Source organism: Alteromonas sp. CyTr2, from assembly GCF_947311905.1.
Taxonomy (GTDB): Bacteria; Pseudomonadota; Gammaproteobacteria; order Enterobacterales; family Alteromonadaceae; genus Alteromonas; species Alteromonas macleodii.
In genome coordinates, this window is the sequence record NZ_CAMZMZ010000012.1 from 1 (window position 1) to 57,671 (window position 57,671).

At 45.0% G+C, this 57,671-nt stretch carries 52 protein-coding genes (1 of these 52 running past the window's edge); 31 read left to right on the forward strand and 21 right to left on the reverse strand.

Annotated elements, in window-relative coordinates; all coding sequences use genetic code 11:
• Positions 1-328 precede the first annotated feature (328 nt).
• Positions 329-640 carry a hypothetical protein gene (locus QME20_RS08560; RefSeq protein WP_049585976.1) on the forward strand — a complete coding sequence of 104 codons (312 nt, stop codon included), beginning with the start codon at positions 329-331 and terminating at the stop codon, positions 638-640.
• Between the two features lie 60 nt (positions 641-700).
• On the opposite strand, the gene syd is transcribed toward QME20_RS08560, so the two are convergent.
• Positions 701-1,243 carry a SecY-interacting protein gene (gene syd / locus QME20_RS08565; RefSeq protein WP_156086041.1) on the reverse strand — a complete coding sequence of 181 codons (543 nt, stop codon included), beginning with the start codon at positions 1,241-1,243 and terminating at the stop codon, positions 701-703.
• Positions 1,244-1,389: 146 nt separating this feature from the next.
• Here syd and queF point away from each other — a divergent pair, with 146 nt between their 5' ends.
• The 7 genes from queF to QME20_RS08600 all read left to right on the forward strand — a co-directional run bounded on the left by queF (position 1,390) and on the right by QME20_RS08600 (position 9,334).
• Positions 1,390-2,250: an NADPH-dependent 7-cyano-7-deazaguanine reductase QueF gene (gene queF, locus QME20_RS08570; RefSeq protein WP_049585974.1), complete on the forward strand. Its 861-nt coding sequence runs from the start codon at positions 1,390-1,392 to the stop codon at positions 2,248-2,250.
• 73 nt (positions 2,251-2,323) lie between these two features.
• The gene (locus QME20_RS08575; protein ID WP_168462598.1) at positions 2,324-3,880 is read left to right on the forward strand and encodes a GGDEF domain-containing protein; all 1,557 of its coding nucleotides are present in this window, start codon (positions 2,324-2,326) and stop codon (positions 3,878-3,880) included.
• 10 nt (positions 3,881-3,890) lie between these two features.
• Positions 3,891-5,255 carry a nucleotide 5'-monophosphate nucleosidase PpnN gene (ppnN, locus tag QME20_RS08580; RefSeq protein WP_281715789.1) on the forward strand — a complete coding sequence of 455 codons (1,365 nt, stop codon included), beginning with the start codon at positions 3,891-3,893 and terminating at the stop codon, positions 5,253-5,255.
• A gap of 199 nt (positions 5,256-5,454) precedes the next feature.
• On the forward strand, positions 5,455-5,829 hold the full coding sequence (locus QME20_RS08585; protein ID WP_014948536.1) for a DUF3192 domain-containing protein: 375 nt from the start codon (positions 5,455-5,457) through the stop codon (positions 5,827-5,829).
• A gap of 11 nt (positions 5,830-5,840) precedes the next feature.
• On the forward strand, positions 5,841-7,451 hold the full coding sequence (locus QME20_RS08590) for a histidine kinase (RefSeq protein WP_281715790.1): 1,611 nt from the start codon (positions 5,841-5,843) through the stop codon (positions 7,449-7,451).
• 230 nt (positions 7,452-7,681) lie between these two features.
• Entirely contained in the window at positions 7,682-8,689 is a 1,008-nt protein-coding gene (locus QME20_RS08595) for an isocitrate dehydrogenase (RefSeq protein ID WP_014948534.1), read from the forward strand.
• A gap of 330 nt (positions 8,690-9,019) precedes the next feature.
• Positions 9,020-9,334 carry a helix-hairpin-helix domain-containing protein gene (locus QME20_RS08600; protein ID WP_061484972.1) on the forward strand — a complete coding sequence of 105 codons (315 nt, stop codon included), beginning with the start codon at positions 9,020-9,022 and terminating at the stop codon, positions 9,332-9,334.
• Positions 9,335-9,479: 145 nt separating this feature from the next.
• On the opposite strand, the gene galU is transcribed toward QME20_RS08600, so the two are convergent.
• The 4 genes from galU to wecA all read right to left on the reverse strand — a co-directional run bounded on the left by galU (position 9,480) and on the right by wecA (position 13,591).
• Entirely contained in the window at positions 9,480-10,373 is an 894-nt protein-coding gene (galU, locus tag QME20_RS08605) for a UTP--glucose-1-phosphate uridylyltransferase GalU (RefSeq protein WP_239260445.1), read from the reverse strand.
• Positions 10,374-10,634: 261 nt separating this feature from the next.
• Positions 10,635-11,531, reverse strand: coding sequence for a glycosyltransferase family 2 protein (locus QME20_RS08610; RefSeq protein WP_278346111.1), 897 nt, complete (start codon positions 11,529-11,531; stop codon positions 10,635-10,637).
• Positions 11,528-12,415: a glycosyltransferase gene (locus QME20_RS08615; RefSeq protein WP_278346112.1), complete on the reverse strand. Its 888-nt coding sequence runs from the start codon at positions 12,413-12,415 to the stop codon at positions 11,528-11,530. The genes QME20_RS08610 and QME20_RS08615 overlap by 4 nt, the downstream gene beginning before the upstream one ends.
• Positions 12,416-12,529: 114 nt before the next feature.
• Positions 12,530-13,591: a UDP-N-acetylglucosamine--undecaprenyl-phosphate N-acetylglucosaminephosphotransferase gene (wecA, locus tag QME20_RS08620; RefSeq protein WP_278346113.1), complete on the reverse strand. Its 1,062-nt coding sequence runs from the start codon at positions 13,589-13,591 to the stop codon at positions 12,530-12,532.
• A gap of 562 nt (positions 13,592-14,153) precedes the next feature.
• Between wecA and QME20_RS08625 the strand changes: the two genes are divergently transcribed.
• From QME20_RS08625 to galE, 8 genes are all read left to right on the forward strand, one after another.
• Positions 14,154-14,552, forward strand: coding sequence for a hypothetical protein (locus tag QME20_RS08625; protein ID WP_014948528.1), 399 nt, complete (start codon positions 14,154-14,156; stop codon positions 14,550-14,552).
• Between the two features lie 4 nt (positions 14,553-14,556).
• On the forward strand, positions 14,557-16,389 hold the full coding sequence (locus tag QME20_RS08630; RefSeq protein ID WP_281715791.1) for a polysaccharide biosynthesis/export family protein: 1,833 nt from the start codon (positions 14,557-14,559) through the stop codon (positions 16,387-16,389).
• Between the two features lie 2 nt (positions 16,390-16,391).
• Entirely contained in the window at positions 16,392-17,171 is a 780-nt protein-coding gene (locus QME20_RS08635; RefSeq protein WP_014978534.1) for an ABC transporter permease, read from the forward strand.
• On the forward strand, positions 17,168-17,842 hold the full coding sequence (locus QME20_RS08640) for an ABC transporter ATP-binding protein (protein ID WP_014948525.1): 675 nt from the start codon (positions 17,168-17,170) through the stop codon (positions 17,840-17,842). Before QME20_RS08635 ends, QME20_RS08640 begins: the two co-directional genes overlap by 4 nt.
• Before the next feature lie 12 nt (positions 17,843-17,854).
• Positions 17,855-18,973 (forward strand): capsule biosynthesis protein, encoded by a 1,119-nt coding sequence (locus tag QME20_RS08645; RefSeq protein ID WP_281715792.1) that lies wholly within the window; start codon positions 17,855-17,857, stop codon positions 18,971-18,973.
• Between the two features lie 217 nt (positions 18,974-19,190).
• The gene (locus QME20_RS08650; protein ID WP_014975839.1) at positions 19,191-20,711 is read left to right on the forward strand and encodes a peptide MFS transporter; all 1,521 of its coding nucleotides are present in this window, start codon (positions 19,191-19,193) and stop codon (positions 20,709-20,711) included.
• Positions 20,712-20,811: 100 nt separating this feature from the next.
• Positions 20,812-21,114, forward strand: a complete 303-nt coding sequence (locus tag QME20_RS08655; RefSeq protein ID WP_014975838.1) for a DUF6170 family protein — start codon at positions 20,812-20,814, stop codon at positions 21,112-21,114.
• The gene (gene galE / locus QME20_RS08660) at positions 21,111-22,133 is read left to right on the forward strand and encodes a UDP-glucose 4-epimerase GalE (RefSeq protein WP_239219984.1); all 1,023 of its coding nucleotides are present in this window, start codon (positions 21,111-21,113) and stop codon (positions 22,131-22,133) included. Before QME20_RS08655 ends, galE begins: the two co-directional genes overlap by 4 nt.
• 185 nt (positions 22,134-22,318) lie before the next feature.
• Here the strand turns inward: galE and QME20_RS08665 are convergent, their stop codons facing one another.
• The 10 genes from QME20_RS08665 to ccmA form a co-directional block, all read right to left on the reverse strand.
• Positions 22,319-23,263 (reverse strand): MlaA family lipoprotein, encoded by a 945-nt coding sequence (locus QME20_RS08665; protein WP_281715793.1) that lies wholly within the window; start codon positions 23,261-23,263, stop codon positions 22,319-22,321.
• 2 nt (positions 23,264-23,265) lie between these two features.
• Positions 23,266-24,597, reverse strand: coding sequence for a c-type cytochrome biogenesis protein CcmI (gene ccmI / locus QME20_RS08670; RefSeq protein WP_061094382.1), 1,332 nt, complete (start codon positions 24,595-24,597; stop codon positions 23,266-23,268).
• Positions 24,594-25,091 carry a cytochrome c-type biogenesis protein gene (locus tag QME20_RS08675; RefSeq protein ID WP_061094381.1) on the reverse strand — a complete coding sequence of 166 codons (498 nt, stop codon included), beginning with the start codon at positions 25,089-25,091 and terminating at the stop codon, positions 24,594-24,596. Before QME20_RS08675 ends, ccmI begins: the two co-directional genes overlap by 4 nt.
• Positions 25,088-25,789, reverse strand: coding sequence for a redoxin family protein (locus QME20_RS08680; protein WP_168532548.1), 702 nt, complete (start codon positions 25,787-25,789; stop codon positions 25,088-25,090). The genes QME20_RS08675 and QME20_RS08680 overlap by 4 nt, the downstream gene beginning before the upstream one ends.
• A complete protein-coding gene (locus QME20_RS08685; RefSeq protein ID WP_156086027.1) occupies positions 25,789-27,846 on the reverse strand; it encodes a heme lyase CcmF/NrfE family subunit in 2,058 nt (685 codons plus the stop codon). The genes QME20_RS08680 and QME20_RS08685 overlap by 1 nt, the downstream gene beginning before the upstream one ends.
• A 3-nt stretch (positions 27,847-27,849) precedes the next feature.
• Positions 27,850-28,344 carry a cytochrome c maturation protein CcmE gene (gene ccmE, locus QME20_RS08690; RefSeq protein ID WP_269349569.1) on the reverse strand — a complete coding sequence of 165 codons (495 nt, stop codon included), beginning with the start codon at positions 28,342-28,344 and terminating at the stop codon, positions 27,850-27,852.
• 74 nt (positions 28,345-28,418) lie between these two features.
• Entirely contained in the window at positions 28,419-28,628 is a 210-nt protein-coding gene (gene ccmD, locus QME20_RS08695; RefSeq protein ID WP_014948514.1) for a heme exporter protein CcmD, read from the reverse strand.
• Between the two features lies 1 nt (position 28,629).
• On the reverse strand, positions 28,630-29,418 hold the full coding sequence (locus QME20_RS08700) for a heme ABC transporter permease (RefSeq protein ID WP_281715794.1): 789 nt from the start codon (positions 29,416-29,418) through the stop codon (positions 28,630-28,632).
• Positions 29,418-30,083 (reverse strand): heme exporter protein CcmB, encoded by a 666-nt coding sequence (gene ccmB, locus QME20_RS08705; RefSeq protein ID WP_281715795.1) that lies wholly within the window; start codon positions 30,081-30,083, stop codon positions 29,418-29,420. Before ccmB ends, QME20_RS08700 begins: the two co-directional genes overlap by 1 nt.
• The gene (ccmA, locus tag QME20_RS08710) at positions 30,083-30,706 is read right to left on the reverse strand and encodes a cytochrome c biogenesis heme-transporting ATPase CcmA (protein ID WP_014948511.1); all 624 of its coding nucleotides are present in this window, start codon (positions 30,704-30,706) and stop codon (positions 30,083-30,085) included. Before ccmA ends, ccmB begins: the two co-directional genes overlap by 1 nt.
• Before the next feature lie 280 nt (positions 30,707-30,986).
• On the opposite strand from ccmA, the gene QME20_RS08715 reads away from it, so the two are divergent.
• Together QME20_RS08715 and QME20_RS08720 are read left to right on the forward strand one after the other, a co-directional pair.
• The gene (locus QME20_RS08715; protein WP_281715796.1) at positions 30,987-33,584 is read left to right on the forward strand and encodes a flagellar hook-length control protein FliK; all 2,598 of its coding nucleotides are present in this window, start codon (positions 30,987-30,989) and stop codon (positions 33,582-33,584) included.
• 11 nt (positions 33,585-33,595) lie between these two features.
• Positions 33,596-33,913, forward strand: a complete 318-nt coding sequence (locus QME20_RS08720) for an EscU/YscU/HrcU family type III secretion system export apparatus switch protein (protein ID WP_014948509.1) — start codon at positions 33,596-33,598, stop codon at positions 33,911-33,913.
• A 136-nt stretch (positions 33,914-34,049) separates the two neighbouring features.
• On the opposite strand, the gene QME20_RS08725 is transcribed toward QME20_RS08720, so the two are convergent.
• The 4 genes from QME20_RS08725 to QME20_RS08740 all read right to left on the reverse strand — a co-directional run bounded on the left by QME20_RS08725 (position 34,050) and on the right by QME20_RS08740 (position 38,074).
• Positions 34,050-35,246 (reverse strand): ABC transporter permease, encoded by a 1,197-nt coding sequence (locus QME20_RS08725; protein ID WP_039224732.1) that lies wholly within the window; start codon positions 35,244-35,246, stop codon positions 34,050-34,052.
• A complete protein-coding gene (locus tag QME20_RS08730) occupies positions 35,230-36,051 on the reverse strand; it encodes an ATP-binding cassette domain-containing protein (RefSeq protein WP_014978519.1) in 822 nt (273 codons plus the stop codon). Before QME20_RS08730 ends, QME20_RS08725 begins: the two co-directional genes overlap by 17 nt.
• 316 nt (positions 36,052-36,367) lie before the next feature.
• A complete protein-coding gene (recA, locus tag QME20_RS08735; protein ID WP_014948506.1) occupies positions 36,368-37,414 on the reverse strand; it encodes a recombinase RecA in 1,047 nt (348 codons plus the stop codon).
• A gap of 120 nt (positions 37,415-37,534) precedes the next feature.
• Positions 37,535-38,074 (reverse strand): CinA family protein, encoded by a 540-nt coding sequence (locus tag QME20_RS08740; RefSeq protein WP_239238500.1) that lies wholly within the window; start codon positions 38,072-38,074, stop codon positions 37,535-37,537.
• A 143-nt stretch (positions 38,075-38,217) separates the two neighbouring features.
• Between QME20_RS08740 and mutS the strand changes: the two genes are divergently transcribed.
• The 9 genes from mutS to QME20_RS08785 all read left to right on the forward strand — a co-directional run bounded on the left by mutS (position 38,218) and on the right by QME20_RS08785 (position 51,550).
• Complete coding sequence (gene mutS / locus QME20_RS08745; protein WP_281715810.1) at positions 38,218-40,839, forward strand: DNA mismatch repair protein MutS; 2,622 nt, start codon at positions 38,218-38,220, stop codon at positions 40,837-40,839.
• Positions 40,840-40,995: 156 nt separating this feature from the next.
• On the forward strand, positions 40,996-42,627 hold the full coding sequence (locus QME20_RS08750) for a CTP synthase (protein ID WP_168462612.1): 1,632 nt from the start codon (positions 40,996-40,998) through the stop codon (positions 42,625-42,627).
• Between the two features lie 59 nt (positions 42,628-42,686).
• Positions 42,687-43,979 carry a phosphopyruvate hydratase gene (gene eno, locus QME20_RS08755; RefSeq protein WP_281715797.1) on the forward strand — a complete coding sequence of 431 codons (1,293 nt, stop codon included), beginning with the start codon at positions 42,687-42,689 and terminating at the stop codon, positions 43,977-43,979.
• 145 nt (positions 43,980-44,124) lie between these two features.
• A complete protein-coding gene (locus QME20_RS08760) occupies positions 44,125-44,859 on the forward strand; it encodes a hypothetical protein (protein ID WP_281715798.1) in 735 nt (244 codons plus the stop codon).
• 450 nt (positions 44,860-45,309) lie between these two features.
• Positions 45,310-46,869: a 2-isopropylmalate synthase gene (gene leuA / locus QME20_RS08765; protein WP_075176065.1), complete on the forward strand. Its 1,560-nt coding sequence runs from the start codon at positions 45,310-45,312 to the stop codon at positions 46,867-46,869.
• Positions 46,870-47,967 carry a 3-isopropylmalate dehydrogenase gene (leuB, locus tag QME20_RS08770; RefSeq protein ID WP_168462614.1) on the forward strand — a complete coding sequence of 366 codons (1,098 nt, stop codon included), beginning with the start codon at positions 46,870-46,872 and terminating at the stop codon, positions 47,965-47,967.
• 9 nt (positions 47,968-47,976) lie between these two features.
• Positions 47,977-49,377, forward strand: a complete 1,401-nt coding sequence (gene leuC / locus QME20_RS08775) for a 3-isopropylmalate dehydratase large subunit (protein ID WP_168462615.1) — start codon at positions 47,977-47,979, stop codon at positions 49,375-49,377.
• A gap of 3 nt (positions 49,378-49,380) precedes the next feature.
• A complete protein-coding gene (leuD, locus tag QME20_RS08780) occupies positions 49,381-49,986 on the forward strand; it encodes a 3-isopropylmalate dehydratase small subunit (RefSeq protein ID WP_281715799.1) in 606 nt (201 codons plus the stop codon).
• Between the two features lie 367 nt (positions 49,987-50,353).
• A complete protein-coding gene (locus QME20_RS08785) occupies positions 50,354-51,550 on the forward strand; it encodes an HD-GYP domain-containing protein (protein WP_281715800.1) in 1,197 nt (398 codons plus the stop codon).
• A gap of 110 nt (positions 51,551-51,660) precedes the next feature.
• Here the strand turns inward: QME20_RS08785 and QME20_RS08790 are convergent, their stop codons facing one another.
• Positions 51,661-52,956, reverse strand: coding sequence for a general secretion pathway protein GspB (locus tag QME20_RS08790; RefSeq protein WP_281715801.1), 1,296 nt, complete (start codon positions 52,954-52,956; stop codon positions 51,661-51,663).
• Complete coding sequence (locus tag QME20_RS08795; protein WP_014948480.1) at positions 52,949-53,860, reverse strand: AAA family ATPase; 912 nt, start codon at positions 53,858-53,860, stop codon at positions 52,949-52,951. Before QME20_RS08795 ends, QME20_RS08790 begins: the two co-directional genes overlap by 8 nt.
• Positions 53,861-54,079: 219 nt before the next feature.
• Here QME20_RS08795 and QME20_RS08800 point away from each other — a divergent pair, with 219 nt between their 5' ends.
• The 4 genes from QME20_RS08800 to hemW all read left to right on the forward strand — a co-directional run.
• Entirely contained in the window at positions 54,080-55,258 is a 1,179-nt protein-coding gene (locus QME20_RS08800) for a CCA tRNA nucleotidyltransferase (RefSeq protein WP_168532566.1), read from the forward strand.
• A 150-nt stretch (positions 55,259-55,408) separates the two neighbouring features.
• On the forward strand, positions 55,409-56,635 hold the full coding sequence (gene srmB / locus QME20_RS08805) for an ATP-dependent RNA helicase SrmB (protein ID WP_014948476.1): 1,227 nt from the start codon (positions 55,409-55,411) through the stop codon (positions 56,633-56,635).
• Between the two features lie 220 nt (positions 56,636-56,855).
• Entirely contained in the window at positions 56,856-57,458 is a 603-nt protein-coding gene (locus QME20_RS08810) for an XTP/dITP diphosphatase (RefSeq protein ID WP_014948475.1), read from the forward strand.
• On the forward strand, positions 57,451-57,671 hold the 5' portion of the coding sequence (gene hemW / locus QME20_RS08815; RefSeq protein WP_281715802.1) for a radical SAM family heme chaperone HemW. Its footprint extends 919 nt past the window's final position; only the first 221 of its 1,140 coding nucleotides appear in the window; the start codon lies at positions 57,451-57,453; the stop codon falls past the right edge of the window. The genes QME20_RS08810 and hemW overlap by 8 nt, the downstream gene beginning before the upstream one ends.

Below are 57,671 nucleotides of genomic sequence, written 5' to 3' on the forward strand. Positions count from 1 at the left end.
AAATCAATATGAGGCGGACATGAAGAAATTGAAAAAAGTAGCTTAACTGGGTTGGTCAATTTTGGTTGACCACGTCATTGTGAACCGACACTGAATAGACATAAATACGCGAGAAAAGTAACCATTGTATGCACAAGTGATAACGTAATTTAGGACTGAATAAACAAGAATAAGGCCAAAATATAAGATACTGATATTTATATAAATTATAGTTTCACCAGTATTGAACTCTTAAAAAAAAGTAGTGAGATAAGTAACTTATTAGTGAAATTGACTATACACACAAGCTACACTGCTAACTTTGACGACATTGAATCATTTTCGAATTATGAGTAATTCTAATTTACAGCAGCTCCATATTTTATGCCTTCAAATGCATAAAGAAGGTAAAACACCGTCGGTGGGGATTTTACGTGCTAGGGCTCCTTTTAAAGTATCGGTAACCGAAGCCATTGAGGCAATTAAGCGATTTAACGCGCATAAACCTAAATTAGATGTGCCAAGCGAAAAAGAAGACTCGCAACAAAATTCAACTAATAGCGCGGGGCAAGTTAGTAGTCTGCAAGCACGAGTAGAGACGTTAGAAAAAGAAGTGGCAGAACTAAAACGTGTGCTAAATGAGGTAATTAGCGCAAAGTAGTAATGACTTTTGCCGGCAGGCTACTTTATACCTGCCAGACAATGTAATTAAATAAACAGCTTACATAGTGGGCGTAAGTTGCTCCAAAAATGCCGCAAGAGACGGAGCAAGAATTTGAGAAGGCTCTTTACCTACCTGCTCGAGTGCAACTTCACCGCTTTCATTGACAACCGTTAAGATAAAATCTTCTTCATCAGTCAACCCAAAGAACAACGTTGGCGCTTGCCCCAGCCTCTGCTTCATTAGCAAATGGCCAATCAAGTTCTGTTGTAGTCGCTCAAAGTCTTCGCTATTGAAAACTTGTAGAAGCTCGCAGCGACCTTGAGGGGCGGCAGCCCTTAAATTATCGCTGTAGTAACGAGTGAAGTATTCACAGTATTCTGGATTTAGCTTTAGCGATAGCGCCTCTTCAACGTTATTGAAAGACTGCGGGGGCGACTGCAGTGTTGGTGTCCATCTAACAAACTCCCCATCTTGCGCCGTCTTTTCATAGCACGGCGAGGGCCACTCGCTATCATATACGATCTTTAACCCTTCTCCCTTGGTGTGTTCGACATAAGATGATACAAATTTATCTAATTGTGCGGAAATTGTTAGAGCCATTATGACGTTACCTGCGTATTTTTGGGGTACACTATACAACTAAACAGTTAAGTCAATACTGGGGTTGTTTCGACTATACTGCACGACATTAGTTCGCCACTGCAGTTCTCTTATTCAAACCCCACGTAGATGGATAAAAGGTTCACATGTCGACTGACAATTCACCTCAAAAAATTACTATCACTGCACCTGATGACCTCTCTTTGGGTAAACAGGTTGACTACGAATTTGAATATAACCCCGGCTTGTTGCAAGGCGTCCCGCGCAGTTTAAGCCGCGACACATTGGATCTCGCTAACTCTAGTCTACCTTTCGACGGTATAGATACCTGGACTGGATACGAACTTTCTTGGCTTAATTTAAAAGGTAAGCCCAATGTTGCTATTTTAGAATGCCATGTCCCTATCACCTCAGAAAACTTAATTGAATCAAAATCATTTAAGCTCTATTTAAATAGCTTCAATCAGACAAAGTTTGCCTCGGCAGAGGACGTACGACAGGTGCTACAGGCTGATTTATCAGCATGTGCAGGCGAGACTGTTGAGGTAAAGCTAATTCTTCCCGAGCAGTTTACCTCTTTGCAATTTAAAGAATTTGAAGGGACATTGTTAGATAGTCTTGATGTAGAAATCGAACAATACTCCCCCAACACCCAGTTTTTAGCTCTGGCTAAGAGTGGTGCAGAAGTAAAAGAGACGCTTATTTCCCACTTACTTAAATCTAATTGTTTAATCACAAGTCAGCCAGATTGGGCTAGTATTCAAATTAGGTATGAAGGAAAAGCTATTGAACATGAAGGGCTTTTGAAATATCTGATTAGCTTTAGGCAACACAATGAGTTCCATGAGCAGTGTGTTGAGCGCATCTACAACGACATAATGCAACATTGTCAGCCAGATAAGTTAACGGTGTGCGCTCGTTATACACGAAGAGGCGGTTTAGACATCAACCCCTTCCGTTCGAATTATGAAGCGCCTTATGCCAATCATCGTCAAGCACGTCAGTAATATTACGGTGAAGTACACCCCTAAAGCTAACACAGCCGCGGCGGTAACAGTGAATTAGAACTAAGACGAGATTATGGAAGCAAAACAACTACAAACTTTAAAACAAAATAATGCGCTTCTTTGCCAGTTTATTGTGAAGCTCTCAGCATTTTACGAGGGCTTCTCCGATAAAATAGATACTGAACTCAAGGTATTGCGTGGCCATCTATCTGGCACACCAAATTTCAGCCTAGCGGCGGTCAGTATTGAAAAGCTTAATAAATCTCTACAGCACCAAGAAATAACTCTGAGAAAATACAGCGTTGATACTGTATCTTCGCTAGAAGATGCGATGAAACAGCTGCAGAAAATTGTTTTTCAAGACAGTGAGTTGAAAGGGCTGACAACACAAGAGTTGATTAAATTGAATCAGCCTGTGGGCGATATATTTAGTATTTATAAACTATACGCAAAAGCCATTGCCCTTCACCGCATTGCACTTAACAAGAAAATGGTAGGCCTCGAACCAACCGGGTCGGTTGAAGCGCCATCGAACAAGCAAGAAAATTCGACCACTCGCTCGCTTAAAGATGACAATCCTCACTACCGCTCTATATTAGTTGAACTTAATCATTTGATTACTTCATACGCGCAGAAAAAACCGAATGATCCTCAGCTCAATGACATAAAGCAACGTCTCGATGACGGCATGGATGAAGACCAGTTACTGAAAAGCTGCGTTGTAATTTTGCGGATGATTGTGCAAGACGCCATGTCAGAGGCTAGCCTGACAGGGAAAGTCATTCAGAGCCTACACCGTTCGCTAGGTGAAGTAAGCAACGATGTAAACAATACCATTCAGGGGAGTCAAGCCCAATTCGAGCAACGCCAAGCGGGCAATGAACAGCTTAAGCGTGAGATTAGCCACATAGAAGAAGCTGTATCAGAAAGCAGCTCCTTAGAAGCCCTTAAAGAGCAGACCCAGTTTCGGGTTGAAAAGCTTGTAAGCACCTTAAGCGAGCAGCAAAGCAACGATCAGCAAGGCCAAGAAGCGCTAATGGCATTGCTGTCTTCAATGCAGTCGCGCATAGATACGCTTCAGCAACAAACCAGCGTTTATAAAAAGAAACTCGCCGAGCAAGCAATGCAGAGTCGAACCGATCCGCTAACACGCCTTCCTAATAGACAAGCATATAACGAAAAATTAGACGCAGCGTATGCTCACTTTAAATCTAGTGGGGATACTCTGGCAGTTGCCGTTGTTGATATTGATCATTTTAAATCGATCAACGATAGGTTTGGTCACGCTGCAGGAGACAAAACTCTGCAAGTGGTGAGCAAGTTTCTGAAACAAAGCCTGTCAGAAAATGATTTTGTTGCCAGATGGGGGGGAGAAGAGTTCGTTATGCTGCTGCCTAACACGCAGATGGCAGATATTGATAAAAAGCTTAATGAAGTTAGAACAAAGCTCGCTGCTATGCCGTTCAAATTTAAGCAAGAAAAAGTAAAAATTACCGCTTCTTTCGGCGCAACCTGTTTCGGTGAAAATGATACTACAGAAACGGTTTTCGAGCGCGCCGATGAATACCTTTATAAAGCGAAACGTAACGGCCGCAATCTCGTAGTCACTGATTTAAGCACTGACTTATAGGAAGTAAAGTATGAAGAAAGTGCAGCTTAACCCTGTTGGCTGGATGAGCCAACTGTCGCAAGTAGAAGTTTCTCGCCTTCAAGATGCCACTAATAGCGAGCTTTTCGCTATGTTCAGAAACTGCTGCCTTGCTGTATTGAACAGCGGCGTTGATGAAGACAATTTCGAAGCGCTATTCGCCCCCTATGAGAATTTTGAAATTAAGCTCATACGTCGTGAACGAGGCGTAAAAATTGAGCTCGTCAATCCGCCCGAGGTAGCGTTCGTAGATGAGCAACTCGTACGTGGTGTACACGAACATCTTTTCGCTGTACTGCGCGACTTGCTTTACATGGGTAATAAGTATGCATTTCTTCACCAAACCGCTCCAGCGGAAGGTAACGACATTACCGATATGGTTTTTGACATGCTACGCCATGCCAAAGCACTTGAGGGTAACGACGGCGTAAACACTATTGTTTGCTGGGGTGGCCACTCTATAAATCAGGTTGAGTATAAATACACTAAAGAAGTAGGCTATCAACTTGGCTTACGTGATATGAATATTTGTACCGGATGCGGCCCTGGGGCAATGAAAGGCCCAATGAAAGGCGCTACCATTGGTCATGCAAAGCAACGCCACAAGACAGGCCGTTACATTGGCATCTCTGAGCCGAGTATTATTGCCGCCGAGCCGCCCAACGCCATTGTCAACGAGCTCATTATCATGCCTGATATTGAAAAGCGTTTAGAAGCGTTTGTTAGACTCGGACATGGCATTATCGTGTTTCCAGGCGGTGTAGGCACTGCCGAAGAATTACTTTATCTGCTTGGCATTTTGATGAATGAACGCAATGCGCAGCAACCTTTTCCTTTCATTCTAACAGGGCCAGCTGGTAGCGAAGAATACTTTGAAGCCATAGACGCCTTTGTTGGTGCAACACTGGGTCCAGAAGCACAGTCAAAATATCAAATCATTGTGGATGACCCAGAAGAAGTAGCACGCACCATGAATAAACACCTTGAAAAAGTGAAGCAGTTCAGAGGTGCGATGGGTGACGCATTCAGCTTTAATTGGTCATTAAAAATTGAACAAGACTTTCAACAGCCCTTTATTCCAACGCATGAGAGTATGGCCGACCTTCAACTGCACTTAGATCAAAGTAAAAGTGATCTAGCGGCCAATTTGCGCAAAGCGTTTTCGGGTATTGTCGCAGGAAACGTTAAAGCAGAGGGTATTGCCCAAATTAAAAAACATGGTCCGTTTGAACTTACTGGTGACAGTGCACTGATGGAAAAAGTCGATACGCTGCTAGAATCCTTTGTAAAACAGCACCGAATGAAGCTCCCGGGGACGGCATATGAACCGTGTTACGTTGTGAAGAATGAAAAATAAGGTAATGAATAACCGATAACCGTGATAAGACGCATTTGCTTACGTTTACTACTTATGCTTGGCAGACGTTTTGCGTTACACTACTAAAGAGTATTGTTTTACGCATTAAAGCATCAAGCTTTCTCTCAACGTGATGGAAATGCGTCCCACTCGTGATTAACACTAACATTAAAGTAAAGAAAAACGAGAAGTAACGGTCATGAATACCAAGGTTATTCGTCTAATTTTAGCTGGCATCGCCCTTTATGCGGTGTTTGTTTTTATGGTTATCGCGTTCTATCCCGATAAGCCAGAAAATATGGATTGGAAAGACCGTGAAGAATATAACCGTGTGCAAATTACCAAATTGAAGTTGGGCAGTACAAGAGAAGAGGTTTTGGCTTTGTTAGGCTCACCTGACATTACAGAAGCTAAGCGACAAGGAGCAACGGCGATACAGGTTATGTTTTTCAGGACACAACATGTGCGCGCTGACGGCTTAACCACGCAAGATGAATGTACACCGTTACTTTTTGAAAACGACAAACTTATTGCATGGGGTGAAGGGGCTTACTCCAGTTACCAAAAAAGTTAGAAGGATGGGGAGTGAGCGACATCATTTCCACGCTTAAACGCCTGGTTCAGTTAGGTAACACTGAACTTTCTGTCGAGCAGCGTATAAACCATTGGTTGAAAATCGCTAAACGGATCCTGACCTTAGTAAACGCCAATCCAGCGCTTGCTGCAGCAACGTTACACATCGATAATGACCTTCCCAAAGATACTCAACATCTTTTATTATTGGCGCTGTTTGGCAAGCTTTGCCGATTAAACGACCACTATTTACAACATGTGCTTGCGTCTTTACTCGCATCCCTCTGGCTTTCAAGTAAAGGAACACCAAGCGACCAAACGGCCAATATCATTCGCTTTTTGCGTAAACACAATCTCTCGATTTGGCTGGATATCATTAAACTTCAAAAAGCATTTCGGTCAGACAAGCCCATTAACTACGTTGCAGACATTCGGCTTAATATGGTTCAAAGGCTTTGTCTCCTAGCAAATGTTTTCGCTACTAAAACAAAAAAAGCAGATTATCGTGAGGTTTTCACTCAGATCGTTTTACGCCTTCCAGCACATCATCGTCACCTTATTGCACCACTTATCAACCTATTTAATGGTGTGCTACCTGGCGCAAAGGTTTACGCAAACGGCGTACCGGGCGCGCTAGTCGACATTCAGCAAAATCACGGCTACGTATTTATGCTTAGTCAAGACGATGAAGATGGAAAGTGGCTGCCTCTATCGTCAATACGCTCTCCCATTTCACTAACAATGCCGTTTGAGCACTTTGTTGCTCTTTACACTGATACCGCCACTGCGAGAGTAAATCATGGCGGCACACCATTTTTACCTTCTACATTCGCAATTCAGCATCCCCCTAAAGCTCTTATAACTATTATCGATGAGCTGCAAAAGCGCGATGTAGATATTGAACAACTTTGCGAAAAAATTGAAAGCGTGCCCACGTTTAATCACTTTTTGATGCACACTGCGAGTCAGGACAACCGTCTTCAGCTTCCGGTTAAAAGCATTAAACAGGCGGTTTTGACCTACGGCATTGAACGTGTGGGTGACATGCTTATTCAATTTGCTCTGTTAGAACGGCTAACGCAAAACCAATTTCCACTGATGGGCATGTGCAAGCAATTAACTTTATTGGCTTGTTCATTTGCAAGCTATTTCGCACAACTCGCCGATTCGAAGTTTTCGCCGCAATCTGCCGCATTGACTATGACCTTTGTTTGTACTCCCTTGTTCACGCTACCAGGGTTTAAAGTGTCACGAGCATTACCCGTCGACCTCAGCAAAGCTGTGTCCATTAATAGCGCATTCAAGGTCAAATCTGACACGCCTTGGCTAGCAAGCGCTTCTGAACTTGCTGGAAGTTGGCATCAAAGCTCGACGTGGCGTGCCGTTATACACCAATGCAGTAAAGTAAGTACGGACGTTCCTAAATCACTTCAAAAGGAACAAGCAATTCTGGTGTTGAGCTTCGCTCTCGCCAAAGCATGCGTATTTAATCAGGATATTTATCCATTACTTCAGGATATCAATATCAAAACACTTTTAAATATCCTAGGTATTCGACGAGATGATGTGGTAAACGCACTAGACGCTAATGGGTCACTTTTGTTCTGTCCGCTTGCGCAGTAACGCCATTTACTCCAATACATCGTACTCGGCTATTTAATTAATCTTTACGAATGGCTATAACTTGCGCCAGGTATCGTATAAAATACGGCAACTTTTGCAGTGCTTAACCCTTTTTCCCTATATTTTCCATTATAATAAGTAAGCAGGCAGAAATTGGCTCATAAACGCCAAGCTACAAATTGAATAAACCTAACGATTTTGACAACAGAATTACCAGAGGATCCCTCCACATGACTCAGCAACGTATTACAGTCATTCGCGGTGACGGCATTGGCCCGGACATTATCGATGCAACCACAAAAATTTTAGATAAGGTTGGCTGTGACTTTGCCTATGACTATGCCGATGCTGGCCTAGTCGCACTGGAAGAACATGGCGAGCTTCTACCTCAAGAAACTTTAGACCTAATCGCAAAAAACAAAGTTGCGCTTAAAGGTCCTTTAACGACCCCCGTTGGTGAAGGTTTTACTTCAATCAACGTTAGTCTTCGCAAGCAGTTCAAACTGTACGCAAACCTTCGTCCAGTGATGTCATTCAAAGGCACAAAAGCACGTTACGAAGACATCGATATCATTACCGTTCGTGAAAACACGCAAGGTATGTACTCTGGTCTTGGCCAAGTTGTATCAGAAGACGGTAACGAAGCTGAAGCAATGAGTAAGATCACTCGTGACGGCGCTGAAAAAATCGTTGTTTTTGCTTATGAATTAGCGCGCCGTGAAGGTCGTAAGAAAGTAACAGCTGTTCACAAAGCTAACATCCTTAAGTCAACATCAGGTCTTTTCCTTAAAGTAGCCCGTGAAGTTGGTGAGCGTTATCCTGACATCGAGTCAGCTGAAATGATCGTTGATAACTGCTGTATGCAGCTTGTGATGAACCCGCATCAGTTTGACGTTATCGTTACGACTAACCTTTTCGGTGACATTCTATCTGACCTATGTGCTGGTCTTGTCGGTGGTCTTGGTATGGCACCAGGTGCAAACATCGGTGAAGATTGTGCAATCTTCGAAGCCGTTCACGGTTCTGCACCAGACATTGCTGGTAAGAACTTAGCTAACCCGACGTCAGTAATCTTGGCAGCAGCGCAAATGCTTGAGTACCTAAACATGGGCGATAAAGCAGAGAAAATTCGCGCAGCACTAAAAGACGTTATCGAGTCTGGCGATCGCACAACACGTGACCTTGGTGGTGAAGCAGGTACAACCGAGTTCACTCAGGCGCTTCTTGACCGCCTATAAGCGTTTGAGCTTACACCTTTCAATTATTTCAAAACGGGCTTAATAGCCCGTTTTTTTATGCCTCTATTAATCACTCCCCTGCTTTAAACTGTACTAAAACTGGACTACCGCTTTTCTCGTTCACCTTTATTATTTCCTTTGTACACGTTGAAGTGTGCTGAGCTTTGTAACTTGGTTACAACAGCGGACAGGAAGTTTTTAAAGAGGTCTGCTCCGGCTGCATTTAGGTTACAAAAGTCAGCGCGCTTTGGTACATGACTTAAACCCATTTACTTAAATATTGCGCCGATAACGCTTTATGGCGCGCTTAGCAACATACAAGGAAAGATGATGAAAAAATTAATCTCAGGTTTACTCGTACTATCTGCACTAGCCATTCAAACGCCAGCGGTTCACGCTCAACCAGCGGATAGTGGAAATGCGCAAGCTAATGAAGGTACAAGCCAACAACAACGTATCGATTTAAACTCGGCGACCGTAGAGCAATTAATTACCCTACCCGGCGTTGGACAATCTAAAGCGAAAGCTATTATTAAATATCGTGAAGAAGTAGGCCCGTTTCTTGAGGTCGCACAATTAACTCAAGTGAAAGGTATCGGTGAAAAGATGCTTAATAAAATTGAAGGCTATGTACAGGTAAGATAGAAGGACTAAAGCGAATAGGCGGTACGCTGGCTCCACACACAAAAAATGCGCCGCAAGGGCGCATTTTTAATCGTTTAAAGCTATTTAATTGCCTTAGGCCTGCTGTTCTTTCATCTACACTAAAGATCAACAAGCCCTAGTAAGACTATTTAACAACAGAAGCTAAGTATTCTTTAAATTCGTCGCCTAACGATGGGTGACGTAACGCATATTCAACGTTAGCTTTCATGTAACCCAACTTACTACCGCAATCGTGACTCTTACCTTTCATGTAGTAAGCATCAACTTGTTCAAGTTTCATCAATGCATCAATAGCATCAGTAAGCTGAACTTCACCACCTGCGCCTGGAGGCGTGAACTCTAACAGATCCCAGATTTTTTCTGACAGAACGTATCGGCCTACAACGGCAAGGTCAGAAGGTGCTTCGTCGCGAGGCGGCTTCTCAACCATTTTGTGAATCTTCGCTGACTCACCTGGCGCAATTGCCGCGCCGTCTAGGTCTGCGATACCAAATTTAGAGATATCTTCGTCTGGTACCTGCTCAACCATGACCTGACTTACTCGGCTGGTGTTAAATTTGGCAACCATGTCTGCAAGGTTATCCTTTTTAGGATTACTTGCTGCATCATCAATAATAACGTCAGGTAACACTACCGCAAATGGCGCATCGCCAATCAGAGGTCGAGCGCAAAGTACTGCGTGACCAAGTCCATTAGCAACGCCTTGGCGAATATGCATGATAGTTACATCTTTTGGACAGATTGACTGAACTTCTTCTAACAGTTGGCGTTTTACACGCTTTTCTAGTGTGGCTTCTAGCTCAAAAGAGGTATCAAAGTGGTTTTCAATACTGTTTTTACTCGCGTGCGTTACTAGGATAATTTCTTTTAGTCCTGCAGCAACACATTCACTTACCACGTATTGGATCAATGGCTTATCAACCACTGGCAACATCTCTTTTGGAATAGCTTTCGTTGCTGGGAGCATTCTCGTCCCAAGGCCCGCTACAGGGATTACCGCTTTTCTAACCTGACTCATAGTTAATATCCTTTTTTAAAATCCTAAATACACGCCTAAGTCGACTTTCAGCCGTTTGTTATTCCTTAAGCTGAGATATATTCACTGTTGTTCGCAAGACTAATGCAATCGATGTTCCAATTACCTTTTTAGAGCGTCTGTGTATTGAAAATGGGCAAAACAGCTCAAAACCACCGATAGAAGCACAAAATTAGGGATAAATAATATCTAATGCACCACGATAGTGAAAGTTTTTATGCTTTATCCTTCCTTTCCTACACATCAAGTGTCGCTTTTTTTCACACTACTTTTTGGAATTAATGCATGCTCTATGGGGCCGGTTTTGCGTTTTAATCCATCTTTGAGTCCTGCCCACATGAAAGCGCCTCGCATTTTGCCTTGCTCAAAGCAATATCTGTTTACAAGATACCTCAGAGGTATTGCACAAACATGACGAAGTTTCCAATAAAGAGGTACGTAATGGCGGCGTGCTAAAATGAGTACGTTGCGAAACTGATAGTAGAGCCTTATCGGTGCGCCCTGCTTGAATGTCACACCGCAAACTTTCACTCTATCGTCGCCTTGTCGATGAGGCATACATGCACTGAGCGACTGATAGATAACCATGCCCTTGGCTCGAGCACGCCAGCACCATTCGTGATCAACGCCATCGATAAAGAGCTCATTTTCTTTTTCACCCACGCGTTCAAAAGCACGTTTGGAAATTAACATGCCTGAGGCAATGATTTGCTTTACTGTTTTTAACTTTTCGGAAACCTGCTTCCCTTTTTGCAGAACCCCCTGATCGACACACTCTGAAAATTGGCAATAGATCGAAGGGCCTATGGCTGCAATTGGGGAACGTTGCTCAATCTCTTGGAATTGCCTCACTAACTCAACAGCAATATCGGGAGAGAACAAGCTATCTTGATCAAGCAAAAAGGCGTAGTCGCTTCCCTCATTAAAGAGCACTTTCAAGCCGACATTCTGAGCGTGGGCGATACCAATATTTGAAGGGTAATGAAGATAAGTAACATCAGTTGTTAAAAGAGCCTGCTGAGGACTTGGAGAATTATCAACCAAGATGACGTTCCAGTCAGGGGCACAAAACGCATCGATGAGACTACGCACGTGCTCAACATCAGGATTAAATAGTATAACAACAACGCCGACGCTCAATGTTTACCAAACCTTTCCAGTAAATGTCTATCAAGTTTATAGGCAAGTTTAACCACTTTTCCAGGCATTAACCTCAATGCTAAAACACCACAAGCGTAAAAAAAGTTATAGGGTGAAAGTTGCTTTAATTTATGTATGGCATATAAACGTGCTCTGAACTCGTTGAGCGACTTACTTAAGCCTCGACGTTTATAAAAGTTATTAACTCGTCTGAACTTCAAAAGTCGATCTTTTAAGTTCCTAAAGATATAACCCTTAGATGCTAAGGTTATCCAGAAAAAATAGTCTTGTGTGTTTAACAAGTCACTGTCGTAACGATGCCCATCATTAAATACATTGTAACGAATAACTACTGTTGGATGGTTAAGCGAGCATCGTCTCGGCAAGATACGAACGATCTGCCTGTGTGAAGCGGGCATTACTCGCGCGCCAACCTTTACACCACTTTCGTTAATTTCCGTTAGTGCTGAACCTAGCACCGAAATATTGCTGTGCTTTTTAAGGTAGGTGATTTGGCGTAGAAGGCGGTTTTCTTCAGAAATATCATCCGCATCCATTCTTATGAAAAACGATGGGTTAAACTGCATACCGAACTCAGCAACTGAGTTCATGCTACTTGCTAGCCCCACATTGTGACTATTCGACGCTATTATTACCCTGTCGTCTTTGCTTGCTACACCTTCTAGTACGCGAGTTATTTTTTGAGGTACAGGTCCATCGGCGACAATAACGAAAAGAAAATCTGTGTAAGACTGCTCAGTCATGCTTTCAATGGCTTCGCGAAGCCACTTCGCATTGTCAGCTTGGTAAACCGCCATAGCAATTATCGATTCGACATGCTGTTTTTTATTGTTATTTTGAAGAATAGAGAATTGATTTATCAAGAAATTTTACCAACGTAAAAAAGTAACAAAGAAAATAAAAGCGCCTTAATTGTGCGCTTTTATTTGTTGGCATGTTACAGAGATTTTACTAAGCCTGCCACGATTTTACTCAAACTATGCGGTTAATCGCTTCACAAAGCGCAGTACACTCCAAATATGTTGGATAACAAGACTGTACACGACGAGTAGCCCAATAAAGCCCCAGAACATGACGGCTTCAGCTACCTGATAGACTTCTCCTAATATACCGATTAAGCAATAACATGCTCCGAGCAAAAGGATAGCAACGAGTGACTTTCTACTGCTAAGCCCTGCACGCATAAAGATATTGTGAAGGTGCTGACGGTCAGGTTTGAGCATTGATTGCCCCTTCCGTGCACGGCGATACATGATCGCGGCCATATCCATTAATGGAAGGCCGACTAACCACACTGCTGTAATGGGCCTAAATGCGGCAGCTTCACCTTGAGTGTGATCAACAAGCAGCCATACGATAGTGAGCCCAACGAACATACTGCCGGCATCACCCATAAATATCTTGTTGCCTTTAAACCCTTTCCAACTCAAATTAAAAGCAAGAAACGGAACAATAGCTGCAACGATGATAAGCGGCTCCATAATGGAAGCTCCGTTACCAGTAAAGATCAAAAAGCCCGCAACTGTCAATAGAATAACAAGGCTCATACCGCCGGCTAATCCATCAATACCGTCTATCATGTTAAACGCATTGATGACACCGACCACACAAATGATCGTAAAGAAATACCCACCTAGGTCGAGAAATACCTCACCTGTACCGAAGATATTACCTAGAGATGTAATATAATTTTGTGCACTCCATGCCATGATCGCTGCTACGCCAAATTGGCACATAAGACGCCCTTTAGCACTGAGATCAAAGCGGTCGTCTAGCATACCAAGTAACACAACAAACGCCGATGCGGTAAAAAACAAGGGATCGTTCTTCATCCAAACGTCAGTAGCAACGCTGGCAACAAGGACGGCCATGAAAATAGCCACGCCACCTGTAAGAGGTACAATTCCGGCGTGACGTTTTCGCGCTGATGGTTGGTCAACTAAACCAAATTGATGCGCTAAAGGCGTCATGACCACCAAAAGGATAAGGGCGACGAAAAATGCAGTAAAAAGCGGGACAAACTGCAAATAAGCTAGCATAAAACACACAACCTCGCGTTACCGACAAAAACACAGCTATTTGTAGTAGTTTCTGTCAATACACATGCAAATTTTGATAAAAAACTAAATGTTGCTTCCATTTATTTACAACTTCCATTTCTTCCAGCGCGATGAGGGCATCTTGTTATGAGTATGCGGATAGAAAACTTCGATATAATATAAAACATTTGTCTAAGTAACCACCCTTCATGCATAAATAACGTATCAAAACGTGTCAAAAACTCATTTGTTGCGAGAATAACCTTAATCACCGCTAAAAAGAGAACCTGTTGTGCGTCTTCTCGCCGCCTCTCTCGAACTATCTCAGCTTCTTTTGTAACGATTGAAAAACTTCTTTATTCCTTTAACCTGTTAACCTACTCGTCTATTTCCAGTCTTTGCAATGCCAAAAACATATCGAGTTACACTATTGATATGAACTTGTCTTCTATTTTGCGGTCTTGGTGAAGACTCAGACAATTCAGCAACTGCGATAGCGAACATGCTTTTTTTAAAACTTATGTTATCCTAGCGCGAAATTGCTATATGGATATGAAAGCTAATGTTCAAACAATTATCTCGTCTAATTTTACCTATCGTAGTTACGGTAGGCGTAGCTGGGTGTTCTAACACTCCTACCGCCACTAAGGCTGACATTCCTTTGGTGCATTCTTCTCTTGCTTATTCCCTCGCACCGGACAAAGAGCTTGCAATAAATATTCCAAAAGCCAACATTTATCATGATACGCAGGAATCATTTTCAATACGCTTCAATGGCCACCAATACGAGTCCTTGAAGCACTATATATCCGCCACAGGCAATAAATGTATCCGATTTTCTTTACAAGACGGTGAAACAGCGTCTTCTGATATTCAGCGTAAAATGACGACATGTCAGCGAAACGGTCAATGGCGAGTTATTACTCCCTTAGTAGCTTCGGCAACAGTGCAAGGTGAATAGATAAATGCAGTCAACCAGCATCAAAAAAACTTTAAAGCGCCTGACGCTAGCGGCTTGTGCAACGTCACTTCTTTTCGCTTATGTAGGCACGGCTAGCGCGCAAAGCATGGAACAATTGCAGCAATTAAGAGAAAGAGCTCAGCAGAGCCAGAGTAGCGGCATTGCTAATCAGTCCGTATCGCCACTGAGTATTTCAACCCAGCGAACGCTTCCAGGCGCTAGCGGTTCTGCGAATGCCATGGGGCAGTTTTCAACCCAGCCTCGTAATGGCGTAAACTTACCTGGCGAGCCAACTATTGATACTGTTTTTCCTGCGCAAGCGCCTATGGAAAACCCACCTTTTGCAGCCAATTTATTTATTGGTGGTTTTGAATCAGAGCGTAGCTCAGGCCTTAATGACAACTATCTCGTTGCACCGGGCGATAAAATTTCAATATGGCTGTGGGGGGCGGTTAACTTTTCTGACGTAGTAACCGTTGATAATCAAGGCAATATTTTTATTCCTAACATTGGTCCTATCCGTGTTGCAAATACACCTGCTGGCAGTGTAAATCAAACCGTTACTGCAAAAATCAGACAGGTTTATACAAACGATGTAAATGTTTACGTTAACCTTCTTACATCAACGCCCGTGTCAATTTTCGTTTCTGGCCCGGTGCTAAGACCTGGTCAATATGCAGGCCTCGCCTCAGATAGCGTGCTGTATTACCTAAAACGCGCTGGTGGTATTGATTTTCAGCGCGGAAGTTTTAGGCAGATAGACGTAGTGCGCAATGGTAAAGTAGTCGCTACTGCCGATTTATATGCATTTTTCAGAAATGGTAAGTTGCCTCAGATGTCGTTTAAAGATGGCGATACCATATTAGTGCACCCAATTGGCAACACTATTGTCGTTGAAACAGGCGCTCGAAATAGCTTCACCTTTGAGTTTCTTAACGAAGAATTGAACGGCGGCGTGGTGAATTACTTTGCGCGACCAGGTGAGTTTTCCTCCCATGCTTCGGTATCTGGTATTCGAAATAACAAACAGTTTGCTCGCTACTTGAGTTTGGATGAATTTGCTTCACTTGAACTAAGTGCAGGTGACACGGTTGAATACCTTGCTGACCACGAGCCCCAAATCTATCGCATTAATGTGGCTGGCGCATTTGCTGGCGCATCTCAGATTATGGTTGATAAAGGCACACGCCTTATCGATGTACTAGATCACATCGAAGCAGATACAGCCCTTTCTGATACCCAGAATATTTATCTGTTAAGAGAAAGCGTTGCTGTAAAGCAAAAAGAAATCATCGAAGAAGGTCTTCAGCGTCTTGAGCGGAGCATGTATACCGCTCCCATTAGCTCGACGGGTGAAGGAGCCATCCGTGCCCAAGAAGCTCAGCTTGTCGCTGACTTTATCGCACGTGCTCGCCAGATTGAGCCTCAAGGCAGAGTCGTAGTTTCTGAAAATGGTGATATCGCAAATATTCTGCTAGAACCGAATGACACTATTGTCATCCCAGAGGTAACTGACTTAGTGCACGTAGGTGGTGAAGTGTTACTTCCTCAGTCAGTAGTCTTTAACCCAGAAGCCACGACTGAAGATTATGTTGCTTGGGCCGGCGGATTCACTGAACGTGCTGAAGACGAACGAATCCTTATTGTTCGTAAAAATGGTAATGTTACCTTTACTAGCATCAACAGCTCATTCCTAGCTAGCAACGATAGTAAGTTAGAACCAGGTGATCAGATCATCGTCTTGCCTGCTATCGATACCAAGCTATTGCAAGCGGTTAAAGACATTACTCAGATTGTTTATCAGATTGCTATTGCAGCCAACGTAGCTACTAACTAAACATGGTAACGTTTAAAGACCAGCTCTACGCATGGAGAGGCGTGATATTCGCGCTTTTCCTGCGCGAGCTTCAAAGTAAATTTAACGATAAATTTGGCTTAGGCTGGGCATTTTTAGAGCCTTTTGCCTTTATCTTCGCGCTGTCATACCTTCGTGGACTGATCAGCGGCGATGATATCCACTCTATTCCTCTTTTTCTGTTTATGATGATCGGTATGGTCGGGCTGCAGTCTTTGACTACATGCCTCCAGTCAGTATCAACTTCTGTGCGCAGAAATAAGCCGCTCTATGCGTTCAGACAGGTTCAACCTATTTCAGCGATACTCACAGCGGGCTTCCTCGAGTTTTCAGTAAAGGTAGTGGTTGTCGCATTACTATGTCTTGCGCTTTACCTGATGGGCGAGACCTTTACGGTAAATGACCCGTTGCTGCTGATATCTCTGTTTCTTCTTTTGTGGGTATTTTCAATATCCATAGGGATGATTTTTGCTATCGCTGCCGCATTCGTGCCGGAAGTGGATAAGATAAAATCAATGCTTACCCGCCCATTAATGTTTATTTCATGCGTTTTTTTCAGTCTTCAAGATCTGCCTGAAGAGTATTGGCCTTACTTAACGTGGAATCCTCTTGTTCATTTCAATGAACTCGCCCGTTACGCTTGTTTCGAATCCTATGGAACAAAGGGCGTATCCCTTGGCTTTCTAATTGAGATTACCATTATTTTTCTCTTCCTAAGCCTTTCGATGTATCACATCACATGGAAGAAGGTGTTGTCTCGATGATAAGAATTGAGAATTTAACAAAGAGTTACCCCAGTAAAATGGGCCCTCAATATATTTTCAAAAATTTGAATTTTGATTTTCCTACGGAAAATAACGTCGCAATTTTAGGTAAAAATGGCGCGGGTAAGTCGACTCTTTTCCGTATGCTAGCAAAAAGCGAATACCCTGACAGAGGCCGTGTACTAACGAATAAATCCATGTCGTGGCCGGTTGCCCTTCAAACAGGTGTACACCCGCAAATGACAGGCCGTGAAAACACGCGTTTTGTGGGCCGAATTAACAACGTCAAATCGCTTCCAGAATACGAAGAGCAAGTGCAAGAATTTGCCGAACTCGGCGCACGCTTCGACCTTCCTGTAAAAACTTACTCATCTGGTATGCGCGCCAAACTCGTATTTGCGTGCTGCATGAATATTAATTTTGATATTTACCTTATCGATGAAGCGACATCTGTAGGCGATCCGCTTTTTAGAAAAAAAGCGCGTTTATCGCTAAAAGAAAAAAGTGAACAAGCGGGCGTTATTATGGTTAGCCATGAACTTGACCAAATCCGCGAGTTCTGTACGTCTGCCGTTATCATAGATGAAGGCAAACTTACTTATTATCACGATCTCGAAGAAGGCATCGACGTTTATACGCAGGATGCAGACAATAAGAAATCACTAAAATAGGTTCAAATCACAGTGGAAAAATCTCTTACACAGCTCAATGCCCTTCTCAGCAAGCACAAAATGCTGTTGCTTGTTCTTCCATGGGTACTTTACGCCGTATACCTTGTTCTATGGGCTGCGCCACAGTACGAAAGTAAAAGCCAACTTATTGTTAAATCAAGTGACGGCGGCAGCAGCTTCGACCCTTCATCCCTGCTTATGGCAGCCGGTGTTTCAGGCGCGTCAGGTGGTACAGAAAGTCAGCTTGTGGAAGCTTACATTCAATCTGCCGACATGATTAAGTATCTCGATAAAACCATAGGGCTTCGTGAGCACTACATGTCGGACAAAGCTGATATGTTTAGCGGTTTGTCGTCTTCACATAAGCAAGAAGACTTTTACCAGTTCTATCTAGACCATATTGACGTTAGCGTGGATTCGGCGTCTTCTGTCATTAGTTTGCGAACTCGCGCTTTCGACGCGGAATATGCGCAAATAATAAACCAAGCTATTGTTGATAAAGCGGAAGAGTTTATTAATAACATCAATAACAACTTAGCGAAGTCAAAGCTTACTTTTGCGAAAGGTGAACATGAGATTGTTGAACAAAAGCTTCAACAAGCAAAAACTGAAATTTTAGCCTTTCAATCCAAATACAACGTGCTCGACCCTACTGCCGAAGGTGCAGCGTTTCAGCAAATCGCTTTTTCATTAGAGGCAACCCTCGCCCAGAAAAAAGCTGAGCTGAGCACTATGTCGACCATGATGTCTAACGTCGCCCCAGAAGTGATTAACATTAAGCGTGAAATAGCTGCTCTACAAAAAGAAGTAGAAAAACAGAAGGAGCGAATTAGTACTGCTGAAGGAAAAAGTGAAGCACTGTCTGTGAGTGAGCTTATGGCGCAATACAGTAATCTTCAGGTTCAGCTTCAATTGGCCATTCAAGCGTACTCTTCATCGCTGATTACACTAGAAAACGCGCGCGTAGAGGCATACCAAAAACTACAACACTTGGTAACTGTAGAATCACCTACCCTTCCAGATGATAATGCTTACCCCACGGTTATCTATAACCTTGTTCTTTTTGGTGTGTCATTGCTGCTTATTTATGGAATAGTACGAATTGTAGTAGCTACTATCCGCGAGCTTTAGTGCCTCCATCTGTTTAGCAAGCCAACAGTTTAATCGACTAAGTCGCTCAAGACTTAGTCGGTTGACACCGCTTTGATGAAGTTTGTCGCCCAAATCTTGTGTCTTTAAGCAAGCTCTAGTATAAGAAGCTATCCGCCTTACGGACGACAATCAAAGAGCCTATCCTATAAGTGCTCTACAATAACAACCATAAGCAATATGGAATTAAAATATAATTATGAAACCATCTAACGATACTAGCTTTTTCGGCCATCCAGGGGGCCTAAGAACGCTATTCTTTACAGAAATGTGGGAGCGCATGAGTTACTACGGTATGCGCGCGCTACTTGTTCTTTTCATGACCGCGAGCTTACAAACGCAGGGTTTGGGCTTTACCGTTGCAACCGCTGGCGCAATCTACGGCCTATACACAGGTGCGGTATATTTTCTAGGCTTACCGGGCGGGTGGTTAGCGGACCGCTTAATCGGTGGTAAAAACGCCGTATGGTATGGCGGTATTATCATCTTCGCAGGCCACGTGGTACTTGCCATAGACTTGCAAAACCTTTTCTTCGTGGGCCTTATCCTCGTTGCTTCGGGTACTGGCTTACTAAAACCTAATATTTCTGCGATGGTTGGCCAGCAATATGGCGACGACGACGGCCGTCGTGACAGTGGTTATGCGCTATATTACATGGGCATAAACATCGGTTCACTCATCGCCTACCTAGTTACCGGTTATTTACAGGAAAACTGGGGCTGGCACTATGCATTTGGTGCAGCTGCTATCGGTATGGCAATCGGCCTAATTCAATATTACTTCAGCAACCGTTCGTTATCGGCTGATTCTGTTGCTCCTGCAAACCCATATCAAGGTGCGGCTAAACAGCGCGCATGGATGGGCGTATGGGCAGTGATTGCACTTGCTGTTGTGGTAATTGTGCTTGCACACATGGGCACTATCGTTATTGAGCCAGTTGCCCTTGCTCAACAAGTTGCCATCGTATTTACCGCAATTTTCTTCCTTTACTTCGGGTTCATTTATTTCAAAGGCCAGCTAAGCGACAATGAGAAAAAGCGCATGTGGGCGCTGTTTTTAGTGTGTGTTGCTTCAGCATGTTTCTGGTCTGGTTTCGAACAGGCTGGTTCTTCACTCAACCTATTCGCACAGAACTATACCGACCGCGTACTTGAAAGCGGCTCGCTACTTACCTCTTGGTTTGGGATGGACGCTATCCCAACAGTATGGTTCCAGCTTTCAAACTCGCTATTTATAATCATTCTGTCGCCTTTCTTCGCTGCCCTTTGGATTAACCTTGCTAAGAGAATGATTGACCCGTCGTACACAATTAAGTGTGCCGTAGGTATCGTTATTATGGCGTCGGGCTTCTTGGTAATGTTTATGGCGTCTCAATATGCTGCACAAGGCCTTAAAGTTGCGCCTATGTGGTTGGTTACTACCTACTTCTTACACACTGTTGGTGAGCTGTGCCTAAGCCCAGTTGCACTAAGTGCAGTAAGTAAGCTATCGCCTAAGCGTTTCGCAGGGCAAATGATGGGGGTATTCGTACTGACTTACTCTATTGGTAACATCATTGCTGGCTTACTTTCAGGTAACTTCGACCCAGAAAACGTAGAGCAAATGCCAGACCTGTATCTTCAGATTGCCCTATTTAGCATCGCCATTGCCATCGTGATTGGTTTAATGAGCTTTAAATCTCGTTTTTGGGAAAAAGCAGGTATTGAACAAAAAGCGTAATTTATTGTTAGCATGTTTTAAGTGCTGACCAATTACCCTACAATAACCGCCGCAACGTAACGTTCCGGCGGTTTTTTATTAAGGGCATTTGCATAAACCTATGAAGTTTTATTTTTCTACCAGAGACATTCCTGCCTTAAAAGGTCTTCCACTGACAGAGCGCGTTAAGTTGCTTGATCAGGCCGCAAAGCGGCTATCTGTCCCTGAGAAGACTTTACTGAATGTGCTAAAGTTACTCGTCATTGTCCCCGTATTCGCATTTATTCTTCAAACCGCGTCAAATTGGACCTCGTTACTGTGGGCTTTTGTGGTATTTTTAATTTATCCATTGGTTGTAAAACCTATTCAATATTCCATCTGCGCTAAATACATTGCGCAACCGTCTAGCAAGGAGAATGCATGAAGACCATCTTAGTCACTGGTGGTGCAGGCTATATAGGTAGTCACACAGTTTTACAGTTACTTGAACAAAACTACGGTGTTGTAGTGCTGGATAACCTTGCAAACGCAAGTGCTGAATCACTTCGTCGCGTAGAAGCGTTAACAGGCAAGTCGGTTACTTTTGTTCAAGGTGACATTCGCGATACCGCCGTGTTAGATGACATATTCAGCGAGCATAACATTTATGCCGTTATTCACTTTGCCGGTTTAAAAGCCGTCGGCGAGTCTGTGCAAAAGCCACTTTCATACTATGAAAACAACGTGTACGGCACGCTAACGCTATGTAAAGCTATGCAGAAGCACAATGTAAAGAATATTGTGTTTAGCTCATCTGCAACGGTTTACGGCGATCCAGCATCGCTACCGCTACGTGAAGATATGGCCACTGGCAACCCGACAAACCCTTATGGTATGTCGAAGCTTATGGTTGAGCACATGCTTAGCGATCTTTACGTATCGGACAACGAGTGGAACATTGTATTGCTTCGCTACTTCAATCCCGTTGGCGCACACGAATCTGGCCAGATCGGTGAAGATCCGAACGGTATTCCGAACAACTTAATGCCCTATATCTCTCAGGTTGCTACCGGTAAGCTAGAGCAGCTAAGCGTGTTCGGTGACGACTACGATACCGTTGATGGCACCGGCGTTCGCGACTATATCCATGTTGTTGACCTTGCCAATGGTCACTTGAAAGCACTTGATCGTTTAAACCTTAACATGGGCTTAGACAAATACAATCTGGGTACAGGTCAGGGCTATTCAGTCATCGAAATGATCAAAGCTTTCGAAAAAGGCTCGGGTAGAACCGTATCCTATAAGATTGCACCGCGTAGAAGCGGCGATGTGGCAGCCTGTTATGCCGACCCAACAAAAGCTGCTACAGAGCTTAACTGGCATGCAGAAAAAGGCTTGGAAGACATGTGTGCCGACACATGGAACTGGCAGTCACAAAACCCGATGGGCTATCCAAAGGATTAGCTTTTCGTTTGAACGCTGCCAATAGGCTTGTTCACATACCTAGAACTAAAAAGCCATGCTGTTGAGCATGGCTTTTTTTGTGCGGGCATTTATAGCTAGAGTGACGTTGAAGTTGAGGTTAGATAACAATAACTAAACCCTGCCCCCGAACTTTATCCAACATCGTTTTAAGTATTACTCTTTCTCTATTTGCCGTCTTTCGACTTGGCGTCTTTTTCTTTTAGCTTAGCTTTCTCACTGTCATCAACTGATGTATCTTCTGAATCTGTCGACTCATCAACACCTTCTTCCGACGTTTCTTCATAGCTATCAAAGTCATTGCCTTCCAACATTGCTTCAAAATCAGCAAAGTCATCTAGCTGCTCATCATCAATGGCTTTATCGCCGCTTTTACCGTCGGTAACGCGAAACTCCAAGTTTTCAAAGTAAGCATTTTTCACAAAAGCATAGTCATCAACAGACTGCTCAAGCTGCGCTTCTTGATCAAGTAATTGAGCTCGTGTTTCAAGTACCGAAATGCCAATACGCGCTAAGTTTACAGACCCTTCGAGTAACGACATTGGAAACGCAAAACCGTCAACATAATCACCGGTGAAGCTTCGCGGATCGCTTGGGCCTAAAAAGGGCAGCATTAAGAAAGGCCCAGTATCTAATCCCCACACAGCCAGAGTTTCACCAAACTGCTCGCGTTTACGCTCAATGCCAATTTTTGACGCAACGTCAAAAGTGCCAACTAACCCTACCGTGGTGTTAATTAAAAAACGAGCCAAGCTATCTAATCCATCATCAACCTTGCCTTGAAACATATTATTCAAAAAGTTCGCAGGCTCTTGTAGGTTGTCCGTGATGTTCACCAAACCAGTTCGCGCAGGCTGAGGCATCACAGTCACGTAGGTAACTGTTATTGGGCGTAAGATGTAGGCATCCAACACATCCCAGTTAAAGTCCCAGATTTCACGGTTAACCGGCTCGAACGGGTCACGGGGGTCTGGAGTATCCACTACTGGTGCGTTCGACCCAGTGTCTTGAGAATACGCTTTAGCTTGATCTTGCGTATGGTTACTTGCACAGCCACCTAAAAGACTTGCGGCAATAATCAACCCGGTTGCGAGTGATTTAGACAGTTCCATACTTATAATTCCTTATCAATAATAACGCTTAGTGAAGATATTTCGTTGGCAGTAACGCTTGCACTCACACTGCCTTGCCATTCGCCTTTTGAAACTGCCACATTACCATCTTTGGATAGTCTTGCGGTAACCACCACATCAGAAAGTGTTGCTAGCGTGAATTGTGGCATCATTGCGTTTTCTGTGGTTAGAGTAACGGAAACAGGGAAGTCTTCTATCGGCAGTTTAACCACAGCGGCAGGCATTTTGTTGTCAGAGTTCGCATCTTGAGCGAACACTATCAAGAAACCGTCTTTAGGCGCTTCTATGCTAGCGTCGTCAGATAAATTCACCGTGATATTAAAGCCGGTTTGCGCTTCGCTGCTATCACTTTGAGCTTCGCTACTAGCATTTTTCGCTTCGCTACTGGCATTTTGCGCTGTTGATGTATCAGTAATTTCAGCGGCTGTATTTTGTAGCGCTGCCATTTCACTGGTATTCCCTTGTAGCTCTTTTATACGCGCAACTAAACGCTGCGCCATATCGCTATCTACTGGTAACTTACCTTCAACTTGCTTATAAAAACGCTGAGTATTTTCAAGATCGCCAAGTTGAGCAGAGACCACCGCCATCATCAGCGCAAGATTATCATTCGCTGGATTGTCGTTAAGCAAGCCCAACAAGATAGATTGCGCTCGTTCAAGATTATTGACATCCCCTGTGGTCATCAAGGCTTGAGCAAGCGTAATGCGATTAGCAGAGTTAGACGGTGCCAAACTTACCGCTTTATCAATAGCTTCAATGGCCTGCACTTCTTGACCGATACTCAGCATCAATCTGCCAAAATACATCCATCCCGTGTCGTCTTCGGGCTCTTCTCTCAAACGCTGGCGTATAGCAAGAGCAAGGCTAGCAATGTCTTGTTGGGTCAGGTTGTTCGCATTACCGCTGGCAAGCTGTTGACTCAATTCGGGCAACGCTTCAATGGCTTGGCTTGCCTGGGTAACTCGACCCATTTGGTTTACCTGCGCATATACAATCACTCCGCAGGCTATCGCAAGCACGGCGCCAATCGCGAGCGGAAGTTTTGCATTACCCGTTTTATGAGATTGAAATGCGCTTTCATCTACAAGCGCTAGTTTTAGTTCGTCAACGGCTTGTCGTTTGTCATGCTCACTAATGAGCCCTTCTTGCACTTCACGATCAAGTTCGGCAAGGCGCTGCTTAACAATTTGCGTATTGCTTAAACTGTCTTGTTTTGCGTGATTTTTATTACGCAGCCATGGGAAAGCGACAATTAGTAGAACAAGCGTAATTAAGCCTGAAACAATAATATAAAACTCAGACCAACTCATTCTTTCTCTCGCTCCAACATTTCATCTGCTTTAGCTAACTTAGCAGCCATATCTTCTGGTGGTGTTACCGATTTGCGGCGAACCACCACAATTAAGGCAATGAAAATAAACAAGACTGGACCGGCCCAAAGCCACAAGGTCGCAGCCGTAACTGGCGGTTGATAATGCACAAAATCGCCATAGCGTGACTTCATAAAATCAATCACTTCTTGCTCTGTTTTGCCTTGCTTTAGTAACGCGTACACTTTTCGGCGCATGTCATGGGCAATCATGGCGTCGCTATCAGCAATATTCTGGTTTTGACACATAGGGCAACGTAATTCGGCGGTAAGCTTTAAAAAGCTTTCACGCTGAGCTGGCGTGTCGAAAGAAAACTTATCTTCAGCCGCACTTACTGAAAAAGCGCTAAACACAAACAGCATTGCGAAAACGTTCAGCGCTATGGCTCTAGCGTTTGCGAATCTGTGGATAGAGGTCGTCAATAACATAATCATTTCCCTCCCTGTGCACTTGCGGAGCTCTGATTATTCTTTTCATTAAGCGTGTTCGACAATGTAGGCTCTGAGGCCATAACTGCATCCACATCTACCTTTTTGTCATTGCCTGTTTTACCAGACGCTTCTGCCACCAGTTTGTTATAAAGCGGGCCAACTTTCGAGTTCCAAACACGCTCGTTAATATCGCCTATGTGGTGCATACGAATAATGCCTTCAGCGTCAATAACAAAGTGTTCTGGCGCTCCTGTGACTCCAAGGTCGAGGGACGTATCGCGATAGACATCAAAAATATTATATGCATACGGGTTACCGTATCGGCTGAGCATGTCGGTAACTTCTTGCTGAACACGGCTCAGTGTTTTTGTGCCAAAGTCTGGGTCTAAGTCCTGATCAAAATACAAACCCACAAAGTGAACGTTTTGTTCGTTCTTTAGCTGAGTTAGGTACGGCATCTCAACAGCGCAGGTCACGCACCATACACCCCATACATTTAATATGGTGACCTTGCCCTTTAAATCTTCAGGTGTATAGGTCACCTCTGGCTTCATCAGGTCTGGCAGTGAGAATGCAGGTAACGTCTTATCCTGAACCTGAGAATCTAACTCTCTGGGGTCAGAAAAAAGCCCTTTAAACAGAAAAATGACCAGCAAAGAAAACAACACTAACGGAATAGCAACGAGTGGTGCTTTTTTCATTATGCGCCTCCTTTCACTGACGCATTTGATGGAGTGGATACTTGACCATGAGATTGCTCAGCGTCGTTTTTACCTTTCCCACCAAATACACGTTTGATCTTTTTTACTTTAGCCATACGGTAACGTTTGTCGCTAATAGAGAAGATACCGCCTATAGCCATAACCACTGCGCCCGCCCATAGCCAGATAACAAATGGCTTAATATAAATACGGATGGCCCATGCGCCATTGTCTAAAGGCTCGCCCATAGCGATAAATAAATCTCTTATAGGATTTGAGTGAATAGCGGCTTCAGTCATCGGCATACGCTGTACTATATACAAACGCTTCTCAGGCTCTAGATGCGCGATTAATTCACCGTCTTGATAAACGTCGAATACGCCTTTGTCCGCCTCAAAGTTCGGACCTTGGACTTTGACGACATCTCTAAAGCTAAAGTCATAACCGCCAAGAGAAACGGTATCGCCGATGTCCATGCGCACATCGCGCTCCATTTCATAGTTTGAAACCAGCGTAATGCCGATAATGCAGATAGCAAAACCCACATGGCCCAGCACCATTCCCCAGTGGCTTGGCGTAAGCTTGCGAAGTTTAGATAGCACCGATGCATTGTCACTGTTACTTGATGGCATTGCCGATAGACGCTGCAACACCTCTTGCACTGTAGTGACTAAAATCCAAAACACCAGCACCATGCCTAAAACGCCCATATAGGTTGGTTCATCATAGGCAAAGTTCACTAACACACCTGCACTTAGTGCAATACCGCCAGCGATTGATAGCTGTTTTTGTAATTCACTGGCTTTTTGCTGTTTCCAGCGCGTGAGCGGGCCAAGACCTAGCATTAGTACGAATGGCACAATCAATAAGGTGAACATTTGATTGAAGAACGGAGCGCCTACAGAAATACTGCCTAGGCCTAACTCTTTATGTACAAGTGGCAGTAGTGTACCCAACAATACAACTAGTGTTGCTGCGCACAAAAAGACGTTATTACCCATTAACAACACTTCACGGGAAAACGCTTGATAGCGGCCTGGGCTTTTAAGTGAAGCTGCTCGCATAGCGTAAAGCAGCAAGCCAAAGCCACTAAGTACAATCAATATTCCCAGTATAAATAAGCCTCGGGTAGGATCGCTTGCAAACGAGTGTACCGAAACAATCACTCCAGAACGTACTAAGAAGGTGCCAAGTAAACTCAAACTAAATGCGGCAATTGCAAGCAGTACGGTCCACGACTTAAACGCCTTTCGCTTTTCGGTTACGGCTAGCGAGTGCATTAGCGCAGTACCGACCAGCCAAGGCATGAAAGAGGCGTTCTCTACTGGGTCCCAGAACCACCAGCCACCCCAGCCAAGTTCGTAATACGCCCACCAGCTACCTAGCGCAATGCCCACGGTGAGAAACGCCCAAGCAGAAATGACCCAGGGCCTTGACCAGCGTGCCCAGGTTGAGTCTAGCTGACCTGAAATTAGTGCTGAAATTGCAAAAGCAAACGCGACAGAAAAGCCAACATAGCCCATATAAAGCATAGGCGGGTGAATGATCATGCCAAAATCTTGCAGCAGTGGATTAAGATCTCGTCCATCTACCGGGAAAAACGGCAGCATGCTGTTAAACGGGTTTGAGGTAAGCAGCATGAATAAGTAAAAACCGATGCCCACCATTCCCAACACCGACAGCACCCTTGCAACCATAGCAAGAGGAATACCCTTGCTGAATATCGCCACTGCTACTGTCCATATGGAAAGCATCAACACCCACAGAAGAAATGAGCCTTCGTGGCCGCCCCACACGGCGGTAATTTTATAATAAATAGGAAGTCGACTATTTGAATGCTGGGCAACATACGCCACACTGAAATCGTCAGTCACAAAGGCGTAGGTTAAGCATACATAGGCGATAAGCGTGAAGGTAAATAAGCCGATTGCCAGTGGTTTGGCGGTTGCCATTAACGCTTCGTGCTGACGGTGAGCCCCCCATAGCGGATAAACGGCCAATAATATAGAGAGCACTAGCGCAAGCGTCAGCGCAATATTTCCAATTTCAGGTACCATAGATTATTTGCTCCCGGCGCCGTTTGACGACTCATACGTTGGCATATTTTCAGGTTTTACATGCTTAATGCCTTTCATTTTTTCAGCAAGTTCTGGCGGCATGTACTCTTCGTCATGCTTAGCCAGCACTTCCTGCGCTTTAATGCTGCTTGCACCAGTAAGTACACCCGTTGCTACAATGCCTTGGCCTTCGCGGAATAAATCAGGAAGGATGCCGGTGTAAGTCACAGTCACCGTTGGGCCAGTATCGATAAGGTCAAAGCTCACCGCTAAGCTTTCTTGATCCCTTTTCACACTGCCAGGTACCACCATACCGCCTATACGAAGACGCTGGCCAACCTGCGGTTTCTGGCCGTTTTTACCTTCGATGATTTCGCTTGGCGTATAGAAAAGGTCAATACTGTCGTTAAGCGCGTAAAGCATCAGTCCAATTGCACTTACTATTAAAAAACCGATAATTCCCACTACGGCTAGTCGCTGCTTTCGTCTCGGGTTCATGCAACTCTCACTTCGAAAAAACTAATAAACAATAAAAACGCAAATGAATGCTAAGTTCACTTTTCACATTAACACTAGGTGTTTACTTGCTGTTGCTGTCGCGCTTTTTTAATACGCGCTTTGCGTTCTTTTTCCACCACTACCTGCTTTAAAAGGTCGCGATGTTTACTAAAACTCTGAATAGCGATAATGCCCATTGCTAAGAAGGTAACGCCAAAAGAAAGCCATACATAAAATGCATAGCCGCCCATATTTAAAAAATCGGCAAAGGATTCAAACTGCATCTTAACTGCCCTCTTTTAAATTACCGTTAGGTGAGCCGCTGGTCTGTTTCGACACTTTCTCTGCTGCCAAGGCTTGTACCCAAGGCCTGTGCATCTCTCTAAGCACAATCTCATTACGTAATCGTACAGTGGTCACAGCTCCAATAAAAAAAGCGAAGCCCAGCAGGTTAATTAACAACGGCCACAGCATTTCAGGGGCAATTGAAGGGTTGTCGAATTTACTAATGGTCGCGCCTTGATGTAACGTGTTCCACCATTCTACCGAGTAGTGAATAATAGGAATATTTACTACGCCCACCAGCGCCATCACGCCTGCGGCTTTACCCGCCTGCTGTTTATCTTCAAAAGCACCGTAAAGAGCAATCACGCCCATGTACAAGAAAAGCAGAATAAGCTCTGAAGTTAGGCGTGCATCCCACACCCACCAAGCGCCCCACATTGGCTTGCCCCACGCGGCGCCAGTGAACAAAGCGATAAACGTCATTACTGCGCCGATAGGCGCCATAGCAATCATGCTCATATAAGCGGTGCGCCACTGCCAAACCATACCCACCAAGGCCGCAATCGCCATGGCCACATAGGTGCCCATAGACAAAATAGCGCTAGGTACATGGATATAGATGATTCTAAATGAATCGCCCTGCTGATAATCTTGAGGCGCAAAGGCCAACCCCCACACGGTGCCTACGCTTAAACACGCTAGAGCGCCAACCCAAAACCAAGGCTGTAAAGTTAAACAAAGCTGATAGGCTCGCTCTGTTTTTGCGTAGGGATGTAACCACTTCCACATTAGTTTTGACTCACTTTTAAAGAATATGCGATGGCAAACGGTGCCAATGCCGCAGCCAATAAAAGCATGGCGGCAATAATAGCAAGTTGCGCATGATAAGGTAATTGCAGTGCGGCAGAATCCACAGCCGACGTGGCAAATATCAGTAACGGAATAAAGACAGGAATAAGTAGCAGTGCCAACAGCACTCCACCTTTTTGCAATCCAACGGTAAGCCCTACTGCAATGGCACCAATTAAGGAAAGTAACGGCGTCCCCAATATCAAGGTTAAGACAAGGGCGATATACATATCGACCGTTAAATTCAAAAACATGGCTAGTAGCGGAGACAACAGCAATAATGGTACAAAGCTAACCAGCCAATGGGCAGCCACTTTTACCGCACTCACCGCTGGTAATGGCATACCAGATAACATGTACTGCTCTAGCGACCCGTCTTGGAAGTCATCGCGAAAAAGCCTTTCCATCGCCATGAGCGATGACAAAATTGCCGCAATCCATATTACCCCTGGTCCAATGCGTTGAAGGGTGTCGGGAGACGGACTAACGCCTAAGGGAAATAAGGTCACCACCATCAGCAAAAACATCAGAGGTTGCACCAATTCTGCTTTTTGCTTGAACGCAACCTGCATGTCGCGCTTAAAAATTCCTCGGTAAAGTGACATTAAAAGCGGTACTCCAAATCGAATACACGGTGTTCCCCTGCAGTTTCTGATAGGTGTTGATGCGAAGTAGTAATGATGAGACCGCCGCGACCAACGTGCTCTTTCATACTTTTTTCAAGCATGTGAACCCCTTTTACATCAAGCGCTGTAAACGGTTCGTCCAGTATCCACACCTTTGCTGGCTTTAGCCATAATCTTGATAGCGCCACACGACGCTGTTGACCGGCCGATAAATACCTTACAGGCACATCTTCAAGTCCAACTAATCCCACTTTCTCTAATACATCAAAAAGCGTGTTAACAGGCACCGATACATTATGTTGAGCTAGCCAGAACGATAGATTATCTAGGGCAGAGAGACTGCCGTTAGTTCCGCTTTTATGGCCAAGATAAAAAAGGTCTTGGTAATAACCTGTCTTGTCCGCTGAAATGTCCATGCCGTTGTACAATACTGCACCTGAATCAGGTGAACTCAGTCCTGTTAAAATGCGCAGCAAGCTGGTTTTCCCTGCACCGTTAGGACCGCGTAAATACAGCAACTCACCGGGTTCGACAACCAGTGAAAGCCCTTCAAAAAGGGTTCTGTCTCGTTTGCTGCAGGTTAATTCGCGCGCCTCTAACACTACCTGGCTACTCCAACCTTAAAAAGAGGTTCTAAAAAATGGCGCTAGTCTACCACATGAACGCTTTTTCGCAGTCGCGAATTCCAATTAAATATGATTTACTTCAATGACAAAGGTATTTTTCCTGAGAGCCATCCGTCGTGAGTAAGTGTTATCCCTCCGCCTAAAGGATGAATTCTTTTGCTTCATCTTATCAACTGGTTAATAACGAAACTGCCAAACAGAGCTTTGCTATACTCAAATATGTAAGGAAAAGCGCGACATTGCCGATATCTCAATTATGACAACACCACTATCATCTCTATTGGCAGCCGCTCTAAATCAAACAACTGGCCCGACGTCGCCTGTCTCGGCCGCTTTATCGTCTTCAGATGCCGCTACTCAAGGATCGAGTCGAGGAGCAACGCCTGTGATTGCCAACGCTGCGCTTTCGCAGGCTACCGTTTTAGACAATGCGGCGAAAGTGATAGCTGAACGCTTGCCTGAACGAGTGCTATCGATAACGATGACATCGAGTAATGCATCGTCAAATTTAGCGCCGTCGGTCGCCCAAGTATTGCACGTTGTATTACCCGCAGAAGTTAGCGCTAAATTCTCCAAACACGCTATTCATAATGCGCAAATTGCTCTTCTGCCTCAAACTTCAGACCAGGTTTCAAACCCAGAAACGAAAAGTGTTCAAAATGCGCCTCAGAGTCAGTTAAGCGCTCAGTCTGCAATACTCCTTTCTACAAGTTTGTCTCAACAAGGCGCGTCATTGTCAGCGCCCGATAAAGCAGAATTACTGAAAGCCGTGGCACAAGCGCTTGCTGCAAATAACGCCGCCGTTACGCTTAAGGGTCAGCTTTCTATTTCTACAAAGAGCGAAAACTTTGGGCAACTCATTCTCACCACGGCTAAAAACGAGGATGTTGCCCTTACAGACATAAACACTGAAAAGCTGGATAGCACGGCGAAAGCAGCGCTTCAAAAGCTGGTCGGCCAGCAGGTCGTTATAGGACTAAGCCGAGCTAGCAGCGGTGGAATCGCTTTGCAAATCTCTCAAGATTTTTCAAATGGAAGCAGTGGTCCGAAAAGCAGCCATCACAATTTCGCCACTATCACCCATAAAGATGTAAGTACCAACTTACAACAAAAGCTCATTTCCGGTTCACTTAAGCAAGGCGGCGTTGCTGTTGAGCATAACTTGAGTAACCCGCCACAACTTAACGCGCTGTTAAAAGGTTCTGGTGCTGACACTAACGCGTTAAAAGTGCTTTCTGCGTTAACCTTAACGGGTAGCAAACTCTCAATTCGTACTGCGCAACAAAGCGCGTTATTACAAATAAGTTTACCGCAGAGCACGGCCCCTTCCCTTTCGGCTCCAACTTTGAATCTGGAGCAGGTAAATAAACTTGACCTGGCACAATTACCAAAGGTGACGGCGAAAGGGCTCGATGCCGTCACGGGAAATAGCTCGCTCGAAGCCTCTTCATCCATTACAAACCTAAAAGCAGCGGCTCCCACATCGCTTAAAGGAACGGATGTACACAACGCAATTAGTACACTTTCTCGGGTATTATTGAGCCAAACAGGCAGTACCAGCCAAGCATTAAGCCAACTCGTTGCTATTGTTGAGAATGGAAAGTTACCGCCAGGCAGCGGCGCTCCTCAAGCACATGGAGCCCAGCATTTTGATAAAATTTTGCAGCACCTAAAAGGTCTTGATGCACTCAACGCGAAACCTTCGCAAGTCAAAATATCTAATGGAGCGTTTATCGGCCCGCCTAAGCCTTCCAGTGAACAACTGTTAGCAACGGCAAAAGTGTCTCTGACTGACGGAAAAGATATCATGTCACCCGAGACTATTGGCACGCAAGGAAAAGACAGTGGAAGTAAGCCTTCTCTTGTGTCATTTGCCTCTCTCGCACAAGCATTAAGCACACAGGCCAAAGGTTTATCGAATAGCTTACTGAGTAATATTGCTGCGCAACTAGCAGCTACGCAAAGTAAAGGCGCAGAGATATCATCTGTGGTTTCAGATAGTCCCACTAGCCTAACCAGCTCAAAAACAAACGAAAGCGTAGCTGGCGAGAACGTAGGCGCTGTCGGCGATTTAAAAAACGGCGCGAAAAAACTAACGCCCGATATGAACGAGCAAGGATTGTCGCAACGCTTGCAGCAGCTTATATCCTCACAGGCGCTGGTTACCACACCAATAAACTTATCCTCACCCGTAAACGCTTCCAGCTTCGTTCAAGGGCTGGTCGCCTTAGTTCAATTAGCACTAGCGGGGCGTGCCATGCAGCGTCAGCCTGGCTTAAAAACGCAAATAGATGCGCCTGACTCTATCGTTTCAAAAACGTTAGCGAATATGGGGGTAACGACTCAACCAAGTCGCGTTAGCCAAGACATGAACCAGTTAGACGGCAGACAACAGCTGCTTTCTCAACTTAAAACGCTGCTAAGTAGCCACCAGCAAAACAAAATTGCTAATGTAGATAGCCGTATTCAAGGGCAAGATAGTTTCTATTATATATTGCCATCACTTTCACAACATCAAAGTCCACCAGAACTCTTGATAAAACGAGAGCTGGGTGGCCAAGACAATAAGCACGCACAAGCAGGCCAACGTTCTCTTTGGAATATCACGATGAAGCTGGATATTGGTGACAGCGGACAAGTGTTGGCAAAATCAAAAATTGATAAAAGCACCATTACGTTAGACTTATATGCATCCAACGATGAAGTACTTAGGCGCATTGGCGATACCCTACCCTATTTGCAAAAACGTCTTACTTCGCTCGGCCTGGTTGTTGAAAACACCAGTTACCAGCGAGGCCACATTCCGGACACATTAAATTCGCGTCCTCATCAAATCTTTGAAACTAGGGTTTAGGTAAAGCGTTTATGACTGATTCGCAAAAGACAAAACGCGCCATCGGACTAAAGTATGACGGCGGCGATAAGAAAAACGCACCTAAAGTGGTAGCAAAAGGCTACGGAGATTTGGCGGAAGCCATTATAGCCATGGCTGAAGAAACCGGGATATTAATTCATGAAGACCCTTACTTAAGCGAAGTCCTTGCTACCCTTGATGTGGGGCAAGATATCCCTGAATCGCTGTATTATGTAATTGCCGAGTTGCTGGCCTATTCTTATGTCCTTCAAGGAAAAATCCCTCCTGGTTGGGAGGGAATTATCAAGCGTATCGACTTTGAAGTGTAGTAAACACAAAACTAAAGTGTATTGAACCTTCACTTCGAGTATCAATTTTGTCCACCACATAAAAAAGCCTTGCTTCAATAAAGAATAAGCCCGCGTTTAGCGGGCTTGTTACAAGAATGCTAGATAAGTAGTTTTGTTATCTAAACAGAACCTTTTCTTTATTAAACCAATGGATACAGAAGAAAATCAGTCCGGTTGCAATCACTGCGGTAGACGTAAATATGCCAAAGAGTGCAAAGTAGTCCATGGTACCTTTGAACAGCTCTTTCATCGCTAGGGCAACGTTAGTCAGCGGTACCCAAACCCAGCCGCCTTTAAGCTCTACACCCGGCATCATGGCTATAATTACAGGGAAAATAACCACCATAATTAACGACCCCATGTAGCTTTGCGCCTCTTTAAACGAGCGAGCATAAATTGAAAGTGATAGTAGAATAGCGGCGAAAACTGCCACCACTGGCACCAACATTAGAAAGATCAGCAGGAAGTCCACAAGACCAATCATCGACATGATCTTAACCACAAACTCAACGGCCATGCCTTGCGATAACACCAGTCCCCATATAGCCATGGAAGAAACGGTAATAAGCGCAGTAATTATCCCCGCAGTAGCGATAGTAAAGAATTTACCCAGTACCAGCTTATGACGGTCCATCGGCGATATAAGTAGTGTTTCTAATGTACCCCGCTCTTTCTCACCGGCACCTAAGTCAGCCGCTGGGGCCATAGCGCCTTGAAGGCACAAGATGAAGATGAAATATGGCAGCATACCGCCTAAGCGTTCACCCCACACTTCGCGATCGTCGGCGACATTTTGCTTTTCTATCTTGATTGGCTTTAGCAAGGCCTCTTGCTGAGTTTCATCTAGATTAAGCTGCGCAAAAGCGGTTTGTTGGAATGCATCGGTGTATTCATCAATGATGTCGGATACGCGCCCCATCACCTTATTTAGACCAGCATCGTTGAGATAAAGCTCAATTTTATGCTGACCTGAACGCAAAACATCGCTATCAAAGGTTTCGGGAATAACCAAAACAAAATCTAATGTTTCGTTTTTGATGAGTTTAGCGTAGTCAGTCTCATCGCCAATCGCAACCGATTCGAATTTATCTGATGCGTCGTTAAAAGACTGAACAATTGCTGGCGCGTAAGCTTCACCAACTATCGCGTATTTCAGTATTTTATTTTCCGCTTTATCCGCCGCTGAACTCATGAAAAAGAACGCGACACCGAAAATAGCTGGGAATAATAAAAGCGGTAGACCAATCATGAATATGATGGTTTTCTTATCCCGTAATAGTTCTTTGAATTCCTTTTTAAAGATTAACCACATTACCCATCTCCTCAGAATCCATTGATAGTGTTTTTAGGAAGCTCTTATGCATTTGCCCGCCAGCCCCGTCATTACCAGACAAAGCGCTAAAGGCAGCTAGCGAATCGTTAAATACCGTTTCACCTTGGTTAATCACGGTCACCTTGTCGCAAAGGGTTTGCACCTCATCAAGGTGGTGAGTAGAGAAAATAACCGGGGTACCTTTATCTTTAAGGCGCTGAATAAATTCCATCACGGTACTCGTTGCCATAATATCAAGGCCGGTAGTAGGTTCATCAAGCACCACTAGTTCAGGCTCGTGTATAACAGCGCGAGCAATAGAAACTTTTTGCTTCATCCCTGATGAGAAATTCTCGGCACGTCTATCAAGGAAGGTTTGCATATCGAGTAAATCAGCTAACTCTTCAATACGCGCGTTAATCACATTTTTTGGAATACCGTGCAATTCACCGAAGTAGCTAATATTCTCTCGGCCACTCAAACGACCATAAAGGCCCGTTGAGCTAGATAAAAAGCCAATTTTTTTACGGGCAATATTAGGGTTAGAAAGCACATCCTCACCACCAATGATAACTTTTCCGCTATCAGGCTTTAGTGCTGTTGAAAGCATGCGAAGTGTGGTTGTTTTGCCAGCTCCATTTGGCCCTAAGAGCCCAAGTACCTGTCCTTTTTCGCAAGTAAACGACACATCCCTTACCGACTGGAAATAGCGCCCTTTTAATCGCGGGTCCTTTTTTTCCTGTTCGCTAAGCTTTTTCGGGTTCTCCACCTCAAAACGCTTAGCAAGGCCTGATATTTCAATCATTTCCCTTCCCTCTTCTCACGTGTGAACAGTAGCACCGTTCATTATTGTTGTAGGCTTGCTTTGCTGTAGCCGCAAATTATGCCGTTCTATTTGTTTAAAATTGTTTTAGCGTACTAACCAGCTTTGGCAGTAATGGCCATTGCATCCTAGTAGTCTGTACTTACAAATATTTATTACAGCATTCCTTGTTTTTATTTGTTGTACAAGTTTCAGCCTTGCATTAAGTGTTAGTAAATATTTCTTAATATACCCTTTGATGAAGCCATAAAAAAACCCACCAAGCGGTGGGTTCTTAATATGCGGTTAAGCGCTAATTTTACTCAGGAAGCACATCGTCTTCTTGCTGAGGTACCGCTTCCTCTGCTTTCATTGTTTTAGAAAGCAAAAGTTCTTGGCGGATCTTGGTTTCAATCTCGTTTGCGATCTCAGGGTTCTCTTTCAAGAACTTCATTACGTTCGCTTTACCTTGACCAATGCGGTCGCCCTTGTAGCTATACCAAGCACCCGCTTTATCAACTAGCTTTTGCTTAACACCAAGGTCGATAAGCTCAGCTTCTTTGCTGATACCTTCGCCGTAGCGGATCATAAATTCAGCTTGCTTAAACGGAGGTGCAACTTTGTTCTTCACTACCTTAACGCGAGTTTCGTTACCAACTACCTCGTCGCCTTCTTTCACTGCACCAATACGGCGAATGTCTAGACGAACAGAAGAGTAGAACTTAAGCGCGTTACCACCGGTTGTAGTTTCTGGGTTACCAAACATAACACCAATCTTCATACGAATTTGGTTAATGAAGATACACAGTGTATTTGAACGCTTGATGTTTGCAGTTAACTTACGCAACGCTTGCGACATTAGGCGCGCCTGAAGACCAACGTGAGAATCACCCATGTCACCTTCAATTTCAGCTTTAGGTGTAAGCGCCGCTACCGAGTCAACAATAACAACATCTACCGCACCTGAACGTACAAGCATGTCGCAAATTTCTAGCGCTTGCTCACCAGTATCAGGCTGAGATACCAATAGTTCGTCGATGTTTACGCCTAGTTTTTCAGCATATACCGGGTCAAGGGCGTGTTCCGCATCAACGAAGGCACAGGTTTTACCCTTGCGCTGCGCTTCAGCAATAACTTGAAGCGTTAGCGTGGTTTTACCTGATGATTCAGGACCGTAGATTTCGACAACTCGTCCACATGGCAAACCGCCTATACCTAGAGCGATATCAATGGTAAGTGAGCCAGTAGAAATCGCTTCAATATCCATGGCTTGGTTATCGCCTAAACGCATGATAGCGCCTTTACCAAATTGCTTTTCAATTTGGCCAACTGCGGCGGTTAAAGCTTTTGATTTGTTATCGTCCACGTATGTATCCTCTAGGATTTGCGGTTAAATTCTGTATTGGTGTTTTCCATATCTTGTATGAAATTACCAAATAATGATCACATTCTATACTGTACAAGCATACAGTTTCAACCAGTGTTTTTAATTTTCACTCAACATTTTAACTAAGTGAGTAACCGCAAAGCTAATAGCGTGTTGACGTACTTCGTCGCGATTGCCGCTAAACACCTGTTTAATTTGCGCTTCGTGTTCTCCACATAAAAAGCCAAACCATACCGTGCCCACTGGTTTTTCTTTGCTACCACCGCCAGGACCGGCAATGCCACTCACCGTTACAACAAGTTGCGCTCCGCTATTACGGCGCACGCCCTCTGCCATTTCAATTACCGTTTGCTTCGACACCGCGCCGTACTCTTTTAGCGTCTGCTCTGTTACGCCCAGTATGCTTTGCTTTGCGTCGTTTGAGTACGTCACCCAGGATTGGTTAAACCAATCAGAACTGCCAGCCACACTGGTAAAAGCAAAAGCGACTCCTCCGCCTGTACACGACTCAGCGCTTGATACAGTCCAACCTTTTTCCCTTAGTGCGTCGCCTAACACCTGAACTTGCGCAGATAATGCGCTATCAAGCGTTAAAGGGGTGGCGTTTGCTGTCGAATCAGTTGAAAATGTTGTGCTCATTTGGATATACCTAATTACACCTGTTGTGCTTTATCAGATCTTCGCTTGATCTTAGTGGGCGTGAGTTTATCATTTATTCCCCTCAACAGGCATTAAACCCAGCAACAAATTCGCAGAGGCATTTTTTGGAATCACATACTCCTATGATGCGCCAATACCTGACTATTAAGGCGCAGCATCCGAATATTTTACTGTTTTATCGCATGGGCGACTTTTATGAGTTGTTTTACGACGATGCCAAAAAAGCTGCTGAATTACTGGATATCTCATTAACAGCCAGAGGAAAATCTGGTGGTGAACCTATTCCTATGGCTGGTGTGCCTTATCATGCGGTAGAAAGCTATCTGTCACGCTTAGTGAAAATGGGCGAGTCAGTAGCCATTTGTGAACAGGTAGGCGACCCAGCCACCAGTAAAGGCCCTGTTGAACGCGCAGTACAACGCATTGTTACGCCCGGTACAGTCACCGACGAAGCGCTGTTAGAAGAACGTCGCGACAATATTCTGGCCGCCGTTTGTGGTCACAGTATGCACTATGGGCTGGCAACCCTAGATGTTACAAGTGGTCGTTTTGTTGTGTTTGAATGTGACAGCGATGAAAGCCTACTTGCTGAAATTCAGCGCATTAACCCAGCTGAACTGCTCTATCCTGAAGGATTTGAAAGCTTAGCATTGGTTGAAAACCGCAAAGGACTTAGACGCCGTCCTGAATGGGAATTCGACATTGATACCGCCACAGAGCAATTAAACGCACAGTTTGAAACCAAAACATTAGATGGCTTTGGAATAAAAGGCGTCACAAAAGGCTTAGGCGCAGCGGGCTGCGTTTTACAATATGTAAAAGATACCCAGCGCACTGCTCTGCCTCACATTCGCCGCATTCAGACCGAACAGCAAGACAGCCGCGTTCAGCTTGATGCTGCCACCCGCAGAAACCTAGAACTTACCCATAATTTGTCGGGCGGACAGGTAAATACGCTGTTCAGCGTGATGGATACCACCACTACGGCCATGGGTAGTCGTATGCTACAGCGGGTTATTCACTCGCCTTTAACCGACCAGCATGAGCTGCACAGCCGTTTAGATGCTGTTGAAACGTTTATTAATGATGACCCTGAAGATATTCGCACCGCGTTAAAGCACATTGGTGATATAGAACGTATTATGGCGCGCTTAGCCCTTCGTTCAGCCAGGCCACGGGACTTTGCTCGCCTAAAAAATGCGTTTAATGCGCTGCCTGATTTACAAGATGCCCTAGCGCGATTCGACACAGGCCAAATCAGAAGTATCAGCGAAACCATTGGCACTTACCCTGAGCTTCAAGCTCTGTTAAATGATGCCATTATCGATAACCCGCCAGTGGTAATACGGGATGGCGGCGTGATTGCCGAGGCCTACAACGCCGAACTTGATGAATTGCGCAAGCTATCACAAGGAGCTACCGACTACTTAGACGCTATGGAACAGCGTGAACGCGAGCGCACCGGCATTTCTACGCTAAAAGTGGGCTATAACAAAGTTCACGGGTTCTTTATTGAAATTAGCCGGGCGAACAGTGCATTGGCGCCCGCTGAATATATTCGAAGACAAACCCTTAAAAACACTGAACGTTATATAACGCCAGAACTTAAAGAGCACGAAGATAAAGTGCTAAGCAGTCAGGGTGCTGCACTTGCTCTTGAAAAGCAGCTTTACGAAGCCTTATTCGACAACTTTGCGCCGCACTTAAACAACTTAATTGAAACTGCCGCGGCGCTAGCCAAGCTCGACGTGCTGTGCTGTTTTGCCGAACGCGCAGTCTCCCTTGATTGGTATCGACCTCACTTGAGTCAAGAATGTGCGCTTACTTATGATGCCGGCCGCCATCCTGTGGTTGAGAATGTAATGAAAGACCCCTTCATTGCCAACCCGCTACAGCTAGATACCGAGCGCCGCATGCTAATTATTACTGGCCCGAACATGGGCGGGAAATCAACTTACATGCGTCAAACAGCGCTGATTGCGTTACTAGCCTGTATTGGTAGCTTTGTACCTGCTGAAAACGCCCACATAGGAAAGCTTGACCGTATCTTTACCCGCATTGGTGCATCAGATGACTTAGCCTCAGGTCGCTCTACCTTTATGGTTGAGATGACAGAGACAGCGAACATTCTCAACAATGCCACAGAAAACTCTCTGGTATTAATGGATGAAATAGGCCGTGGCACCAGTACCTATGATGGATTGTCTCTGGCGTGGGCATGCGCGAGTTATTTGGCAAAACAGCTAAATGCTTATACGCTTTTTGCCACGCATTATTTCGAACTTACTGAACTTCCAGAAACCCAAAGTGGCGTAGTGAATGTGCACTTAGACGCGATGGAGTTTGAAGATACCATACGCTTCATGCATACCGTGTCAGAAGGCGCGGCGAGCAAAAGCTTTGGTTTACAAGTTGCCCAACTTGCAGGCGTACCTAAGGCGGTAATAAAAGCGGCGCAACAGAAGCTTGCGGTGTTGGAATCATCACACCTTATGACCAGCACGGAAGATGAAACAGAGAACGCCAACGACGAGGCTTTTGTAGCGAAGAGCTCGGTAAAAGGTGCAAATAAAACAAGCGCATCAGGTAAAGCCACATCAAATACCAAAGGCCAAGCTGAAATGCTATTTCCTGATAAGCCGCACCCGGTTGTAGAAGCCCTTGAAAACTTGTCACCCGATGAGCTATCACCGCGCCAAGCGCTAGACCTTATCTACACACTTAAGCGCCTGAGCCAGTCTTAAAGCAAGCTTAAGCGCGTATAAATTGCGCATCATGTGGGCAAATTGATTGTCTGCCCACATGAATTTGCGTATACTATCGCCCCGTCCAAAGTGTAGCTGGTTTTGTTCTAAACTCAGCCTATATTTACCATACAACCCAAACGTTCTAGGTTTCGCATGACAAATTATATTTTCGTCACCGGTGGTGTAGTTTCATCGCTAGGTAAAGGTATTGCTGCAGCATCGTTGGCCGCAATTCTGGAAGCTCGCGGTCTCACCGTAACCATGTTAAAACTCGACCCTTACATCAATGTCGACCCAGGCACTATGAGCCCTATCCAGCATGGTGAAGTATTTGTTACCGATGACGGCGCTGAGACCGACCTTGATCTTGGTCACTATGAGCGTTTTATTCGCACCCGCATGACCAAGCGCAACAACTTCACTACCGGCCGTGTATATGAAGAAGTATTAAAGCGCGAGCGTCGCGGTGATTACCTTGGTGCAACAATTCAGGTTATCCCTCATATCACCAATGAAATTAAGCGCCGCGTAATTGAAGGTGCTGAAGGTCATGATGTAGCTATTGTTGAAGTGGGCGGAACCGTAGGTGACATCGAGTCACAACCTTTCTTGGAAGCAATTCGTCAGCTAGGTACCGAAGTAGGTCGTGAACGCGCTATGTTCATGCACTTAACGCTAGTACCTTATATGCCAGCATCAGGTGAAGTAAAAACTAAGCCTACGCAGCACTCGGTAAAAGAGCTTCGCTCTATTGGTATTCAGCCAGATATTCTCGTTTGTCGTTCAGTAGGTGCATTGCCGGCCAGTGAGCGCTCGAAAATCGCCCTATTCACAAACGTTGCTGACAAAGCCGTTATTTCTTTGAAAGACGTAGACAGCATTTACCGCATCCCTGCTGCACTTAAAGCACAAGGCATGGATCAGCTAGTTGTAGACCGCTTCGGTCTTGAGTGTGAAGAAGCCGACTTATCTGAGTGGGAACAAGTACTTTACGCAGAGTCAAACCCTACTGCAGAAGTTAACATTGGCATGGTAGGCAAGTATGTTGAATTACCTGACGCTTATAAGTCTGTTAATGAAGCGCTTAAGCATGCTGGCCTTAAAAACCGTCTAACTGTGAACATCCACCACATTGACTCACAAGACGTGGAAAGCAAAGGTACCCAAATTCTAGAACAACTAGATGCTATCTTAGTACCTGGCGGCTTTGGTGAGCGCGGTATAGAAGGCAAAATTGCTGCTGCGCGTTATGCCCGTGAAAACAAAGTCCCTTACCTTGGCATTTGCTTAGGTATGCAGGTAGCACTTATCGAATTCGCTCGTAATGTTGCGGGTATGAAAAACGCGAACAGCACAGAGTTTGACTCTGAAACCCCTTACCCTGTAGTCGGCCTTATCACTGAGTGGTTAGACGCAGCCGGTACAACTGAAACTCGCACTGAAAACTCAGATCTTGGCGGAACTATGCGCTTAGGCAGCCAGCTTTGCCACCTTATTGAAGGTACAAAAGTTCATGAGATGTATGGTAATGCCGAAATTTATGAGCGTCACCGTCACCGTTATGAAGTGAACAATAACCTGCGCGACCAAATTGAAGCTGCGGGATTGAAAGTAAGTGGTTTGTCCACTGACAAGCGACTTGTAGAAGTGGTGGAAATCCCTGATCATCCTTGGTTCATTGCGGGCCAATTCCACCCTGAGTTCACATCAACTCCTCGGGATGGACACCCATTATTCACTGGTTTCGTTGCTGCGGCAGGAAAATACCAGAAAGAAAATCACTAATTTCTAATAAAAGGGGTGCTCTCTCCCGTTGCACCCCATTCAATTGTTGAGGAAAAAACATGGCGAAAATTAGTCGCATTATCGGACGCGAAATCTTAGATTCACGCGGAAACCCTACCGTAGAAGCAGATGTATACTTAGAATCAGGCGTAATGGGCCGTGCTGCAGCACCATCTGGTGCCTCTACTGGTAGCCGCGAAGCACTAGAGCTACGCGACGGCGACAAGTCTCGTTACCTAGGTAAAGGTGTAACAAAGGCAGTTGCAGCAGTTAACGATACCATCGCGCCAGCGCTTATCGGCAAAGACGCACTAGCGCAAGCTGATATCGACGGCATCATGATTGACCTTGATGGCACAGAAAACAAAGAAACCCTTGGTGCGAACGCAATTCTTGCAGTTTCTCTTGCTGTAGCTAAAGCGGCTGCAGCGGAAAAAGGCGTAGCGCTTTACGAGCACATTGCAGACCTAAACGGTACATCTGGCCAATACTCTATGCCAGTACCTATGATGAACATCATCAACGGTGGTGAGCACGCTGACAACAACGTAGACATTCAAGAGTTCATGGTACAGCCTGTTGGCGCGAAGAGCTTTAAAGAAGCACTACGTATGGGTGCTGAAATCTTCCACGCACTTAAGAAAGTACTTTCTGCTAAAGGCCTTAACACGGCAGTTGGCGACGAAGGTGGTTTTGCACCTAACCTTAGCTCAAACGCTGAAGCGCTTGCAGTAATCGTAGAAGCCGTTGAAAACGCTGGCTATAAAATGGATGAAGACATCACCCTTGCACTAGACTGCGCGGCGTCTGAATTTTATAAAGAAGGCAAATACGTACTATCTGGTGAAGACAAGAGCTTCGATTCAGAAGCGTTTGGCGATTACCTTGCTGACCTTTCTTCACAATACCCAATTGTATCTATTGAAGACGGCCTGGACGAAAGCGACTGGGACGGCTGGGCAAGCCTAACTAAGAAGATTGGCGACAAAGTACAGCTAGTTGGTGACGACTTGTTTGTAACTAACACTAAAATTCTTAAGCGCGGTATTGATAACGGTATTGGTAACTCAATCCTTATCAAGTTCAACCAAATCGGTTCACTAACTGAAACCCTTAACGCTATTAAAATGGCAAAAGATGCGGGCTTTACAGCAGTTATCTCTCACCGTTCTGGTGAAACTGAAGACGCCACTATTGCCGACCTAGCAGTAGGTACAGCGGCGGGTCAAATCAAGACGGGTTCACTATGCCGTTCTGACCGCGTTGCTAAGTACAACCAATTACTTCGTATTGAAGAAGCACTAGGTGACGCTGCAATTTACAAAGGCCGTAGCGAAATCAAAGGTCAATAATTTAAGCTTGAAACAATGATGAAAAGCCGCTTTACATAGCGGCTTTTTTATGTCTATTTTTCGCCTTGTTTAATGAAACCATGTAGCAACAAGCGCCTAATCTTGCTAGGGTTAAAAGACTTTAGACAGGTATTTGATAATCCCGATGGCTTCAAGCGACAAACTTTCCCACTCTATACCCAACTCCCAAGTTGGCTTTTTCAGTGAAGCTGGTGAACTCGGCGGAAGCCACCCTCAATTCAATGAAATATGTACCGCTCTGTATGAAAGAGAAATCGTCTCTCTAGCTCATAGCGAGATAAAAAACCTATCGCTGATTAAGCGTCGAATGGGCGGGCTTCCTTATCACGTGAAAGCTATTGCTCGATATATGATTAGTAATGGCATCGCAAACAATCCATCCCCGCTAAAAACAGATACCCATAATGGAAGTTGGTATGCCAAGCAATCTGCAAAGTGCCCCGGCATTAATCATTTAGACGATGTAGAAAAGCGAGAAGCGTGGTATAGAAAAAACGCTAGGTATGGTCTTGTTGTACCTGTTTTAATTTTAAATATGGAAGGCTCTCACATTGAGCTTGATTCCATTGACATGGTAAACCAAGACAATACCCAGCTCCATCTGAACAAAAATGGATGGTTTGCTAATACAGGGGAGTGCATTTCTTCAACCCCACTACGCGATGAAATGGAAGCGGCCACGGCACTTTCAGTTCAAAACAAAATACTGCTGCGGCCTTCAAAGGCGATAATGACCGCTGCATGCTGTGGCCACGCATGGAGCTTTAAATCCAAGCGTTCACCACGTGCCTTATCCCTTCGCGAAATGCGCTTATCTACTCAAATCAACTGGAAGAACTTTACGCTGTTTAATAGGTAACAAAGCCTCGGAAAGAATAAAAACCCAGTATGCCCGCATAAAAAACCACAATATCTTTTGCATCTCTACAGCCAAATTTAGTACAAACATCCTAACCAACATCATCTATAGTAAATCCCCCCCTCATAAATGGCTGTAGCTACTGGTTTCGTTGCTCTCAGACCGAGATCGTTAGGACACATATCCTAAATAATTAAAAGGAAGTATTTATACACGAAAAATATACTCATTATTGTAAACAATGGTTGACCTCTTCATGCCACATGGGTACATTGTCGCTATCAACTTGGTCAGCAAAGAAACAACAACAAATGCGTATTCGTTTCCTTCTTCTATCTCTACTCCTTATGGCAGCCAGACTGCACGGGTAGATTGCGACCAGCGATTTAATTTCACAAAAACCCGTGCCAAGCACGGGTTTTTTTTTAACTATTCAACTGAGAGAGCGTCATGACAAATCAAGTGAAGATCTTTGATACCACATTGCGAGACGGCGAGCAGGCCTTACCTGCAAGTCTAAGTGCCAAAGAGAAACTGCAGATCGCCCTGGCGCTCGAACGGTTAGGCGTTGACATCATTGAGGCAGGCTTTCCTGTCTCTTCACCCGGTGATTTTCGCTCTGTACAAATGATTGCCAAAGAAGTTAAGAACTCTATCGTTTGTGGCCTATCTCGCGCATTGCCGGGTGATATTGATGCATGCGGACAAGCATTAAGCGTTGCTGAGCAATTCAGAATTCACACCTTCATCGCAACGTCAGAGATTCACGTAGGTGCGAAGCTTCGCAAATCACAAGATGAAATTGTAGATATGGCCGTAGCCGCGGTGAAACATGCACGTAAGTATACTGACGATGTAGAGTTTTCCTGTGAAGATGCGGGGCGTACCCATATTGATTACCTATGCCGAATGGTTGAATCAGCGATTAGCGCTGGCGCGACCACGGTAAATATTCCGGACACCGTAGGCTACACAACACCTACAGAGTTTGGCGGTATTATTCAGCAATTGTTTAATCGCGTTCCAAATATCGATAAAGCAACCATTTCAGTACATTGTCACAACGACTTGGGCTTAGCGGTAGCAAATTCATTAGCAGCTGTTGAGCAAGGTGCCAGACAGGTTGAATGTACGATAAACGGTATTGGCGAGCGTGCTGGTAATGCATCACTTGAAGAAATTGCTATGATCTTGCAAACCCGTAAGAATATGTTGGGCTTTGAAACTAACATTAATTCTACCGAAATATCGCGCACATCTAAGCTAGTCAGCCAGCTTTGTAACATGCCAGTTCAATCAAACAAGGCCATTGTTGGCGCGAATGCGTTTAGCCATTCATCTGGTATTCACCAAGACGGTGTCTTAAAAGCGCAAAATACCTATGAAATTATGACTCCAGAAAGTGTGGGTATTAATAAGAACAACCTAAACTTAACGTCACGTTCTGGCCGTCATGTGATTAAGCATCGCTTAACCGAACTTGGCTATAAAACCGAAGACTATGACTTAGAAGCGGTGTATGACGCATTCTTAAAGTTAGCGGATAAAAAAGGCCAAGTATACGATTACGACCTTGAAGCCTTGTTGTTCTTCGATAAGCAAAAGCACGACCAAGCACACTTCCAGTTGCTTTATCTTCAAGCGAATTCAGGGCGTGAAATTATTCCAAGCGCCACCGTTAAAATGAAAGTGGGCACTGAAGAAATTACCCAGTCTAGCATTGGAAACGGCCCGGTAGATGCGGCTTATAAGGCCATCATGTCTATACTAGGTCACGAAGATCTAGAAGTTGTCGACTTTAAACTAGATTCAAAAGGTGAAGGTGCCGACGCTTTGGCGCAAGTGAGCGTTATCGCTACATATAAAGGCCGTCGTTTCCATGGAATCGGCTTGGCTACAGATATTGTGGAAGCCGGCGTTAAAGCCCTTATCTTTGTATTAAACAACACATATTTAGCCGATCAAATTGATCAGCAAAAAAATCAACAAGAACGCGTTGCAGGAGTTTAAATGAGCCAGTATTCAATTGCCGTATTAGCCGGAGACGGTATCGGCCCAGAAGTTATGCAGGAAGCCAATAAGGTTTTAGATGCTGTTGAAAAGAAGTTTAACGTCACCCTCAACCGTACTGCATATCCTGTAGGTGGCTACGCCATTGATACTGAAGGCGAAGCGCTACCCTCAAAAACGCTTTTGGGCTGTGAGCAAGCCGATGCGATCTTGTTTGGCAGTATCGGTGGCCCTAAGTGGGACACCTTGCCGTTAGAGCAACGTCCTGAGCGTGCCGCACTACTTACCCTTCGCAGTCATTTTGACCTGTTCAGCAACTTGCGCCCAGCTCGCATTTATCCGGGCCTTGAAAGCCTGTCTCCCCTTCGTGAAGACATTGCCAAATCAGGCGTAGACATTTTAGTTGTGCGTGAGCTAACCAGCGGTATTTACTTTGGTCAGCCTAAGGGCCGAGAAGGTGAAGGCGAAGAAGAGTTCGCGTATGACACTATGCGCTACAGTAAACGTGAAATTCGCCGTATTGCTATTGCAGCGTTTGAAGCAGCACAGAAGCGTCGCGGCAAAGTGACGTCGGTGGACAAAGCCAACGTACTGGTAACCAGCCGCTTATGGCGTGAAATTGCTGAAGAAGTCGCAAAAGACTATCCAGATGTAGAGCTAGACCACATCTATATAGACAACGCCACTATGCAAATAATGAAGAACCCAGCGCAGTTCGATGTGATGCTGTGTTCAAACCTTTTTGGCGATATCGTTTCTGATGAATGCGCTATGATGACGGGCTCTATGGGCTTGTTGCCATCGGCAAGCATGAACGAGGAAGGCTTTGGCCTTTATGAGCCAGCAGGCGGTTCGGCCCCAGATATTGCAGGCCAAGGCATTGCTAACCCTATCGCACAAATTTTATCGGCCGCCATGATGCTGCGTTTCAGCATGAACTTGAATGATGCTGCCGACGCAATTGAAAAGGCAGTAGTGGCAACGCTAGAAGCAGGAGTACTTACGGGCGAGTTATTACCTGCAGATAAACGCAGCCAAGCGGCAAGCACGTCGCAAGTAGGCAATGAAATCGTTAAACAATTAATGGCGCAGGAGTAAAACAACCTCATGGCCAAGACCTTATATGACAAAGTGTGGCAAGCCCACATTATTGACCAAATCGGTGAAGACAGCTTAATTTATATCGACCGTCACCTAATTCACGAAGTGACGTCACCTCAGGCATTCGCTGGCCTTAATGAAAAAGGCCGTAAAGTACGACGCCCTGATCGCACGGTTGGCACCATGGATCACAGCATTTCAACCCGTTCATTGGCAATTGATGCCTGTGGTCCGGCGAATGCGCTTCAGCTACAAACCTTGGCAAAAAACTGTGAAGAACACGGCATTCAGCTATTTCCAGTGGGCCACCAGAAGCAAGGTATTGTGCACGTTATGGGCCCTGAATTAGGTCTAATTCAGCCTGGTATGACGGTGGTGTGTGGTGACTCACACACTGCAACCCACGGTGCATTTGGTGCGCTGGCATTTGGTATTGGCACCTCTCAGGTAGAGCATGTATTGGCCACGCAAACGTTGAAACAAAGCCGCGCGAAAAGCATGCTTATCAACGTAAATGGCAAGCTTCCTGTCGGTATTACCGCAAAAGACATCATTCTTGCCATTATCGGCAAAATTGGCCACGCTGGCGCTACTGGCCATGTCATCGAATACGCAGGTGAAGCTATCCGCGGTTTGAGCATGGAAGAGCGGATGACTGTGTGTAACATGAGTATTGAAGCTGGCGCGAAAGCTGGCCTTGTTGCACCAGATGAAACAACATTTGCTTACCTTGAAGGCCGCGAATACGCACCTAAGGGTCAAGACTGGGAAGACGCTGTCGCTTATTGGAAAACCCTTTATACCGAAGAGGGCGCAACCTTTGACACTGTGGTTGAACTTGAAGCGGCAGATATCGCTCCTCAGGTTACGTGGGGCACCAACCCAGGCCAGGTTATTGGCGTAAACACACCGGTACCTGCTCCTGAAGATTTCAGCGACCCGATTGAAAAAGAAAGCGCGGTAAAAGCACTAGAGTATATGGGGTTAAAACCCGGTGAAAAGCTTGCTGACGTTGCAGTAAACCACGTATTTATCGGCTCATGTACCAACGGTCGTATTGAAGATATGCGCGCAGCGGCACAAATCGCCAAGCGCGGTAAAGTCGCCGATTCAGTGACTGCGATTGTCGTTCCAGGGTCGGGTAACGTTAAACGCCAAGCTGAAGCAGAAGGCTTAGATAAAATCTTTATCGATGCTGGCTTTGAGTGGCGTTTGCCAGGTTGCTCTATGTGCCTTGGTATGAATGACGACAAGCTAGTGGCAGGCGATAGATGTGCCTCTACCAGTAACCGTAACTTTGAAGGCCGTCAAGGCCGTGGTGCGCGCACTCACTTGGTAAGCCCAGCAATGGCTGCCGCTGCTGCAATTACCGGTCGCTTTGCTGACGTTAGAGATTATCAGGAGTAACTTATGTCTGAACAAGGTTTTACACAACACACAGGCATTGCTGCGCCGCTTGATCAGGCCAATGTCGATACCGACCAAATTATTCCAAAACAGTTTCTAACTGGCGTAACACGTGCTGGCTACGGCAAACATTTGTTTCACGACTGGCGTTATTTGGATTTAGAAGAGAAAGAGCCAAACCCAGCGTTTTCGCTTAATAAGCCTGAGTACAAAGGTGCGAGTCTGTTGCTAGCTCGCGAAAACTTTGGTTGTGGTTCAAGCCGGGAACACGCGCCGTGGGCACTTGCCGACTTTGGGTTCAAAACGGTTATTGCCACCAGCTTTGCTGATATTTTTTACGGCAACTGCATTAATAATCAGCTAGTGCCTGTGGCATTATCAAGCGAGCAAATGGACGCTTTGTTTGCTGCAGTGAAGGCAGACCCAGCAACTAAGATCACCGTTGATCTTCCAGCGCAAACAGTAAGTTTTAACGATACAAGCTTCAGCTTCGATATTGCTGAGCATCACAAAAACAACCTTATTAAAGGCTTAGATGCTATCGGTCAAACGCTTGAACTCACAAGTGCTATAGAAGCCTTCGAAGATAAACAGCCCGCGTGGTTGTAAAAGCGTGGGGCTTTAGCGCTTAACAAAGCCCTAGCATAACACATGGGTGCTGTCGCGAGATGGCACCCTGTTCATTTCTCTCATCTATGCCTTCACCTTAACTTCGTATCAAGACGCCTAGTACCAAACCGCATGGAGAATATCAGTTCACCTGATTTGAACTATAAGCAACTTCTAGGCACATTTACACGTCACGCGTTTTCTCATACACGTCACACGTTTTCTCACGAATTCGTTAATCCTATATTCGCCGACTCTAGCTATAATAAAGACTAGTAAACTCCTCACTTTTTTCACTGAAATATCGTACTATTCGTTTCTATTGTAATTGAAGGCTATGGCAACGTTGTGCCTCACAGGAGAGATAATGCTAGAACAGGTACCCATTGATGGTTTGCAGCCAGGAATGTACGTCAATCAAGTACTTGAACAAACAGGTTCACTTAAAATGCGCTCTAAAGGCATTGTGAAAACCCAAGCCATTATTGATAGTCTAAAATCGAAAGGTATTTTAAGCGTCGAAGTAGATCTTGCGAAATCTAAGCTGCCCGAGCCAGCTGTGCCACCCGAGCCAGCTAAAGAAAAAGAGCCTGTAGTGACTAAACCGGTTGTTAGGTCAGTGGGTCGTGATTCAATTAACGAAGCCAACGAGCTTTACAGCAGCGCAATTGCCATTCAAAGCGGCTTTTTAAAGTCACTTAAAAATGGGACGGTAAAAGATTTGTCTCCCTTGGAGTCGCTGTCGCAAAGCCTGATCGAAAGTATATTTGATAATAAAGATGCGCTGAGCTGCCTGACTATGATCAAGGATACCGACCAGTACCTTCTTGAGCACAGTATTAATTGCAGTGTACTAAGCGGCATTTTCTGTGAGTTTCTTGGCTATGACAGAGATACCACAGACCAAGTGAGTTTAGGTGCCCTATTAATGGATATCGGCATGTCTTTGCTGCCAGATGAAATTCGCAATAACACAGGGGAATTTTCCAGTGATGATTGGGAAGTGATGAAAACCCACGTTGAAATTGGTGCAAACCTAGTTGAACAGTGTGGCGATATTTCTGACCTATCGCTACGCATCATTGAAGAGCACCACGAGCGCGTTGATGGAAGCGGCTACCCGAGAGGATTGGTTGGTGACGAAATCTCAGAGTTCGCGCGTATTGCTGCCATTGTGGATGCTTACGATGCCTTGACATCTAACCGTACTCACAAAAACAGTATCACGCCTACTCAAGCGCTAAAGCGACTAACTGCGACAGAGAACTTAGACCAAGAATTGGTAAAACAATTTATCCAGTGTATTGGCGTGCACCCTGTTGGCTCCTTGGTGAGGTTAAAGAGCGGTAAATTAGGTATTGTTAGCAAAATCAACCCAAAAGACCCCGTAAGCCCTCACGTTATGACCTTTTACAGCGTTACGTCGCAGCACTTCAATGAAGTTAAGCGCGTTGATTTAAGTCAGTACGACGATGAGATTGTGTCAGGCGTTCGCCCCGAAGAGTTTAGTTTGAACTTGCCAAAATTCTTTAAAGACGTTTTCATCAATCAGATGCCGCTGTAGAAAACACAGTTTAACCAGCGAAAAGGCCAGCTACTAGAGCTGGCCTAAAAACTGTCAACCTAGCTTAGGACGGGTCTCTTGTTAGTGTTTTTTGAACTAACAAATAGTAATTACCAATCGGTTAATGCTGCCATAGTAAAAATCTCATCTTCGAAAGCAAGCACCACACGTTGCGCTTCAATATTGACGATTTGCACTCTATCAGCAATCCAGTCGCCCTCACCTATTTGACGGCCATTGACTCTAACCCACCTATCGGCAGGACGAGACGCATACATATGCGCGCTAAAGTTCATGGTAGGAAGTCGTGTTAACAAGCGAACGGGTAACTGATCTACACGGGGTAATTCGTCTTTAACCGTCACCCTTGTTTGCGCTTCGGCAGGTGTATTATCCTCCGCCTTTGAGTCTAGCGCTTCAACGGCAGCATTAAAACGGGCCATGAGTTCTGGTGACACGGATACGTCAGATTGAGACGCAGCTTCATTTAATACTTTCCCTTCATAATTCCCTGAAGTCTCAGTTTGTCTTGTATCCATTGAAGAGCTACGCTCATATCCACTACTTGGCTCGGCGCCAGAACGTTGGGACACGTCGTTATTGTAGCGATTCTGAGTACCTGTTGGGTTTGTATTTGTGATCGGGTTTGTATTTGGAACTGCACCTAAATCAGTATTTTGCGTTGCAGCTAAGTTGCCAACAGACTGGTTATTTACCATAGCGCTCGCTTGCGTGCCTTGCTGAGCTGCACCGCCGTTACTAACGTTGGCATTTACCGCTGTGTTAGCAGTTTCATTTAAACCTGCGCTTTGCCCACTTCCCTGAATGTTAGAAGATACCTGTTCACTTTTGTTGCTTGAAGCGCCTGGTGCTTCATTACTACTTTGCGTGGTGGTAAGCGCTGAAGCGCCTCCGCTTGCTTCAACCTGTGAAACTGAGCTTTCAGAGTCTGCCACCGGTACAGAAGCGGGTGCAGTTAGCATTGGCCACCAGCGTTTTGCCGTAGCGGCGGAAAAGCCAATGCATAAACCACCAAGAATAACGACGGCAAAAAGCGCAACTTGCTTGGTGTAAAGCTTCCATGCTGACGGAAGCCCTTCTACTGTGGGTAAAAACAAGCTTCGATTAAACTGCTCGTTAAGGGATTTATCAAATTTGGCGGTAGTGTCGTGCTCGCCCCGAAGCAAAGCTTGGGTCTGAGTTCTATGATGAACTGTCGGCGCTATTTCCACGGTTTGCTCAGGATCTATTTCTACCTCTTGCACGCCCATTTCAGACAAGCCCTGCACCATAGCATCGCTTGTCACTAAACCCGACTTTCTAATTTTAACTGGCCCATTTTGCTTGGTAATTTGAACAATCACCATACCGGGCATTAAATTTTCAATGGCAACGATATTAGACATACAAACTCCCTAACCCGTAGCCGAATATGATGGCCAAAACAAACGCCGATGCGAGATACCATTTACGCTGGCTTTGCACGCGCTGACTGACAACATCTTCACCTAGAATTTGCTCTGCCGCGGCCAAGAATATAGGCTTTTGCACAACCGCATGCTGCTTAGTAAAAGATAAGGTTAACGCTCGGTCGCACAGCAAATTAATTACCCTTGGAATCCCACCAGTAATTTGATGCACCGCACGCAATGTAGACTTACTGAAAATACTGATATCACCTTCAGCCACGCTTAAGCGGTGTGCTATGTAAGCACTAACTTCAGGCGCAGTTAAGGGCAGCAGATGATAACGAGCGGTAATGCGTTGAGCCAGCTGACGTAATTCGTTACGCTTTAACAACTGCTGTAATTCAGGCTGACCTATCAATACCACCTTTAACAGCTTTTCACGATTCGTTTCTAGGTTGGTCAATAAACGAAGTTGTTCTAGTACTTCGGGCAACAGATGCTGCGCTTCATCAACCATTAGTACCGTATTCATGCCTGACTGATGATTCTCTGCTAACTTGGACAAAATCAAATCGGTGAAATACTTAAGGCTTGCTTTTTCAGGTGTATAAGCCAAGCCTAGCTCATCACAAACCGTTGCTAACAGCTCAAGGGCGGATAAGGTAGGATTCAAAATCATGGCTACCTGCGTATTATCGGGTAGCTGCTGCAACAGTTTTCTCGATACCGTTGTTTTTCCCGTGCCCACTTCTCCGGTGAGCATTACAAAACCACCGCTTTCTCTGAGGCCAAAGGTCAAATGGGCCAAAGCCTCTTTGTGCCTTGGGCTCATATACAAATAATCGGGGTTAGGCGCAATCGAAAAAGGATTGTCATTTAACCCGAAGTAGTTCAAATACATGGTTGCTGAAGCGCCTATCTGTTTTAATTTTTAACGACGATTAAACTACCAGACGCAACCTTGAAGTGAAAGCGCATAACGATGTGGCTACGAATTTTATTTGTAACATTGCTATACTGCGCCTCTGTTACCTTGGGAAGGTTGATTTTCGTTACACGTCAAAAGTCGATATATTCCCAATCTAAAAAGTATTACTGACTAAAAAATCGTTGGAAGAGCATGCAAATATATCTCGTTGGTGGCGCAGTGCGTGACGCACTGTTAAACAGAAAGGTTGTTGAACGCGACTATGTCGTGGTGGGCGCCACGCCGGAAGAAATGCTCAGCCAAGGTTTTACCCAAGTAGGCAAAGACTTCCCTGTTTTTTTACACCCTAAAACACAGGAAGAATACGCACTTGCACGTACAGAACGTAAGTCAGGAAAAGGTTACACCGGTTTTGTATGCGATGCGTCGAGCTCGGTCACGTTAGAAGAAGATTTGTTACGCAGGGACCTTACCGTTAACGCGATAGCGCAAGACAACCTTGGAAACCTTATCGACCCCTATGGTGGTAAAAAAGATTTAGAAAACCGCCTACTTCGCCACGTATCTGAAGCCTTTAGTGAAGACCCTTTACGCGTATTTCGCGTTGCTCGGTTTGCCACCCGCTATGCTTATTTGGGGTTTACTATCGCCACTGAAACCATGGCTCTTATGCAGTCTATGGCGCAAAGCGGCGAGCTAAGCACGCTAAGTGCAGAGCGGGTATGGCAAGAAACAAAGCGCAGTCTTTTAGAGAAAACACCGCATGTTTTTTTCACTGTATTAAACCAAGCCCATGGCCTCAATGACTGGTTTACTGAGCTTGAAAGAAACGTAGATACTGCTCTGGAAACGTTAAAAACGGCGGTAGCACTAGAAAAGGCTGAAAACGAAAGCGTTGTTAAATACACGGGTTCAGAAACCCCATTACCTGAAAGTAGCGATTCAGAAACCGCTAGGCTGATAACAAGGTTTACTGCCCTGCTCACTCACCTCAGTGAGGAAGAAGCGAAACAGTTATGCAGTCGGCTTAAAGTGCAAAACCAAGTTAGTGAAATCGTCAGCCTTGCCTGCAAATTCAAAGGCTTTCTTTTGAACGCGCAAAACTCGCCCGCCGATTTACTTGCCTTGTTCAATAGCTGTGATGCGTGGCGTAGAGAGGAACGTTTCACATTATTACTTAGCGCTTTTGCGCCTTATGCTCATAACAAGGGCGTAGATTGGCAACACCAACAAAAGCGCATTGAAAATGCATTAGCAGCCGCCAACCAAGTGAACGTGCAAGATATCATTGCCACCGGCGTTAAAGGCCCTGAAATAAAAGACGCGCTTAACCGAGCAAAGCTATCCGCTGTTGCCTCGATTACTGATTAGATTAGATGTCCTCTTTCCCTGATATTGTAGGTAACCTCAAACCACAATGTATATTTACCTACGGTGTGCGAATTTAACGCCAGTTTTTCTCAATGTTTTGGTATAGCAATGCTACAATACGCCCCATTCATTTAGAGCGTTTTTTATACTATGACTTTCGAAGAACTCGAATTAGACGAAGCACTGTGTCACGCAGCTGCCGATATGGGGTTTGAAACTCCAACTAGCATTCAAGAACTGGTTATCCCGCATGCGTTGGATGGACGAGATATCTTGGCCTCTGCTCCTACAGGTACTGGTAAAACAGCCGCTTTCTTATTGCCTGCATGCCAGTTTTTACTTGATTATCCGCGCAGACAGCCTGGTGCTACACGTATTTTGATCCTAACGCCTACCCGCGAGTTAGCGCTACAGGTTTACGAACAAGCCCTAGCCATAACAAAGCATACACAAATTGTGTGCGGGGTAATAACCGGTGGTATTAACTACGGTACCGATAAAGAAACCTTAAGCAAGAATCTCGATATTCTTGTGGCCACGCCAGGTCGTTTGCTTGAGCATATCGAAAAAGAAGCCGCAGATTGCCGTGATATCGAGTGTTTAATTCTTGATGAAGCTGACCGCATGTTGGATATGGGTTTCTCAACGGTAGTTAACCAAATTGCTGCCGAAGCGCGCTGGCGCAAGCAAAACCTATTGTTCTCTGCCACGCTTGAAGGCAAAGGCGTTAAGACTTTCGCTCATGATATTCTTAACAATCCTGAAGTGATTGAAGCGAACCCATCGCGCAAAGAGAAGAACAAAATTCATCAGTGGTATCACCTTGCTGACGACATGAATCACAAGCAAGCATTGCTGGTGAATATTTTGAAGCAAGAAACAACGACGTCAGCGGTTGTGTTTGTGAAAACCCGCGAACGCCTGCAAATGCTTAAGGACTTCTTAGCCTCGAAAGATATTCCAGTGTGCTGGCTACAGGGTGAAATGCCACAAGACAAACGTATTGCAGCGCTAGCCCGTTTCAAAAGTGGTGAAGTACCTATCTTGCTGGCAACGGATGTTGCTGCCCGCGGTATTGATGTGCCTAACGTGAGCCATGTTATTAACTTCGACATGCCGCGCAAAGCCGACGTTTATGTTCACCGCATTGGCAGAACCGGCCGCGCTGGCGCCAAAGGTACTGCAATATCTTTGGTTGAGGCCCACGATTTTGACATGGTAGCCAAAACCGCACGTTACATGGGCGAACCACTTAAAGCTCGCGTTATTGACGAGCTACGCCCCAAAAACAAAACGCCTAAAATTGGCCCGAAAAAGAAAAAAGTAAAGGCCAAAGACAAAGCCAAGGCAAAAGCTAAGCCTAAAAAGAAAAAGTAAAACTCGAGCACGTAGAGGGTGAGCGATGCGATGGCCGAAGGTTGGGAGTGGCTTTCGCAAACACGCGGTAAACACATCCATGTGCGCTCCGCTGCCGCATCCCTGCGGCAGAGGGTTTGCTCAAACCACTCCCAACCTTCGTCCTGAATAACCTAAAGTAACCCGATGAATGTGCTCGAGCTTATTTCAGGAGCAAAGAAAAAACGAGGAGTCTGGCACAATGAAATTCCCAGAAAAAATTGTTTTAGCCACAGGTAATCAAGGCAAGGTGCGAGAGTTTGCATCCTTATTTGCAGATTACGGCGTAGACGTTGTGGCGCAAAAAGAATTAGGTGTATCTGATGTGCCTGAAACAGGTACAACATTCGTTGAAAATGCCATTATTAAAGCGCGTCATGCGGCACAAGTAACAGGCCTCCCTGCTATTGCTGACGACTCAGGTTTAGTAGTCGACGCCCTTGGCGGTGCACCCGGTATCTATTCAGCCCGCTATGCTGGCGCTGATGCAACTGATGACACCAATATCGACAAGCTATTAGCTGCCCTAGATGGCGAAACCCAGCGTAAAGCGCATTTCTTCTGTACATTAGTGTTTATGCGCCATGCTGACGACCCAGTACCATTAGTTAGCCAAGGTAAATGGCAAGGCGAAATTTTAACTGCTCGCTCTGGTAACGACGGTTTTGGTTACGACCCGGTATTTCACGTGCCAACTCATGGCTGCACTGCGGCAGAATTGGAGAAAGCCGAAAAAAACCGTATTAGCCATCGCGGCAACGCCTTAGCGATTTTGCTTGATAATATGAGAGCGACTTTTGCGTAATCCACCGCTTAGCCTTTATATCCACATTCCTTGGTGTGTTCAAAAGTGTCCGTACTGTGATTTTAACTCTCACGGGCTTAAATCTGATTTACCCGAGAAAGAATATGTGGCGCACCTGCTGGACGATTTAGCCATTGATGCCAAACGCATTGGCGACCGCCCTGTCGAGACAATCTTTATAGGCGGTGGCACGCCCAGTTTGTTTTCGAGCGA

Coding starts and splice junctions, on each gene's coding strand:
- QME20_RS08560 (WP_049585976.1), top strand. CDS start 329: ATGAGTAATTCTAATTTACAGCAGCTCCATATTTTATGCCTTCAAATG.
- syd (WP_156086041.1), bottom strand. CDS start 1,243: ATGGCTCTAACAATTTCCGCACAATTAGATAAATTTGTATCATCTTAT.
- queF (WP_049585974.1), top strand. CDS start 1,390: ATGTCGACTGACAATTCACCTCAAAAAATTACTATCACTGCACCTGAT.
- QME20_RS08575 (WP_168462598.1), top strand. CDS start 2,324: ATGGAAGCAAAACAACTACAAACTTTAAAACAAAATAATGCGCTTCTT.
- ppnN (WP_281715789.1), top strand. CDS start 3,891: ATGAAGAAAGTGCAGCTTAACCCTGTTGGCTGGATGAGCCAACTGTCG.
- QME20_RS08585 (WP_014948536.1), top strand. CDS start 5,455: ATGAATACCAAGGTTATTCGTCTAATTTTAGCTGGCATCGCCCTTTAT.
- QME20_RS08595 (WP_014948534.1), top strand. CDS start 7,682: ATGACTCAGCAACGTATTACAGTCATTCGCGGTGACGGCATTGGCCCG.
- QME20_RS08600 (WP_061484972.1), top strand. CDS start 9,020: ATGAAAAAATTAATCTCAGGTTTACTCGTACTATCTGCACTAGCCATT.
- galU (WP_239260445.1), bottom strand. CDS start 10,373: ATGAGTCAGGTTAGAAAAGCGGTAATCCCTGTAGCGGGCCTTGGGACG.
- wecA (WP_278346113.1), bottom strand. CDS start 13,591: ATGCTAGCTTATTTGCAGTTTGTCCCGCTTTTTACTGCATTTTTCGTC.
- QME20_RS08625 (WP_014948528.1), top strand. CDS start 14,154: ATGTTCAAACAATTATCTCGTCTAATTTTACCTATCGTAGTTACGGTA.
- QME20_RS08630 (WP_281715791.1), top strand. CDS start 14,557: ATGCAGTCAACCAGCATCAAAAAAACTTTAAAGCGCCTGACGCTAGCG.
- QME20_RS08635 (WP_014978534.1), top strand. CDS start 16,392: ATGGTAACGTTTAAAGACCAGCTCTACGCATGGAGAGGCGTGATATTC.
- QME20_RS08640 (WP_014948525.1), top strand. CDS start 17,168: ATGATAAGAATTGAGAATTTAACAAAGAGTTACCCCAGTAAAATGGGC.
- QME20_RS08650 (WP_014975839.1), top strand. CDS start 19,191: ATGAAACCATCTAACGATACTAGCTTTTTCGGCCATCCAGGGGGCCTA.
- QME20_RS08655 (WP_014975838.1), top strand. CDS start 20,812: ATGAAGTTTTATTTTTCTACCAGAGACATTCCTGCCTTAAAAGGTCTT.
- galE (WP_239219984.1), top strand. CDS start 21,111: ATGAAGACCATCTTAGTCACTGGTGGTGCAGGCTATATAGGTAGTCAC.
- QME20_RS08665 (WP_281715793.1), bottom strand. CDS start 23,263: ATGGAACTGTCTAAATCACTCGCAACCGGGTTGATTATTGCCGCAAGT.
- ccmI (WP_061094382.1), bottom strand. CDS start 24,597: ATGAGTTGGTCTGAGTTTTATATTATTGTTTCAGGCTTAATTACGCTT.
- QME20_RS08675 (WP_061094381.1), bottom strand. CDS start 25,091: ATGATTATGTTATTGACGACCTCTATCCACAGATTCGCAAACGCTAGA.
- QME20_RS08680 (WP_168532548.1), bottom strand. CDS start 25,789: ATGAAAAAAGCACCACTCGTTGCTATTCCGTTAGTGTTGTTTTCTTTG.
- QME20_RS08685 (WP_156086027.1), bottom strand. CDS start 27,846: ATGGTACCTGAAATTGGAAATATTGCGCTGACGCTTGCGCTAGTGCTC.
- ccmE (WP_269349569.1), bottom strand. CDS start 28,344: ATGAACCCGAGACGAAAGCAGCGACTAGCCGTAGTGGGAATTATCGGT.
- ccmD (WP_014948514.1), bottom strand. CDS start 28,628: ATGCAGTTTGAATCCTTTGCCGATTTTTTAAATATGGGCGGCTATGCA.
- QME20_RS08700 (WP_281715794.1), bottom strand. CDS start 29,418: ATGTGGAAGTGGTTACATCCCTACGCAAAAACAGAGCGAGCCTATCAG.
- ccmB (WP_281715795.1), bottom strand. CDS start 30,083: ATGTCACTTTACCGAGGAATTTTTAAGCGCGACATGCAGGTTGCGTTC.
- QME20_RS08715 (WP_281715796.1), top strand. CDS start 30,987: ATGACAACACCACTATCATCTCTATTGGCAGCCGCTCTAAATCAAACA.
- QME20_RS08720 (WP_014948509.1), top strand. CDS start 33,596: ATGACTGATTCGCAAAAGACAAAACGCGCCATCGGACTAAAGTATGAC.
- QME20_RS08725 (WP_039224732.1), bottom strand. CDS start 35,246: ATGTGGTTAATCTTTAAAAAGGAATTCAAAGAACTATTACGGGATAAG.
- QME20_RS08730 (WP_014978519.1), bottom strand. CDS start 36,051: ATGATTGAAATATCAGGCCTTGCTAAGCGTTTTGAGGTGGAGAACCCG.
- QME20_RS08740 (WP_239238500.1), bottom strand. CDS start 38,074: ATGAGCACAACATTTTCAACTGATTCGACAGCAAACGCCACCCCTTTA.
- mutS (WP_281715810.1), top strand. CDS start 38,218: ATGATGCGCCAATACCTGACTATTAAGGCGCAGCATCCGAATATTTTA.
- QME20_RS08750 (WP_168462612.1), top strand. CDS start 40,996: ATGACAAATTATATTTTCGTCACCGGTGGTGTAGTTTCATCGCTAGGT.
- eno (WP_281715797.1), top strand. CDS start 42,687: ATGGCGAAAATTAGTCGCATTATCGGACGCGAAATCTTAGATTCACGC.
- QME20_RS08760 (WP_281715798.1), top strand. CDS start 44,125: ATGGCTTCAAGCGACAAACTTTCCCACTCTATACCCAACTCCCAAGTT.
- leuA (WP_075176065.1), top strand. CDS start 45,310: ATGACAAATCAAGTGAAGATCTTTGATACCACATTGCGAGACGGCGAG.
- leuB (WP_168462614.1), top strand. CDS start 46,870: ATGAGCCAGTATTCAATTGCCGTATTAGCCGGAGACGGTATCGGCCCA.
- leuC (WP_168462615.1), top strand. CDS start 47,977: ATGGCCAAGACCTTATATGACAAAGTGTGGCAAGCCCACATTATTGAC.
- leuD (WP_281715799.1), top strand. CDS start 49,381: ATGTCTGAACAAGGTTTTACACAACACACAGGCATTGCTGCGCCGCTT.
- QME20_RS08785 (WP_281715800.1), top strand. CDS start 50,354: ATGCTAGAACAGGTACCCATTGATGGTTTGCAGCCAGGAATGTACGTC.
- QME20_RS08790 (WP_281715801.1), bottom strand. CDS start 52,956: ATGTCTAATATCGTTGCCATTGAAAATTTAATGCCCGGTATGGTGATT.
- QME20_RS08795 (WP_014948480.1), bottom strand. CDS start 53,860: ATGTATTTGAACTACTTCGGGTTAAATGACAATCCTTTTTCGATTGCG.
- QME20_RS08800 (WP_168532566.1), top strand. CDS start 54,080: ATGCAAATATATCTCGTTGGTGGCGCAGTGCGTGACGCACTGTTAAAC.
- srmB (WP_014948476.1), top strand. CDS start 55,409: ATGACTTTCGAAGAACTCGAATTAGACGAAGCACTGTGTCACGCAGCT.
- QME20_RS08810 (WP_014948475.1), top strand. CDS start 56,856: ATGAAATTCCCAGAAAAAATTGTTTTAGCCACAGGTAATCAAGGCAAG.